Here is a 57,671-nt window from a genome sequence, read left to right as displayed (position 1 = left end):
TATAAGGGCATTGATTTATCTGGTTATTCACTCGACGATTTTGCACCACCATTGCCTAGTGATACCAACGGTGGTAAGAGCCGCCTCAAGTTGCTGACGGATCTCGTAAATCGCGGCAACCTAACGCTGCGCCAGTTGTATCTCTCTGTCGCTACCGCGCGGGGTCATCGCACCATTATCGGTACGCCGGAATCGATCGCTGACCAGCTAGAAGAATGGTTTAACAATGGTGCGGCAGACGGCTTTAATATCATGCCGCCAATCCTGCCGACAGGTTTGGAGGACTTCGTTAACTTAGTCGTCCCCGTCTTGCAAAAACGCGGACTGTTCCGTACCGAATACGAAGGCAGTACCTTGCGTGAAAACCTGGGATTGCGTCGGCCGGGCAATGGTCTTGCTGCTAAACAACTGGACAAGAGCCTGGTGGTAGCGTAAATGAATTTTTCATTAAATTGCACCTTCTGTAGATCGCCGCCCTACAGAATTTGAAAATTGAAAATTGTAGAGAGACGCGATAAATCGCCGTCTCTACAGAAGAAAATGTATTCGTCAATGGCACCATGCTCGGAAAAACCTGTAATTTTTTGAAGGAAAAAACATGACTGAATATAGCCGATTGAAGACTTCACGCTCTGCTGCAATCAGAGCAACTCTTGATTATCCGGTAATCGACACCGACGTTCATACCAATGATTTCACCCCAGCTTTTGAAGATTACATCGCTAAGTACGGCGGCGTGAAACTTGTAGACGAATTACGCAAGACCGAAGCCTCCCGTCTCAACTCCAAGAGCAACGGTAAAGACTGGTATCAACAAACCCCTGAAGAACGTCAATACAACCGCACAATCCGATCGCCTTGGTGGGCTAGAGTCACTAAAAATACACTGGATCTTGCTACTTACACCCTCCCCGGATTGCTCTATGAGCGTCAGGCGGAGCAAGGATCAGACTATTCGGTGCTGTTTCCCAACAATGTTTTAGCACCGGCTGGAGCCAGTGCAGAGAATCGCCAGGCACTGCAACGGGCGGTCAATCACTATCATGCTGATATCTACCGGAAATATAGCGATCGCCTGACACCGGTGGCTGGCATTCCCTTGACCAATCCCCAAGAAGGCATTGAGGAGCTAGAGTTTGCCGTAAAAACACTGGGATTAAAAGTAATTAATATAACTGGTGGTGTGAAGCGTCCGATTAAAGCGATCGCTGATAAATATCCAGCCGATCAATTCCCCGAAATCGCCAAATATGCGTCTTATATCGACTTTTACGGACTAGATAGTGAATACGACTACGATCCCTTCTGGGCTAAAGTCGTAGAACTGGGCGTACCCGTCACCACTCATTACGGCAGTCAGGGTTGGACTGGACGCTCCTCCATCAGTAACTACATGAACAACCATATTGGGCACTTCGCCGATGGTTCGGAAGCTTTTGCTAAGGCGTTGTTCTTCGGTGGTGTTACCAAGCGTTTTCCGCAGTTGCGTGTAGCGATGCTGGAAGGTGGTGCAGATTGGGGTGCCCGCGTCTACATTCATTTGGTAGATCGCTTCTCCAAGCGCAGTCTGAAGGGACTGGAAAACTACAATCCAGCATCGACGAATGCCGATGAGCTATTTGAAATATTTGAGCGCTACGGTGCAGAAATTACTCAAGGGCATTCCCTCGATAAGGACGAATTGACCAAGACTGTACTCGGAGCTTCATTCAGCCGTCATAGCCGTGCGCCAATTGGTAGCGAATTAAACGATTTTGCAGCCGCAGGCATTGAAACAATTGAAGATATCCGCGATCGCTGGGTGAACAGTTTCTTCTTTGGTTCCGAGTCCGACGATCGCACGATCGCTGCGGCATTCAATGACAAAGCCAATCCCTTGGGAGTCAAGATCAACGCCATCTATTCCTCCGATGTTGGTCACTGGGATGTGCCAGACCTGACTTCCCCACTGGCTGAAAGCTGGGATCTTGTGCAAGAAGGCGTTATTTCCGAAGCCGACTTTAGATCCTATGTATTCGCTAATCCCTACAAGTTTTACACCCAAGCCAACCCCGAATTCTTCAAGGGTACAGCGATCGAATCCAAGGTAGGTAATGCCGAATCTAAACAAGTGGACAAGAGCCTAGTAGTGGCGTAAAAGGCGAGATGAGGGAGTGGGGGAGATGAGGGAGATGAGGGAGATGAGGGAGATGAGGGAGATGAGGGAGATGAGGGAGATGAGGGAGATTATTCTTCTTTAGGACTTACGCAAAATATCTCTGAAACTCTGATTTCCACGGAAGTTCAGATCGGTCCAAGCCGCCGCTCCGACTTCTCTCCGTGTACTCTGCGCCTCTGCGGTTCGTTATTGCCTAACTCGTGCGTAAGTCCTATTCTTCATCCCCTCATCCTCATAGTGTTTCACCCTGGAGATCGACATGACGATAACAACTGATCCTGATTTTGGGGCGCGCGAGGCGCTACGCCTAATCGGTCCCGATCCAGAGAACTGGGTACCCGATCGCCAAGGCGTCGATCACAACGTGACGATTGTGGGTGGTAGCGGCAGTGGCAGCACCTTTGCATTTGCGCTGCGGCGGGCTGGCATCGGCGGCGTGACGGTGATCGACGCGGCCAACGACGAAGCCCATGCTGGCGTGTGGCTGAATCGAGCGCGGATGAATAAGCTACGCACGCCGAAGAACTTGCCCGGCCATGAATTGGGTATCCCGGCGCTGTCCTTCCAGTCCTGGTACGAGGCCCGGCACGGTGCCGAGTCCTACGCAGCCATCGATCGCATTCCCCGCTTGTTATGGGCTGAGTACCTCAGCTGGTATCGGCAGTTCCTGGGCATCCCGGTTCGGTATGGGACGCGGCTGGTGCGAATCGAGCCGTCCGAAGGTTTCTTTCGCCTACACCTTGAGGTGAACGGTGTTACACAAGTGGAGACGACGCGCAAGATCATCTTCGCCAACGGTGTGGCTGGTAGTGGTGGCCCTTATGTGCCACCAGTGCTAGATAGTCTGCCACGCAAGCTGTATGCTCATACCGCCGATGCCATCGACTTCGCCGCATTGCGTGGTAAGACCGTAGCGGTGCTGGGTGCTGCGGCTTCAGCTTTCGACGCCGCAGGGGTGGCGCTGGAATCGGGAGCAAAGGCGGTGCATTTGTTCGCGCGGCGGTCGGCGATCGCATCGCTGCCAGTAAATCGCGTGCGTGGGTATCCTGGCGCTTACTACAACTATCCAGAACTGCCCGATGCGGCCCGTTGGTTCCAGGCTTGGCGCTTTGGTCAAGTTGGTTCTACACCCCCAGCCGACGCAATTGAGCGGGCGATCGCATTCCCAAATTTCCACCTACACCTGTCTGCAAACTGGAGAGCAGCACACGAGCAAGCTGGCCGGATCGTCGCGCAGGTAAACGACGATGTATTTGAGTTCGATTTTGCGATCGCTGGCACTGGCTACTTCGTTGACCCGACCAAGCGGCTTGAACTGGCTGACTTTGCACAGCATATTGCACTTTGGCGCGATCGCTATCAACCACCAGCCGACCAACGTGCCGACGATCTCGGCACACACCCCTATCTCGGTATTGCCCACGAATACCAAGAAAAAGTACCCGGTAGCGCACCTTACCTGAAGGATATCCACGTCTTTAACCCAGCCGGTTTTGTGAGCTTCGGTCTGCCCATCGGCGATGTACCCAGCATCCGGCGCGACGTGCCAGCAGTGGTAACACGTATCACCCACGACTTATTCTTCGCCGACTGGTCACTTCACGAGGCACGCATCACGAGCGACAACATCGCGCCAGACTTCGATGCTTCGCTGTACGCAGCCGCAGTGTGGAAACAGCCAGCGAAAGCGGGAGTTACCTGAGTCTAAGTAGTACACAGGGGATGAGGGAGATGAGGGAGCAGGGGGAGAGTTTCTGACAAATGACAAATGACAAATGACAAATGACAAATGACAAATGACAAATGACAAATGACCAATGCCTAAATCAAATTAGGAGTCACAACAATGCCTGTTCAACAACGCTCTTACGACACCAATAATGGTTCTTTGCCTTATCTTTTCTCGCCTGTTTCTGACAATGCCAACAAACCCGCACCCTTAGTGCTGTTTCTGCACGGAGGACGCGATCGCGGCACAGATTTGAATGTGTTGCTGAAATGGGGTCTACCTCGTTTCGTGGATTCATCCAACTCCTTACCTTATGTATTCGCCGCACCCCAGATTCCGGCTGAACAGACTTGGGCAGATCGAGCCGATGATGTGCTTGCTTTGATTGATGAACTGATTGCTTCCCAACCCGTCGATCCAGCGCGGGTGATATTAGCCGGGTTCAGTTTAGGTTCGGCGGGGATCTGGCATATCGCTGCTTTGCATCCCGATCGCTTCGCCGGTCTAGTACCTGTGTCTGGACGAGTACCCAAAACATTAGAAGAAACCGAACTAGCTGCACTCAAAGACATTCCTGTTCAGATATTCCAAGGTGGACAGGATAAAAATCTGCCGGTTGAGGATACAGAGCATTTTGTTGAGCGCTTACGCAAAGTCGGTGGGAAAGTTGATTTGACAGTATTCCCGCAAGGCGATCATTTTATTGCAGATGAGGTATACGGCGATCCGAAGTTGCAAGAGTGGTTGGTTTCACTGAGTCGTCGTGAAACTTCTGTAGTTGCGTGAGGCGAAATGTCCAAAAACTAACTTACAATATTTTGTCAGGTAGGCAATATGCCTACCTAACAAAATATATTAATATCTTCGTGAGATGACAAATAGAATCATCAACATAATGCTTCTTTCCAAGTCAAAACCGAACTTTTTCGCCAAAACTTCAGTTGACTGATGTCAGACTCTCGCAAAGAAATCAGAATTTGTTTTATTGGTGAATCCTTTGTCAATGGCACAGGCGATCCAGAATTTCTGGGTTGGACAGGTAGAGTCTGCCGCAATGCTGAATCAAGAGGATACGCTATCACCCATTACAATTTGGGGGTGCGTGCAGAGACAAGTCGGTATCTCAAACAACGTTGGTACTCGGAAGTCTCCTATCGTCTCCCAAGAGAATCCGACGGTCGAGTAGTGTTTTCTTTTGGGGTAAATGATTCAGGATGGGCGGGTAAACAGCAAGGAATCAAACTGTCAGAGTCGATCGCCAATGCTCGCAATATCTTAAGCCAAGCAAAGCAACTCTATCCGATCTTGATGGTTAGTCCGCCACCTTGTGGTGATGTCGATCAAGAAAAAAGAAATCAAATTCTTGCAAATCTGTCACAGGAATTCGCGTTGGTTTGTAATGAACTAGATGTTCCGTATCTCGATGTGTTTTCCAGTTTGGTAAAGTCACCAATCTGGCTAGCAGAAGCAAAAGCCAATGACGGCGCTCATCCAAAAGCAGATGGTTATGCAGAATTTGCCGCGATCGTTCAAAACTGGGAAGGTTGGTTAAATTGGTTCACGCCTTAAAAATGCTGACATCGTTATCCTATTGGTTTGTTGTATAGCGTTTTAGTTCTGCGTTAGCGTACCCCTCCGGGGAAGCAAGCTACGCGTAGCGTCTCGTAGAGAAGCGGGGCGGAACGCACATCGCATTCTATTTAAAAGTTTCCACACTTTCTCAATTAACAACATATCTATGACGTTACCAACTACTAATCTCGGTAAAACTGGATTGACCGTTTCTCGCCTTTGTCTGGGCACCATGACCTTCGGATTGCAGACCGATGAAGAAACTTCCAGGCACATCCTTGACACTGCTGCTGATGGCGGGATCAACTTTTTGGATACAGCCGACGTTTATCCCCTCGGCGGTGGCCTTGCTACTGCTGGACGCACCGAAGAAATCGTTGGGCGCTGGCTGAAAGGCAAACGCGAACATTTTATCCTGGCTACCAAGTGCGTCGGTCGGGTCGGCCCTGCACCTTGGGATCAGGGGGCTTCGCGTAAACATATTCTGGATGCGATCGATGCTTCTCTGCGGCGACTGGGAACCGATTATGTTGATCTATATCAATTGCACTCTGATGATGCCTCAACCCCTCTGGATGAGACTCTCGAAGCTCTGGACAAGGTGGTTCGATCTGGTAAAGCACGCTACATCGGGGTTTCTAACTTCTTAGCCTACCGACTTAGCCGCGCTTTAGGTCGGGCTGATGTTCGTAATCTAACTCGCTTCGTCTCGATTCAGCCGCGCTACAACCTGTTGTTCCGCGAAATTGAGCGAGAACTATTGCCCCTGGCGAAAGAAGAAGGACTGGGTGTAATTCCCTACAATCCTTTGGCGGGTGGTCTACTCACCGGCAAACACATTCTCGCTCAAGGCCCCACCTCCGGTACTCGTTTTACGCTGGGTGCTGCCGCAGAACGTTATCAAGATCGCTACTGGCACGATCGCGAGTTTAATACTGTCGAGGAATTACGCACAGTAGCGGATCTCGCCGGATTTTCCCTCACCACCCTAGCGATCGCTTGGGTTTTATCTAATCCCATTATCACTGCCCCGATCATTGGCGCTAGCCGCCCAGAACAACTTGCTGACAGCCTAAAAGCAGTGGAACTAAAACTCGACGACAGTTTGAAACAAAAGTTAGACGACCTAACCGCCGAATACCGAAGAGGAGATTCTCTGCGTTAGTTTCTAATTACGAATTACGAATTACGAATTGGTATTAGACGTTTGCAAACCCGAAGATTTAAGCATATAAACGCCCAGAATTTTTGGAAATGATCACCATAATTCCTTCAAATCAGAAATATATCATGGATAAAATAGCTAGGATTAAACGCCGTCGTTTTCTCCATTTTGCTACTTCAGGGCTATGTGGCTTTTCTATGGCATATCTGTTAGGAAGTTGTAGCGAACAAAGCCAACATTCTTCTTTGCTAAACAGTAATAATGCCAGTGAAAGTTCCCTGGGGATAAAAACTAAAGTTCTACACATGGGGTATCAGAGTGCGGGGGATCTCTTCCGAAATCGAAAAGTTTTAGAGAAACGCTTGGAGCCGATGGGGATTAAGGTGGAATGGTCGCAATTTGTCCAAGGTCCGCAACTTATGGAAGGGATGCGTGCGGGAAAAGTTGACGTGGGATCAGTGGGAGAAACACCACCAATTTTTGCTCAAGTGGCTGGGTCAGACCTGGTTTATCTAGTCGGTACGCAAAGAAACCAAAAGACAGGGACGAGTAGTGTTATTGCCGTTCCGCCGGAATCTCCCCTTCAGAAGTTTGAGGATATCAAGGGGCAAGAAGTTTACTTTCAAAAAGGCTCGGCATCGCACTACTTTATTATCAGAGCGTTGCAGTCAATCGGCTTGACCCTCAAAGATATTAAAATCAAAAGTCTGCCAACTGTCGAGGCATCAGCTGCTTTTCTGGAAGGTAAAATTCCCGTTTGGATGACAGGAGATCCATATTATGCGATCGCTCAAAAGCTGGGTCGAATTCGAGTCCTCAAAGATTCTGTTGGGCTAGATTCTCCTGGTGGCTATTATATTGCTGACAGGAAGTTTGCCGAAGAAAATCTTGGCTTGCTAAAAATTATCATTGAGGAGCTTAATAAGCTCGACAAGTGGGCAGAGGCACATCGAGGCGAAGTGGCCAAATTGATGATAACTCAACAAAAGCTCGATGCGGATGTGGTAGAAAGGGTGATGTCTCGGCGCACTTTCGTAGGACGTAGAGGACTCAGCCCTGCACTGATCAAGGAACAACAGCGTGTGGCAGATTTGTTCTTTCAAGAGGGTGTAATACCGAAGAAAATCAACATTCAGGATGCGTTACTCCCGCCTAACGTCTATACTGCCATCACGCCACCAGAAATTATGGTTTAGTAGTCTTGGCAGACTACTAAGTTGATGTGCAGCTAAATTGTATAACACGAAAACCCAAAAATATTGTAGTGCGGGCAAGATGCCCGCACTACAATATACAAATTAAATACGCAACAGCTTATCCAGGGTTAAATAACGAACCGCAGAGGCACAGAGAACACAGAGAGAAGGAGAGAAAGATTCTAAAACTTGGTTTACTCAATCATTGTTACTGTGGTGGATTACTAGTGGAGTACTGCCAGAAGTCCCTAATACCACCGGACGGCTTATCCAGTCGTCCATTTTTATCTTGTACAACAGCTAAAATGATGCGAAGAGAGCGACTTTGATGACAAAAAAGGCCAGACAATCCAAATCCTTTCAACGTGCTCCTGATGCACCAGACCTGCCATCAACTCCATTCAGGTTCATTTGCTATTTTGTGAACCAGTTTCGCTGGTGGTATGTGTTAGCGGTGATCCTAGAGATAATACACGCAACCTGTGGCATTATGTTGCCCTATGCTATTGGCCAGATCATCCGGGGCGTAACGGGATCGGCGGGACACAGCCAGCCCATTTTTGATGCCATGAAGCAACCCCTGATGCTGTTCATCGGCTTGAGTGTGGGTGAAGTGGTATTTGGGCGAGCGGCTGGACTCTTGCAAACCATCCTCCATCCGATTCACCGACAGCACATCGTCCGATCGCTATATGCCTACTTGCAGCACCATTCGCATCGCTACCTAAGCAGCAGTTTTGCCGGGGCATTGGCACATCGGATTAGCGAAACTTCTCTGGGTGTTACCCAGACGATGCAAATGATGATTACTGAATTTATGCCAGTAATCGTGGTGTATAGCGTCGCCACGACGATACTGTATCACGCCTATCCTCCGCTTGCTGCACTCGTGGGAATCTGGGCAGTTCTCTTCATTAGTATTTCCTTCTGGCTGGCAACTCGCTGCCGATTTTATTCCCGGAAAGCCGCAGCCGCCAGAAGTGAGACAACTGGCATGATTGTAGATGCGGTAACAAATCTCACTAGTAGCCGACTGTTTGCTCGCTTCGGTTTTGAACGACGCTATTTAAATGAGCAATTAAGGCGGGAAATCAAAGAGGTGAGAGAGTCCAACTGGTACTCGGAGCGAATTCGCTGGTTTCAGTTTATCTCAGCAGCGATTCTAAAAATCAGCACCTTGTATTACTCGCTCTCTCTTTGGAGTCAAGGAAAGATCGCTACTGCTGACTTCGTTGTAGCCACTAGCCTATCGCTGTTGATCATCAGTGAAGCGCGTAATTTGAGCCGCCGCTTTCTGGAATTTTTTGAACATGTCGGTAATGTCGCCAATGGTGTGTTTACCATCATTCAACCCCACGAGTTGGTTGATCGCGATCGCGCGATCGCACACTCAATCACCCAAGGTAAAATTGAGTTTCGGCGGGTGAATTTCAACTACTCGAACGAGAAGAAAGTTTTCAGCAACCTTTCTGTCACCATCTTACCGGGACAGCGTGTTGGACTGGTGGGTTTGTCCGGCTCTGGAAAATCTACCTTTGTCAATCTGATTCTGCGTTTGTTTGACCCCCAATCTGGACAGATTATCATTGATGGGGTCGATATTCAAGACATGACTCAGGATGCTCTACACGCCCAGATCAGCTTGATTCCCCAAGATCCGTCTCTGTTTCATCGGACATTACTAGAAAATATTCGTTACGGACGCTTGGATGCAACCGATGAGGAAGTGATTGAGGCAGCGCGAAAGGCTCATGCTCACGATTTCATCGCCCAAATTAAGGATGGTTACGATTCTCTGGTGGGCGAACGTGGTGTAAAGTTGTCTGGAGGGCAGAGGCAGCGTATTGCGATCGCTCGCGTAATCCTCAAAGATGCCCCGATCCTAATCTTGGATGAAGCCACCTCTAGCCTTGATTCCATCACCGAAAAAGCGATCCAGGATAGCCTCGACATAGCAATGAATGAGAAAACGGTGATCGTGGTGGCTCATCGGCTATCTACCATCGTCCATCTAGACCGGATTTTGGTGTTCGACAAAGGTCGCATTATCGAAGATGGTTCCCACGCCAAACTGCTGACACTTGGCGGCGCTTATCACAGGTTATGGAAAATGCAGGCAGGTGGATTTTTACCGGAAAATCTGGACGAGGAACGCATACGCGAGGCTCGCACTGGCACAGATAACATCGAAGAGGGAATGATTGCTTGACCAAATTAAAATAATTCGTAATTCGTAATAGAGCCTCCGGCACGCTACGCGGTTTTCATGCCCAAAGGGCTGTACGTAATTCGTAATTAAGTTTTGTGACGAGGATTTCACCCCGATAGATAACGTGCTGCCATTAGCAATCACCTCCTTAATTTCTTGTAGGTGAATGCCGCGCAGGATAGATTGGTCAACAGCGTGTTTGGAGAATTCAAATTGATCATCAGCTATTTTGCGACGAATTTCTGCAAGCATTGTTGACATACAACACACAACTATTTTATTTATGCTTGCATTAACATTGTAAGCCGATGCATTGGCATTGCAGGGTATTGCATTGGCATTGCAGGGTATTGCATTGGCATTGCAGGGTATCGCATTGGTATTGTAAGCCGATGCTTTGGTATTGTAAGCTGATGCATTGGCATTGCAGGGTATCGCATTGGCATTGCAGGGTATTGCCAAATTTAATTTGTTACAAATTAATCAAATGCTGTATTAAGTTGTAAGATTGAGCCAATTATGCTTAAGCGTAGCCCGTCGGAAACATTAGTCTCTTTATTCATGTTTTAACTAGCTCTTTAAGCATAGTGCCGATCGCGTTTCAATTTTGCGATAATCTAAACTAGATTCTTCTCACTGCTGCTGATTTGGTTCAAGAGTAGTGAACGCAAAACCACTGGAGGAGCGATGAAAGCTATTGAAGTCATGGGAAATGTGGATCAACAAGGTCAACTTTCTCTAGATGTACCATTGACTGTAGACCAGCAGACCCGCGTCAGAGTTATTGTACTGCTCCCAGAAAACGCTGACGAAGAAAATAACCAACAGGAGGATAAGGAAATAGCTGAATCTGCGATCGAAAGTTTTCGTCACGGTTGGGATGATGCCATAACAGTAAACACTTTACCTGTGTCTCAACTGTGGGAAGGAATGGATGTAGAATGACCAAATAATTACTAATTTATAATGACGCTCCTACGGACGTTCGCTAATTAGTGTTTATAACTCAACGATAAAACTATCCCGCAGATGAAAGTCAGCCTCCGCGCCTCGATGAGTTAACGCCCAGTAACTCACCTCACTATTTCTGTGTTTAATAACTGTAGTAATACCAACTTCAATCGCTTGTTCTGCCGAAACAATTTTATTCAAATCGACATCTAACACAAGTGCTAAACCGTCAGCTTGATTTTGAACATTAAACGGAAGTATTGTAAAAGCTGTTTCCTCTTGCATTCCTTGACGGTATCCATCAAAGCGATAGACATTCCAATGTCCGGCGGGGGAAAGGTTGAATTCCCAATACCGTTGAGAATCTTTGATGCTAAGAAAGAACTCAAAGCATGTGTTTTTCCACAATTCGGGCTTTCGCAATTGTGTATTTGATGGTGAGTCTATGGCAATCTCTTTTAAGTCGCCTCCAAAGGTGTAGCGGATGGCAAGCTGATTAGAATTTCGGTTGATATTGCCTGCAATTTTCAAATTAGGCAGGGATTTTGTCGAAGGAAAAGGTTGCAAAGAAAATGTCTGGTCGTTCATTTTAAATGATGTCCGGGCAATTAAGTATAATACCCGGAACCCCACCCCGCCAAAGCGATGCTTTGTCTCCCCTCCCCGCTCTTCGGGAGGGGTTGGGGGTGGGGTTCCTTTATTATGGGTAATTTGGCGGACATGATATCATGTCTTTGATAATCTTACGAATCTGCGTCTCTTGAGATTCGATACTTTCGGTTAGCTTAAACTGGACGATCGCTCTTGCCAAATTATGTTCTGGGTGCTTAACTTTGAAGTAGACATTCTCTGCTAAATAATCAGCAAAAAATCTCAGTCCTAGTTCAAAGGTGATCAGACGAATTGCATCGTAAATATAAGCATAATCATTGTCGGTCAGAAATACCTTTGCTACTGAGAGATAACCTTTTAGAATTCCCTGACACAGATCAGTATCGAAATAAATACTTTCCCAATTCTCGGTTTCTTCTCCAGCCGGATTGCAACCCGATCGCAGGCAATCACCAATATCGTAATGTACTAGGCCGGGTTTAACGGTGTCGAGGTCAATAACGCTGACGGCTTCCTGGGTAACAGTGTCAAACATGACATTGTTGATTTTGGGATCGCCATGCATCAAACGCAGGGGGAGAATGCCTTCAGATTTGGCATTCTCTAGGATATGTGCAAAGATTTGGCGATCGCTAACAAACTGTAAGCAATAATTAACTTCCACAGATTGACGCGCACTAGTTTTCGCCAACACTTCCTGATAATATTGGAGATAAAGCGGTGTAATGTGGAAGCCTTGAAGAGTGTCCGCGAGTTTTTCTGGTGGTAAGTCGCTGATCAGATTGTGGAACATCCCCAAGGCGTAACCGATTTCTTTCGCGTATGAGCGATCGCGCATACTATCGAAACACTGGGAACCTCCAATAAAGCTAATCGCCCGCCAAAAGCAGCCGTCTGCATCCCTCCAGTGGTCTTGAGCATCTTTGGTTAATAGTACGCGTGGCACTTCCCAGCGACGATTAAGTGGGGCGCATTGTAAGCGTTTCTGAACATGCTCAGTGAAGATACGCATATTATGCATAATCAGTTCGGGCTGACGAAACACCTGCGTGTTGATGCGTTGCAGGACAAAATGTTGTTCTTCAGAGTCATCGAGAGTTGCTAAGAATGTGTCATTGATATTACCACTACCAAAGGCTTTAACCTCTGTAACCTTTCCCGATTGGGCGAATTGATCAGCGATCGCAACTAGATTTTCTGCCCCCTGTGTATTAAATTCTTCTGTCATGTTTGTGTTAGACCTGCATTACTCCTGACCTATATTGCACGAAGGCAATAGGGGATATGGTAGCGCAAGTCTTAAGATCATAATGACCTTTCTATAAAGCTTTCAGATGACGATTTCGCACACGTTCGGCACTACCAGTAGGAATCGCAGCAATTAATTTTTGTGTGTATTCCTCTTTGGGTTCCAGGTAAATGCTTTCGGCTGTGCCTTCTTCAACAATTTGACCGCGATTCATCACTAAAATGCGATCGCTCATAAATTTCACTACACTTAAATCGTGAGAAATAAAAATATAAGTAAGCTGAAAGTCTGACTGTAATTCTTTGAGAAGATTTAATACCTGCGCCTGTACTGAAACATCCAGCGCTGAAACTGATTCATCACAGATAATAAATTTAGGATTTAATGCCAAAGAACGAGCTATGCAAATCCGTTGGCGTTGACCGCCAGAAAACTGATGGGGATAGCCGTTAATCGCATCTGCACTCAACCCCACCCGTTCTAAGAGTTCGGTTACTCGCTGTCGTCGTTGTTGCTTGGTCTTACCAACGCCGTGAATTATCAATGGTTCCATCACCGCGTCCCCAACCTTCATCCGGGGATCAAGGGAACTAAAAGGATTTTGGAAGACTATTTGCATTTCCCGCCGCAGTTTTTGCAACGCTTCTCCTTTGAGGCTAGTAATATCTTGTTTCTCAAAGATAATCTGACCACTCATCGGTTCAATTAATCGCAGCAAGGTTCTGCCAAGGGTGGTTTTACCACAACCAGATTCTCCCACCAAACCGAGTGTTTCCCCTGGTTTAACATCAAAAGAAACGCCATTAACTGCCATATTGTAGCGTTTTGTCCCACCAAACGCCCCGCGCACTGGAAAACCAACTTTCAGATTGCGGATTTGCAGCAAGGGTTCCTTCTGATTGAAGTTTGCCAATCTTGCAGCAATCTCTTCGGCGGTGATTTCTGTAGGTTGTGCGGGTTCTTTCGCTTGAATTACTACTTGTCCCGTTGGTGTCTCTTCTGTACTCATGTAGTCAGAAACAGTGAGTAATTTTTGAGGACGGCGGTCAAGTGAGGGGCGACAAGCTATCAAACCTTTAGTATATGGATGCTGGGGACTGCTGAAAATTTGCTCACAAGCACCAGACTCGACAACTTTGCCTTTATACATCACCGCTACTTCGTCAGCAATTTCCGAAATTAGCCCCAAGTCGTGGGTGATGAAAATCATTGCCATATCACGGCTTTGCTGCAATTCTCGAATTAACTCCAAAATAGTCGCTTGCACCGTCACATCCAAGGCTGTGGTTGGTTCATCAGCAATTAAGATTAATGGGTTGCAAGAAATTGCCATTGCAATCATCACCCGTTGCAACTGACCCCCAGAAAGTTGATGAGGGTAGCGTTCTAGCATCGCTTCTTTGTGTTCTTTAACCAACTGTGGTAACTTTGATGGATCTAGTTTCGATGAAGTTTCGGTATACTGCTGTTGTATCTCCTGATCGCTAGGTAGAAGTTTTACTTCTTGCAGACCTGCGATCGCAATTTGTTTTGCTTGGGATGCTGACACATTTTGATGTCGCATAATCGCTTCTGTTAGCTGAAACCCGATGTTATAAACCGGATTAAGCGAACTCATCGGCTCTTGAAAAATCATGGCAATGTCGCCACCCCGGTGTAACTGCATTTGCTCAGTAGGCAATTTTACCAAATCGATGGCGTTAGCATTCTCCTGCGGACGAAACCAGATTTCACCGCCAGCAACTATACCGGGAGTTTGCAACAAACCCATCACAGCTAGGGCTGTCACTGATTTACCACTCCCCGATTCTCCGACTATTCCTAGAGTTTCACCTCGATGTAGCGCAAATGAAATACCATCCAAAGCTCTGACGCTATTGCCATCACTGGGAAATTCAACTTGGAGATTGCGAACCTCTAGGACAGTTTCTCTCATAGGAGTTGGGTATGAATATTAACTTAAAATTATTTGGATTTTAACAATAGTTTTGATGTCTGTGTGGGTAAATTTGGTTTTTACACTCCTTAGCAGTTTTTCTTGACATCGCATACTTCCACAATATACACGCATTTGCGATGTATTACTGCCTGTCATCTCTGCAAACTGCGATCGGTTGTTCTCGTTTTTCTGATTTGACATCTCCAGCGATCGTTGCCAGGATAGGTCTGGATTGTGTTGATATGGTAAAGAGTAGTTCAGAGATTGTGTGGAACTGGTCTAGCGCCAATGCTCGTAGTCCATAAAATGACGATTAGTTTAACGCACTTTAAAAATTCTATTCCTATGACTGGTTTTGAACTCTCCCCTGGAACAATTGTTAACCAAATAAAAAATTTACTCAAAGAGAGATATAAAGAGGGTTTTCCCATCATTAAGGAAATTATTCAAAACGCCAATGACGGAGAGGCCACTCGACTTGATTTTGGCTTAGTCAAAGGATTAGGAAACCAAGTCAGTCACCCATTATTAAAATGTCCGGCACTTTTTTTCCTCAATAATGGCACATTTACTCGTGAGGATGAGAAAGCTATAGCTTATATTGGAGTAGATGCTAATGCAGGAAATAAAGGGAAAATTGGTAAATTTGGACTTGGACAGAAAAGCGTTTTCCACTTTTGTGAAGCATTTTTCTTTATTGCACGTTCAGAAAATATACCAGAAGGTTGTGGACGATTTTTGAATCCTTATGCCCCTTCAGATGGAATTGAGCGCAGACGACCTAATTGGGTTGCTTTATCAATAGAAGATCGAGACATTTTGGAAGAATATTTGAGGGGACAGGGTTTATGTCAGCTAAACGAAGAACGCTATTTTGTCTTATGGATACCCTTACGGCACAGAGATTATTCTAAAGATCATAATATTATAGCAAACTATTATGATTTGGATTCAATTCAACAGCAATTTCCGCCTGATATGGCAGATAAAATAGCCTTATTATTACCAGCTTTAAAACATCTTCGTGAAGTACATTACTGGCAATTTAATACGGAAAAAAATCGCGTTGAGAAGCAATTTCATGTGAGAGTAGATTCCGCAGATTTACAACGTTGTTTGTATCCGAAATCAAATGGAGATAATTATCAGCCAATAGAACGTGATTTAAAAGGTAAAGTCTGTATTAAAGTCAAACAAGAAGAAGCATTAAGAATGCTTAAATTTGCTGGCAAAGAAGCCATTTTAAATGCGGATTATTTTTATAGTTTACTTCCTCAAGTACCGGTGAATGATTTTTGGGAAGAATTACACCAATCAGATTACTGGCCTAAACGTTCTAAAATAGATGAAACCGGTCATGAATCGAATGAACCAGATAAATCTATACCCCATTGTGCTGTTATTGTTTCAGAAAAAGATTCTAGTCAAGCTAATCAAGGATCTTTAAAAATCCAATGGGCTGTATTCTTACCCCTTGCAGAAAGTTCAGAAAAGGAAATTGAGGAATTTGAATTAATTCCTTGTCAAGGTAATAAGGATTACAATATCTTCTTACATGGCTACTTCTTTCTGGATTCAGGACGCAATTACATAGAATCATTGGCGGATATTCGACAAGAAAAAATATTAGCCAAAACACCCAACAAAGAAGCAGAAATGGTGCAACAGTGGAATAAAATTTTAGCTACGCAAGGAACTATTAAACTGATTCTTCATTCTCTTCAAGAATTTAGATTGACTCACCAATCATCTGTTCAGGATATATATAATTTATGTACAGCATTTATCAAATCAAAGATATTTCAAAGCAAAATCTATAGAGAAAGTATTTGTTATCAATATGAATGGGTATATTGTCTTCATAATAAAAAATGGATTTTATTAGACAGGATAAGGAGAGTTAAAGTTTTACCCCTTCCTTCAAATCCTAACTGGGATTGGTTTCCTAATCTCAGTAGAATTGCACAATCATCAAGCCATCTATTAACTTTATCACACGCCCCTAATCTTCGTTTTGATAATACAACGTTTGATCAATGGACTGATAGAGAGATTATAGATGCCTTGACTAATCTATCAGAAACTATTTTACATAATCATCGTGGCATTAATTATCTGGTTTCATTTCTCAAAGAATGTTGTCAAAATCGGAGAACTCAGAAAATTGAAAGTGATGAAGTTCAAAAGCATTTAATCCAATTCATCAAAAAAGGGTTATCTCAATTAAATTTGAGTGAACTTAATTCAGAAATAAAGAACGCTTTACAAAAATTAATTAATCTAATTCGAGATTCAGAAGTTATTTATATAGATGTTATTGAAAATATTTTTCAAGAGCTTTTGCAAAGTGATATCAGTGTTTTATTGTTGCCCAAATCATTATTTATCGTCCCTCCTAATGGTGGTTTGGGACAATTGAATCTTGAAGACACAAAAACTATTTTATTAAATCTAAATTCTTTGATCAATCGCTGGGAACAACAAGGAACAAGTAACACAAGTTTAGAGCCAATACTCAAACAATTTCTTAATTTATCCAAGAATTATGTGATTAATATTTTGTCAGTAAATCCAGATTGGCGATGTCTTATCGGAAGTAAATATCCACAACAAACAGCTATCTTCTATTCTTATCACGACTTTCAAGAGTTCAAACGTAAATCTATTTTATTTACAAATTCTGAGGACAGCTTAATAAATTTATTAATACAAGCTATTGAAAACATTCAACCTATTGTAGTTGATAAAGAAATAGCAAAATTACTTGAAAAGGATCAAAATATTTCCCCTATCCCTTGTAATCTCGATACCTGTAAGAATAGCTTAAGTAAAACTCCAGTCTTAGCTCTACTACCTGAGCGTCGGAAGCAACTATTAACTGAATTATTAAAAGAGGTACATTAAAATGTTTCTACCAATTCGTTATTTATTACATGGACAGTCTGACAAATACCATAGTCAAGAAAAACTATATATTATTTCTCAATCTGATTCCTTATGGTCAAAATTAGCTCAAAAGGTTTTGTCAATTACAAATGAGTCATGGCGATTAATTAATTCTGCTTTATCTCGGTCAATTTCTGAAGAGAAATTCGTTCAACTTGGTATCAGTCGTTTAACTTCCGATGCTGTAATAGACTTATTAAATCAATTACGAAATGAATCGAGTAACTTTGTTTCACTTTTTGACAAAATAGAGTTAAATGATGATGAGCGAAAAGACATATTAAATGAGATAGGTAAAAGTCCTCAAAATCAAGATTTATGGAAATCGTTGCCATTACATAAAAGCATTGCAGATATTTTAGTAAGTATTCAAGAAAATACTTATTTGCAAAATCCTGATCTTCGCGATCAATTCTTTTTAAATGAAGGATTACTAGGAAAGGTGACTTTAATTAAACAGAACTCTAATATTTTACATTTACAAGAAGAAGGATGGATTCTGCAATGGAATGCTTCTGCTGCGATGAATGTATTATTACAAGAATCTAATCCTCACGATTATACGGAATTAATTTTGAAGGTTTGGCAGCAGTCTTCCTCTGATGTCAAGCATGAATATCGTGATAGATTAAAGGAAGCAGCATGGTTAAAGTTATCATCTGGTCAGGCGATCGCCCCTAAATACATTCTGAAATATCCTGAGTATTTGAAACACTACGAACAGGATTTAATTAAATTAAACGAAGGTTATCATTTAAAATCTAATTTGGTTCAACTTGGATTAAATTATCAATCAATCTCTAGTTTATTTAGCGAATGTATCGAAGAAAATATTTTGCTGGATGTATTAGAAAAGCAACCATCTTTATATCAAGTAATCATCATAATAATATCTAACAATTCCTCTATTTTATCTCGCCAAATTATTTCTAATCTTCAAGCAACTCAGTGGCTGATCACTACTGATAATACACCCGTTAAACCATCTCAGGTTCTCTACACACCTGAATCTAAATTAGAGTCAGAGATACAAAATATTCTCTATGAGATATCAAATACTGATTTGATAACAGTATCACAATTACATCATGAAATTCGGGATAATCAGAATGCTTTAAGATGGTTAAATAGTCAACTATTCATTAAGGGGAATGACGTTTTAAGAGTTGTTGGTAATATAATATCGCAATTTCCTCAATATTATTTAGGGCAATTTACAGAAGATGAATTTCCTTTGGACAATGCTTTAGTGATATTTCGTGGGATTGGTAACAATATTTTACCTGTATGGAAATTAGTTGACCAAGTGGTAAAAATACTAGGAAAGGAAAACTGTAAAAGATATATATTACCTCATATTTTACAACCTATTGAAGAGTCAAGGATAATTAATTTATTGGGTTGGATATCTGAGTCTTTTCAATTCACCGATACAACAGCTATTGAAATTTATAATCAATATCTGGCACTAGCTGTTAATAGTATAAATTTTGGTACTGCGATTCTACCTAATATATTGTTGCTTAATCGTTTAGGTCAATGGAAATCTCCTAAAGAATTATGCGTCAACATTCCTAATATTGCTGAATGTCATATCTTAGATGCAACGCAAGAAGACATCATAAAAATTTATTTAGATCAACTTTCACAAGCAACTCAGCAACAAATTATTCAACAACAACATGAAGGACAAGAACAAGAAAATACCGTAAATTTAGAGCAATATTTTCAGGATTGGCATTATCATGTTTACTCAGAAGCCATCGGTGCATTTATTTGTTTAATAGCTAAAGACAATGAAAATCTCAGAGAATTAGCACAAACTTTCCTAAGAAATAGAGACTTGGATCTAGTGTATGATAGGTTATTGGGGATAGTCTCATCTCGGTTTTTTTCAGTAGTTGAATCCACAGGAGATACAGAGCAAGTACCATCTTTAATTAGTGGAGATTCTTTCACTGCTGGTAAGAAGCAAGGAAGAACAGAAAGTATTTTTGTCAATAGATTAGATCAGCATACTACCAAACTAATATTATCATCTCTTAATCCTTCAGAATATAATAGAGAAGAATTATCTAATTTATTAAAAGAATCTGCTAGAAATTTGATTAACAATGTTTATCAAGTAAGAGATGTCAGTGAACCTTTAGATAGAGTTTGGACAAGTTTAACGGAATCTGAACAGCTAGACGTACCAGTAACCCGTAATGTCATTCTAGATAGCGCACCATCTATTATAAAATTTTTAGGAGTTCATAATCAAGATGAACAAATCAATAAAATTCTTTTGGAATTAAATAAAGCTGTATCTATACGTGAGGAATATCGAACTTACTATAGAGACTTCAGTAGTATTGATCAAAATATTTATAATCTAAAACAACAGCTAGGTAGTATTTTAGAAAATAACAGTCCAAACAATACTGCATCTTCTGTTTTATTACAAGCAGTTCGAGACAAAATAAAACAGTTCGGTTATCAATTGACAAATATTCCTTTTGAAATATTCCAAAATGCTGACGATGCTTTAGTTGAATTAGAAATGATGGCTCAAGGACAGCCAGTATCAACTGAACGTAAAAAATTTATTCTTGAAATTGACAGGAATAAACATACTATTACTATGATGTATTGGGGCAGACCAATAAACTGTTTTGTCCATCCTGACTATCCCCTACGTGACTATCGAGATAAGGGATTTGGACAAGATTTAGAAAAAATGCTATCGTTCAACTATTCCGATAAACCAAATGACAGTAATAATTTAGAAACTTCTCAAGTTACAGGTAAATTTGGTTTAGGATTCAAAAGTGTTCATTTGATTTGTAAAGAGCCTTATGTCTTTAGTAATCGCATAGCTTTTAAGATTGTTGGGGGGTTAGTTCCTAGCCAGTTAATAGCTAATAGTAATCAGCCGAGCAGGATCAGTAGTGATCGGCTTGAGCAAAAATTACAGCGATATAATCAAAATATATTTGATGGAACAGCGATATTTTTACCCATTGATTCAAGTTTAGGTTTCGCTATAGATGATATAATTAAAGATTTTGAAAAATTGTTAGGGCTATTGCTTATTTTTGCAAAAAGAATTAAAAAATGTCATCTTGTAAAACAGTATGAAACAGTTATATGTTGGAAACCTCGATATTTATCAGCAGAAGAAAGCATTGAAATCGGGGAAGTAAGAATTGGAGAATTTACAACTAATGCTTTATGCCTAAAATTAGGTAATTATGGAAATTTTGTAATTACTTTAGATGAAAAAGAAAATAAATTGCGGGCTTCATTACCTAATGGTGTTCCTAATATCTGGGTAACAGCACCAACCCAAGAAAGATTAGGCTTAAGTTTTATAATTAATGCTTCATTTGATGTGAATACAGGTCGAGCAAAAATCATTCCTACTGATAAAAACAATAAACTCGCAAAAGAGTTAGGTATTGAATTAGGAAATCAGTTATGTCAATTATTTAATATTTCTAAAAATAATTGGGAAGAATTTAAACAACTTGTGCAACTTCATCGAACAACTCATTATGAGTTTTGGAAACTAATTTGGGATGAATTAGCAATAAAAACATTAAATCAGCAATCTAATACAATTCGTGAAATACTTTCTGGGAATAAAGGAATGGGGCATTTTTTAACTCGGTGTCCTGCATTACCTAATGGTTTATGGGGAGATTATCAACAGCTAGTTTTAGCTCAAGATGTTCGCTATATTGTTGAGAATATCTTAAAGAAAGAGGATGTTTTTACTCATGTTTTTCAATGGCAAAACGTTCGAGATAATTGTGAAAAACACACGATTATTCATGGTAATGAATGGGATAAATTTCAGCAGCTTATCTCCTATTCTCCTGTTCAAGAACAGTTTCATACAACAACATTAAACCTACTTAAAGTTTTACAGTGGCAATTAATAAATTCTCAAGCTGATATCCAAATAGCACAACAAATAGGCGAGTTAATTAATAAAACGAGCCTAGAGGATATTAAACAGAATAGTTTATTAGAATATAAAGGATTAATTGATTGCTTAAGTAAGGTTAGCTTTTTAAGTAAAGCTGATACTTACCATCATAATTACAATCTACTGGATATCAATAGTGGAGATATTGAGGAACAATTATTGTCTGCTTTTGCACCAGATGATTGTGTTTTAAATACACAATACATATCTAGAGGATTAGAATTTTTCTATGCTTGTCGCCAAGAAAAACCAAGTATAGGAGAGGAAAAATTGCTCGAATGGATTGATATGATTGAATCAAAAGATGAAGACCGAAAGTTAGCGGTTAAAAAATATCTGGCTCTTCTGATGATAAAACATGGTAGTTTACCCTCAGAACTAGTGGAAAAATTGAAAAAAATTGATTGGGTAGAAAAGATTATTAATCATATTAATCAGGATGAAGTCATAGACGAACAACAGCCGGAAACTGATGGTGTTAAAGATACGACAAACCAAGATGGAACAGGAGATCGAGAATGGGGAGAGCCAGGAAAAAAACTTGCTGAGTTATTTTATAATCATATCTATAAGAATCAAACAAATTATAAACTTGAAAACCACTATGCTCATGACTACTTATTATGTATAAATGAGGAACGGTTTAAGATAGAAGTTAAAACCATTAGTAGTAGAGGAGTAAGGTTCACTTATCCTGAATGGAATCTGTTAGTTATTGAAAAGAAATTTTATGAGTTATTTATCGTGGAACATTCAAGAGGTACAGTTTTTAGAGTCATTCGGATTCAAAATGTTTGGGATACTTTAAAGCAAGCATTAGAAAATTTAGAATTACAACCATTAACAGAAGAAACTAAAGATATAGAATCTTTAATTGGTTTACAGAAAGATGACTCAAAAAATATTATTATTTTAAATTGGAAAAGACTTGTGGATGATTATAAGGAAAGGAATGGCAACGAGAATATTATGATCTATAGCTGTCATGCAGAGCTTATTAAAGGGACACGAAACGTCAATGTATTGAAAAATTTCAGTTTAAAAAAATAGATATTTTTATGCCGTATCTTTCTTAAGCCCAGAAACGATCGCAGACTTAACCCATAGCCAAGTTCTAAACTGCGTTAGGAGAGTAGCAACAATCACCATTAATGGTTCCGAGCGTGACAATAAATCATCTAGCGATCGCAAAAGTTGATTGCTTTTTCAGTTAAAGGATCTAAAGATTAAAATAGAGTTAGTAAAGGTAGGATTTACTTGATTAGGAGGTTCTATGATGACTTTACAAGAAATTATTAATTCTATTGAAAGTTTACCCACAGAAGATCGAGAGTATTTATTTGAGTTTCTTCGCCAGCAACGAATTGAGAATCGGCGGGTTGAAATTTTGGCTAATGCTCAAGAAGTGATGCAGGCTTTTAAAGATGGGACAGCAAAAAGGGGAAGTGTTGATGATTTGATCGCTGATTTACTAGGAGATGATGATGGAAGTTGTCTGGAGTAGTGGATTTAAGCGCTCTTTGGATTTAGAGATTAAAATAGAGTTATTAAACGTAGGATTTACTTGATTAGGAGGTTCTATGATGACTTTACAAGAAATTATTAATTCTATTGAAAGTTTACCCATAGAAGAACGGGACTATTTGTTTGAGTTTCTTCGTAAAAAAAAGGAGGAATCTAGAGGGGATAATTTTTGGCAGGGATTACAAAAATTTAGAAGCGTAATCCAAAGCGAGGGGATTATCTTTACTGATGATGATTTCGCTAACTTACGCGATCGCAGTGTGGGAAGAGAAATTGATCTATGAGCTTGAAATACTTACTTGATACCAATATTCTCTCAGAGCCAGCACGTCCTATTCCTAATGCTAATGTTTTGCACAAACTAGATATTCATAAATCAGAAGTTGCCGTTTCTAGTGTTGTTGTTCATGAACTTTTACATGGCTGTTTGCGATTGCCAGAATCTAAGCGGCGAGAGTCACTTTGGAATTATATTCATGAATCGATATTAAATTTACCAGTCCTTGATTACGATTTAAATGCGGCACAATGGCACGCCCAAGAAAGAGCTAGATTATCCAAGATTGGCAAAACTCCTGCTTTTGTAGATGGTCAAATTGCAAGTATTGCTTACTGTAATAATTTAATCTTGGTAACTAATAATGTTTCTGATTTTGAGTTTTTTAATAATTTAAGGGTTGAAAATTGGTTTGTTAATAGGACTGAATTTGTCTAAGGCGACATAAACTCGATCGCTAAACTAAGCGATGTCTCACGACAAGACGCAAAGCGTCAACGCAGACAAAAAAATAGCACATCCTCAAGGATGGCTATTTGTAGAAATTATTAATTTGGCTTTTTGCTAAGTATGTGAGCAAATTGAATATATGCTCAACTACCAACTTTAGAACGGAATATCATCTGGATCTGGTTCTTCCGCTTTCACTGCTGGATAAGTGGTTCGCTCATAATTTGTGGGTTGGGGTACGGGTTCGTAACTTGTCGCTTGGGGAGTAACGCCAACAGGATTTGTCGCCGGGGTAGGTGCTGGACGTGGTGACTCGTAACTGGGAACCTCTTTCTGTGGCGGACGAGATGTTGAAGATGGCTGTGGTGGAGACGTTTCACTAAATGAGGGAGTTACGGTTGCTGAGGGCAATGGATCAGTATTAAAACTACCTCCAACAGGTTGAATTTGTTGCACGGTTAATTCAGCGCGTTTTTCTTTAAAACCTTCCATCGGAACAGTATTCATACTTAAACGTCCTACCAAGATGACGCGATCGCCTTGGTGGTAGTTTTGCTGAATTTCTGTGGCTAAATTCCCCCAGCCGACGACTTTCAGGGTCGCTGGTGGATCTTCTGGTTTCTGGGAATTGGGAAACTGCACCAGCATTTCCGTGACTCCCAGATTATCCGCCGTATAGCGGAGTTGCGGCTCGTTAATAATTTCCGCCATCAAAACGCAGCTGTTCATTATAATTTCTCCTGACTGCAAAAAGTGCTGATTCAAAAACAGGGGGTTTTTCTATGTAGTGCCAACTAATATCTAGATAGGTTTAATTGTTTGCATCTTTTAATAATGTTTGAATAAATTTCTTACTTTTAGTTATTCTTAGCATAAAAGCCAAGCGATCGCTTTGAACAGCATTAAATATGCTACTCGCCACCTTCGCTTGACTAAATAAGCATTGAATTCTGCCTTGAGTAGTATAATTGTACCATAAATTTTGGAAATAGAAAAAATTCTTGGCAAAAATTAAGTCTTGATGTGAACTGGAAAACACCCAAGGCGATCAACCTTCCTGGAAGGTCGCGCAGATGGGTAAATTGGACAAACACTATATGAGCCGTCGAATTGACGTTATATTAGCTACTACGTATTGCATGATCAAAAGATGTTTAACGACAGCAATAACTCCGAAGCTAACCAAGCTAGTGTTCTCTACAGACATGGCGACATTCTAATCAGACGTATTGCTAACTTACCTGTCGGTACTCAAATTTTTATTTTTTCGGCAAAACCTACGCAGTATTGGATGGTACTAAATAATACTCTTAATTTCACTTCATGCGATCGCATCTATTCATCTGATTTTGCTGATAATTTGGACAAAAAGCGCCTAATTTTGTTAGCAACTCCTTGATTAACATTATTTAGGCATTAATTTAAGTAGATTTATGCAAATAAAAAAAGGAGAATATTGCTACTCTCCTAACGTAATATGAGGGTAAAATTTCAGCTTAGTGATTAAAATGAGCTTGACGTTGACGCAATTCACGAGCGCGTTGTTCACGAGCTTGACGCTCACGCAATTCACGAGCGCGTTGTTCACGGGCTTGACGCTCACGCAATTCACGAGCGCGTTGTTCACGGACTTGACGTTCGCGTTGAACTTTACTGTTATTAACAGCTACAGTATTACGATTAAAATGATCATGCTCAGATTTAAATTCAGCAGCATTAGCATTTTGAGAAAGAGCAGTAATTGAAGCAGCTGCTAATAAGCTTCCAAGAAGAATAGATTTTAAGCGGTTCATATATCCTTTAATCTCCGTTGCATTGCTTGATTTCTATATTCTCAATATAATCGGAATAATCACGCACACACCTGTGTCAAAAGTCACGTTTGAATGGTTACTTTTGTCACTAATACTATGATTTATATTTGATTTTTGAAATCGGATAACGGTCGAAACCTTCCCTGATATAGGTTATACCCCAGTATGCCTAGTTACACCGTTTTACTTTAATAATGATAATGATACAAATACGTTGGTAGGGGCACAGCAATGCTCATTCGTGTCAACTTAAGCCGAAACTCCTTTAAAATCTCGTTTATAGCCTCTGGCTAGAAATGCAGTTCCTGGTGGCTCTGCCGCAAGTTACGGAGGCGGAGCCTCAATGAGGGGCATTCCCAGTCTCCGACTGGGAACGAGACAATGAGATAATCTGCTAAAAGCTGGTTTTAGGCTGGCTTTCACCTTAAGTTGACACGGATGAGCAATGCTGTGCCCCTACGAGAAATCTATATGTATCAGGGTTTGTGTGAACTGGTATCACACAATCAGAGGATTTTAGATTGAAAAGAGCAATCAAGTCACTTGCTCTGTGTCATTTAATTTCAGATTTTGCGGAAAGTCTGAGCGGAGGCTTCTGAGGCGCTAATAGGTAATGTAAACCAGAAGGTTGCGCCTGCATCCAATGCACTATTCACACCAATTTCGCCACCGTGAGCATTGATGATTTGCTTACATAGATACAAGCCCAATCCTAAACCTACGGAATTGCCGATACTAGTACCCCGAAAGTAAAGGTCAAAAAGCCGATCGCTTTGTTGTTGACTAATTCCCACGCCGTTGTCATTAACAGTACAATAAATTATGTCATCCTTACGGATAGCGTTGATTGTCAAAACTAATTCCGGGGGATTGTGTTTCAGAGCGTTGACGATTAAGTTAGAAAAAACTCGCCATAGTTGCGTAGAATCAGCATTCACTAATGGCAAATCTGCGGATATCAAATTTGTCAGCTTGGCTTGATTTTGTGCTAGTAATGGCTCTAAATCTGCGATCGCAGCTTCGACAACTGCCAGTAATTGTACGGGTTGGCGTTGCAAAATAACACCTTGCACCTCGCTGACATAAGCTTCCATCAAGGAATTAATTAAATTAAGTTGGCGATCGCTACTTTGAATCATCCGCTCTAAAATTGAGCGTGAAATCGAAATATTATCCTCTGGACGTGAAAGCAAATTTTTCAGCACCATTAAACTACCCAGCACTGGGTTGCGTAAGTCGTGAGAAACTGCATGAAAAAATACTCGTAGTTCTTCTTCAGTTTGTTTGCGCTGGGTAATGTCTTCAATTAAACCTTCGTAGTAAAGCAGTTTAAGATGTTCATCATGCACTGCATAGGCTTTTTCCGAAATCCAGACAATACTCCCGTCTCGGCGATAAATTTGGGACTCAAACTCGGAAACGCTGCCATACTTTTCCATCAGACGCACAAATTCTGCCCGCCGGTTCGGATCAACGTACAATTGTTCAATATCAGTGAAATTTGCTGTCACCTCCTCCGCTAAGGAGTAGCCATAAATGCGTGCTAAAGCCGGATTTGCCGTAATGTAACGTCCATCGGGACTGCTTTGAAAAATACCTTCAACGGCGTTTTCAAAAATGCTGCGATATTTAGCTTCTGCAACCTTGAGTTTTTGGTACGCAGATTCTAGTTCTTGACGAGCGTAAAACTCAGAGCGTTGCAAGCGATCGTACAGATAAACTCCGATGTCACATATAGCACAAAACCAAAAAATGTATAAGATAAAGGTTACATTATATATTTCTGGGTGTTCGGGGATTGGTGTTTTTAGTCCAAGGGCTGTATTTACACCAAAATAGTAAATCAGCACACCCACTTCACATAGCAAGTGAAGAATCCAGCAGACGGGCATCAACACAGCTTGGCTCAAAAACAGCAACGACCAGCCGATGGTGTCGGGTAATGCGAAACCTCTGATGGTTGCAAACAACTGCGATGCTAGACTAATTGACCAAGAAGACCCCAAAAATAATAAATCTGGACGATGACGACCTAACTTAGTTTTATGTAAGGCAAAGCAAATAATTATACTCGCAAGCATTGCAACATTGATCGCAAGGCTTTTAGCTCTAAGTACTTCTGGCAGGCTTTCCAACTCCTTTAAGGGGAAAAACAAGCCGTAAATGTCTCGCAAGGTAAAAGACAAAAGACAAATTAGCACCAGCCATAACCATAAGCGCAATCTTTGCCACAAAAAATGGTTACGCCAAGCTTTGTAAAGAGTAGTGGTTTCATCTGTTGTTGGTGCAGAAAAGGTTTTTCTCCACCACCTTTGCACTGTTGTAAATTGAGTAGATATTAGCATCCGAGCAACTTTGCCCATACCGTCGAGAGTGTTTCCCTTACTGGTTCATTTACTCTCGCATTTTTTGGTGATTCATGGGCGATTTGTTGCGGATGAAGTTGCTAGAGGTAATGTAAACCAGAAAGTTAACCCGCGCTTGCGGTTACTAATAACACCAATTTTACCGCCATGTGCCTTGATAACTTTCCGACAAAGATACATTTTTAAGCCAATGCTTGTAGAACAAGAATCTTGGGGATCGCGGACATGGAGATCAAAGAGGCGATCGCACTCTACTTTACTCATACCTACACCGTCATCTTGAATCTGAGTGCGAATCATTCCAGCTTCAACGCTGGCACTCAGAATCAAATTTAATCCTGGTGGATTATTTTGCAAGCTATGTGTTATTAAATGTGCCAAAACTTTCTGCAAGCAAATTCCATCTGCCATTACTAACGGTAAATCTGCGGGAACCAAGTTCTTCAGAGTCGCTTGATTTTGTGTCAGCATGGGTTCCAACTCGGCGAATATTCCTCCCAGTAGGGTGCTAATTTGCACAGGTTCGGGTTTGATTTCAATACCCTGTTTTTCACAGGAATTAATTTCTAGCAACGAGTTAATCATCGTCAGTTGGCGATCGTTGCCTTGAATCATCCGCTCGATGATTGACCGAGATACTTCAATTGGGGCTTGGGAAGAGGCAGAGGGGCTCTTAGCAGGGAACAGAGGGGAAAGAGGTAATTTTTTATTCTCCCCCTTGCCCCCTGCCCCCTGCTCCCCTGCTCCCCGACTCCCCACTCCCCACTCCCCACTCCCCACTCCCTGATTTAACAAATTCTTTAACACCATCAAGTTACCCATCACCGAAGTTCGTAAATCGTGGGCAACCGTATGCAAAACAACATCTTTGACGCGATGCAATTTTTCAACTTCTTGCATTTTCTGCTGCAACTGTGCTGTCCGTTCTTGTACTTGGTGTTCTAAATTAGTGTTAAGTTCTGCTAGTTTTTGGCATATCTGGCTTTGCTGAATGGCGATCGCTACCTGTTCTGACATCTGCTGTAACAAATCAATTTCTATTGGCTGCCAATGACGCGACCCTGAGCATTGATTGGCAATTAACGCCCCAAATAATTCGTCACCTAGCATAATTGGTACAGCCAAAGTAGCCTTCGTTTGGAATTTTCGACAGTGTGCTTTTACTTTGGGAGATACTGATATTTTTGTTATATCTTCAATGACACGAACAAGATTATCTTTTAGTAAGTTTCTTAATTCTTGGAGATAAGCTTCATCATTAGTAGACCAACCTGTGACTGATGGATACTTGGGATCTACTGATTCGGCAAGAGTTCTGACTCCTAAATTGGCATTATTTAAACCAATGAAAACTCGATCTGCTTGCAGAAATTGCCTAACTTCTGTCACGGTGGTTTGGAGAATTTGCTCTAAGTTAAGCGAAGACCGAATTCGCACTAGGGTTTCTGCCAACAAGCGATCGCGTTGTGCAGAAAGGCGTAATTGCGCTTCTACCTGCTTGCGTTCTGTAATGTCGTGATGCACTGCTAGGATGCTCTTGTTACCATTCAAATCAATGATTTCGGCTGAAACCAGCGTTGTAATTATCTCGCCAGACTTTTGCCGAAATTCAGATTCCAAGTTGCGAACAACTCCTGTGCCTTGCAACTCCTGTAACAAATTCAGGCGATCGCGATCGTGTACCCAAAGATTTAACTCAAAAGCAGTTTTACCAATCACCTCATCTCGCTCATAACCTGAAAGTTTCACAAAACTGTCGTTAACTTCGATAAATCGTCCTTCTTGCAGTGTACTAATAGTAATTGAATCGGGGCTGCAACTAAAAGCTTTAGAAAACTTTTGGGCAAGATTTATTAAGGAAACTTCTGATTGTTTGCGTTCTGTGATATCTCGGACAATTGCGAGGATCTCATCTTGACCACTCACTACCAACCGCGCTTCATAATCTCTGACTCCCAAAGGCGTTGGTAGTTGATATTCGCAAGTTTGCAAAGTTCCAGAATCTAAAGTTTTAGCGATCGCTACTTGGCTAATCGCCGCAACATCACTGGGTAATAACTCTTGCAAATTTTTTCCCACTATTTCTTCTCTCGAAAGAGTGATATTTGCTCCCTCACTTTTTAAATCGAGATACTCACCATCGCGGCTGATCCGAAACATCAAATCGGGGATAGCATCCAAAATTGCTTTATACCGCGCCTCACTCTCTTGCAATTTTTCTTCGGCTTGTTTTCGGTCTGTAATATCCATAACCAAGCCATTCCAAAGAAGATCGCCTTCTGCTTGTAATTCGGGTTGCGAAGTACCTTGAATCCACTTAAGTTTACCACTAGGCGTAATGATCCGACCTTCCCAATGCCAAGGTGTAACAGTGGTTCTACAAACAGTAATAGATTCTGTAAAAGCTTTTATATCCTGTGGATGAATTAGTTTATATAGCACCTGGAAGTCTGCCTGTAAAGCTTCTGGTTCTAATTCATACAAATATTGACAACCAGAACTAACATAAGGGACAAACACAGAACCATCCTGCCGTTGCAGAATTTGGAAAATCATTCCTGGTAAATTCACACCAATTTTTGAGATCAGGTTAATAGCCTCTTGCTGGCAATTTGGTGCATACAGCCATTTTACAACGGTTTCATCCACTCTTTGACCCTTTGATAGACAAGCTATTGATGTACAATAAAAAGCCAGAATAACCAATTTAACAGTTTTGATTCTGTAGGGATAATCGCTAACAGAATTAAAATAGTACCTTCTTTCAGAGTAGTTCCTGATGAGGCGATCGCATTCACCCAATCGGGTGAACCAGTTGTCAAAGATATCAAAGAGCGAATCAGTTAAGGACTAAAGTCCAGACTACAAACTTATTTACCTAGATAGTTTACTTAACAGACTACTAGAATATATGTATTACTTCCACCCAAACTGATAACATGAATACTACCACCGTCAGTTTACCTCCTACCCTCGAATTAAACATCGATCTGACTAACGAGCAATTTTTTCAGCTTTGTCAAAATAATCGAGACTTAAAGTTTGAGCGGACGGCTTCAGGGGAGTTAATTATTATGCCACCTACGGGGAGTAGTACTAGTGACCGGAATGCTGATTTAACTTATCAATTAAGAGATTGGAGTCGTCAAAATCAGCTAGGGAAATCCTTTGACTCTTCTGGTGGTTTCAAACTTCCCAATGGTGCAGAGCGTTCTCCAGATGCGTCCTGGGTGAAAATCGAACGGTGGAATGCTTTGAGCGAAGCAGAAAAAGAAAGATTTGCTCCTTTGTGTCCCGATTTTGTGGTTGAGTTAATGTCTTTTAGTGATTCCTTAGAAAAAACGCGAGCCAAAATGAGGGAATACATGGAGAATGGCGCAAGATTGGGCTGGTTAATTAATAGAAGACAGCAGCAAGTAGAAATTTATCGTCCCAATCGAGAAGTTGAGATTTTCCAAAGTCCTAAAACTCTATCGGGAGAAGATGTTTTGCCAGGATTTGTTTTAGATTTGCCGGAAATTTGGTGAGTAATTGCCTACCCTGAGAAATAAGATCCCCGACTTCTTAAAGAAGTCGGGGATCTGCGAGTTTGTAAATTAAAAAACTGAGATAATCAACTTTGATCGCAACAATCAGATAGAAAGTAGTTTATCTATACACTTAATCTAGTGTTATGGCAGTTTTCGGTTGAGTGAGGTACAAGAACCCCACCCCCAACCCCCTCCCCGCAAGCGAGGAGGGGGCTAAGATATACCTCATGTGATTAGGAAACGCTATATATCAAGCTTAGTACGTAGCGATCGCCCTGTGATTTACCAAAAAGGGCAGAGGAGGTATCAATGCAATTACAACAGACATCAGTTTTAGAAGAAACCCTTTGGGAAGCAGTTCTCAATCGAGATCCCACAATTGACGGCAAGCTTTTCTATGGTGTTCGTTCTACAGGCGTTTATTGCCGACCGATTTGCCCTAGTCGCAGACCAAATCGCAATCAGGTTTGTTTCTTTGAGTCAGCACAAGAGGCTGAAATTGCAGGTTTTCGACCTTGTAAGCGCTGTCAGCCACAATTTGAAACAGTTCCAAATCCGGCCAAAGTGAAAGTCTTAGCAGTATGTCGATACATTGAAGCACAAGGCGATCGCATCCCAACTCTCTCAGAATTATGCTCTCAGGTGGAAATGAGTCCCAGTTATCTGCAAAGAATATTTAAGCAAATAATTGGCGTATCGCCCTTTCAATATGCAGATGCGCTGCGTAGCCAACGATTGAAGCAGCGTCTCCAGTCAGGGGAAGAAATTGCCCATGCAGTTTACGACACAGGGTATGGTTCAAGTAGCCAACTGTATGAGAAAGCACCTAAGCAACTGGGAATGACACCAAAGAATTACCAACAAGCTGGAAAGACAATCAGCATTGTTTATGCGATCGCTCCATGTCCACTAGGATATTTGCTTGTGGCAACAACAGAAAAGGGTATCTGCGCCGTTAAACTAGGTGATGAAGCAGACAAGCTTGAACACATTTTGATCAAGGAATTTCACCAAGCGCACATCATGCGTGATGACCACACACACAAGGAATGGATACAAGCAATCCTCGACTTTATTGCGGGAGATGAAACACATCTCGATTTACCACTTGATATACGCGGGACAGCATTTCAAAAACAAGTCTGGCAAGCATTAAAGAAAATTCCCTATGGCGAAACCCGCACCTATACCGATATCGCTCGTAATATTGCCAAGCCGCAGGCAGTCCGCGCAGTGGGAAATGCTTGTGGAGCTAATCCGATCGCGCTGATTGTACCATGTCATCGTGTGCTACGGAGTGATGGCAGTCTTGGTGGTTATCACTGGGGAATTGAGCGCAAACAAAAACTGCTTGTACAAGAATTAGAACGCACTGTGCGGGATTGATTAAAAGAATTCTTCCCCACTCCCCACTCCCCACTCCCCACTCCCTTTTTCCAAAGATGACTCAAACACCTGAACTAGAATCGTTGACTGAAGAAAATCTGACCCGTGGTTTGCTGGTGCTTGCCAATCTTGACAGCGATTTGGCTCGGATTTTAGAAATACTGGGAACTCCACCTATATGGTCAAGAGAACCGGGTTTTGCAACGCTTCTGTGCATAATTCTGGAACAACAAGTTTCCTTAGCAGCTGCAAAGGCTGTATTTAGCCGACTATGTGGGGTTCTTGTAACTCTCACGCCAGAAAATTTTTTGACATTGGATGATGTTCAATTGAGAGGAATTGGATTCAGTCGGCAAAAGATTCTATACTGTCGTGGGTTGGCTCAGGCGATCGCAACTCATCAGCTTGATCTAACCAAGCTGGAAAGAATGGACGAAATTACTATCAGAACTGAGTTAAAGCGTCTCAAAGGTATAGGAGACTGGACAGTTGATATTTATTTGCTAATGGCGCTGCAACGTCCTGATGTCTTTCCCAAAGGTGATTTAGCGATCGCGATCGCTTTCCAAAAACTCAAAAACTTGGCGACGCGTCCAACACCAGTCCAACTGGAAGCAATGACACAGCACTGGCGACCGTGGAGAGCGATCGCTGCAAGACTTTTATGGCACTACTACTTGAGTAATCCCAATTCTCCTTAAACTTGCACTTAATGATTGCTCCTTCTCGCTTGGCGCACTTGGCGCACTTGGCGGTTCGTTTAATAAATATAAATTAAATTGTAGAAAATCAATTAAATCTAACAGAAGAAAAACCTTAAAAATCCTACCGATAATAACACTAATAACCGCATTATTAGCTTTATCTACAATTCATTTGATTTTGAAAGTGATGAACAATTATCTTCCCAGGTCGTCGGTTTGCAGCCATTGGTATCCGGTACTATCACTCCGAATAGTTCCATCTGGCATAACAGTGTTGTGCAAGATAGCATCACTACATCCTTGAGCGTCAACAGCACCAGTTAAATTGGCATTTGTCAAGTTAGCATTTCTGAAACTGCTGTAACGCAAAATGGCATTAGTAAGGTTAGCACCGGTGAGGTTAGTACCACTAAAACGACATTGGTACAACCTAGCCCCACTCAAATCAGCCCCAACCAAGGAAGCATTATCGAAGGTAGCTTCACCGCCATGAATCCTACTCAAGTTGGTACTGTTGAGGTTAGCCCCGATCAATTCAATGCCTTCCACGGTCGCCCCACTGAGATTAGCCTCACTGAGATTAGCACCACTCAAATTGACCCCTAGCAAGATCGCTCCTTTCAAGTTAGCTCTGCTCAAGTCGGCTTCGCTCAGATCAACAGAAGTCAGATCCAAATCAACTCCACTGAAATTAACAAGTCCAGCAAAATTTCTTTCCCCATCATCATACCGCCTCAGCAATTCGTCTTGATCCATACCTTAACTCCTGAATCAATATCGCCAACTTATACTTCGACCTACTGAGCTTCGGTGCAAAAGATGGCAAAGTCATCATCGATAACGTCATGCTACTGGACAAAGACCTGATTAGCCCAATTGCGATCACTGTCACTGCCACTACCGACCAAGCACAAAGACTGGTAGATAAACGTCCTGGCTAATGACAGCGATGCTAACGGCACTATCAACCCTAGCACCGTGCAAATTGGTACTGCACCCCGCCAATAGTAAATCGGTTACAGTTTCCCAGTGAATACCCGCTCGGCTGGGCCTGTCATGTAAACCCGTTGGTCTACTTCTGACCATTCAATTTGCAAACAGCCACCTGGTAATTCGATAGTGGCGGCGCGATCGCATTTTCCAGTCAATACTCCAGCTACCAAAGAAGCACAAGCACCAGTCCCACAAGCTAATGTAATCCCAGCACCCCGTTCCCACACCCGCATTTTCAAATAGTCACGGCGTACCACTTGCATAAATTCGGTATTTATGCGTTGAGGAAAAGCTGGGTGATGCTCAAATTTTGGGCCGATGGTTTCTAGCTCGATTGCTGCTACATCTTCTACAAAAGTGATGCAGTGGGGATTTCCCATACTTACACAAGTGACTTCCCAAGTTTGCCCCGCCACCTCCAACGGCTGAGAAATTACTTTTTCTTCAGCAGGTGCAAGGGTGGTAGGAATTTCGCCAGCGAGTAACCTGGGTAAACCCATGTCTACTTTAACTTGACCATTAGCCAAGAGTTGGGGAGTCATTACACCACCCAAAGTATGAATGCGATATGAGTCTTTATTCCGGGATTCACCTTCTAAGTCTGCTAAAAAGCCAGCTAAACAGCGAATGCCATTGCCACACATTTCTGGTTCTGAACCATCAGAATTAAAAATCCGCATGGTGTAGTCAGTGCCGTTTTCTGCTAGTAGGGCAAAAATTACACCATCAGCACCGATACCAAAATGGCGATCGCACAACTTGATGGCTTGCTCTGGAGTCACTACAGGCACAGATGATGAGCGATTGTCAATCAGAATAAAGTCGTTGCCTAGACCATGATACTTAGTAAATTCGATTGCCATTTCCTCAAGGATGAATTATCAAGGATTAGTTACTCTTTATTTTGCCTTGTAGGTTCATCTTTACTCAAAATGCTTACCGAATTTGACACCACTTTACCTAGTATTAGACAAGTCCAAAACCTGATTAAACACACAATGCCAGTAGAGTTCAAGCTGCTGACTGGTGATCTAATCACAGGAAAGATTTTATGGCAAGATCCACACTGTATCTGTATTGCTGATGAAAACAGTCACCAAACCACTGTTTGGAAACATGCGATCGCTTATATTAAACCAAAGAGTTAGTCATTTGTGAATAACTGGTAATTGTGAACTACTCCGCCGTAAGACGGACGGAGCTTCCCAATTCATCGGGAATAGCCTCCAGAACTCCGTAGTTCTATTGGTCTAACATTCCCTCCAAGGGCAGGAGTCCTGGTTCCCAAGACCCAAATCTTCTTCTTGCAACATATACCTGTTAGCTTGGTTTTCGCTTATGGCATTGATGGTCAGGATACTATTTAGCTTACCAGAAAATTTTGATGACTCGTCATACATCTGGGATTGATTTTTTACTTTGCAAAAAATCATCATGTCCGGGCAATTAAGCATAATACCCGGAACCCCAAAGAGCCAAAGCTGCGCTTTAGCTCCCCTCCTCGCTTGCGGGGAGGGGTTGGGGGTGGGGTTCTTTTATTATGGGTAATTTGGCGGACATGATATAACTTCTAACTCCTAACTTTTTTACAATTTCAAATTCCAAGCAGCAAAAGCTAAAGCACCCCAACCAGCAATCAAGGCTGTGCCGCCTAGTGGTGCGTAGGCGTAGCCCGTCGTAGACATCGCTCCAAAATATTTAATCCCAGTTAAGCTCAGGACATACAAGCTGCCTGAGAAAATAGCAATCCCAATGATAAACAGCCATCCACTGGCTACGAGAGTGGGTTGAGGAAATTCGGTGCGACTAATTAGTAATGCTACGAGAAAAAGTGCAAGAGCATGATACATTTGGTGACGAGCGCCAGTTTCAAAAATTTCTAGCGTAGGCGTAGCCCGCCGTAGGCATCGCTCACTAATTTTTTCCCGCAAGGCATGGGTAGCAAAAGCCCCAGCAGCAACTGACAAACCGCCTAAAATGGCAGCTACGCTCAAAAAAATCTGCGTCATTAGACCTAGCTGTAAGTTGAAGATCGTCATTGGTCATTGGTCATTAGTGAATAACAAAGGACAAATGACAAATGACAGTTAGACATCAAAATGATATGATACAGCCCCTTCTTCGTTCACCTTAAAGTTTGCATTGAATTCTTTAGCTTTTTCATCTAAATATTGTCTGGCATTGGCTGCGGGTAGTTGTGACTGCATTGCAAAGCCTAAAACAGTTACGCGCCCCTGATTTTCTTGTAGCATCTCATAAAAAATCGATTGCAGGCGATCGCTAACTTGTTGATTAAGCGCTTTTTTCTCTTGTCGGCTTTGACGATACAATCCCAATGCTAACCATGTACCCAGTGTTAGGGTAGGAATGCCAAAAATTAGACCACCAACAGCACTATTATCATCTTCATAAGTAGCATTTGGTGCGGTAAAATCATACGCATCTTTCACTGGTATGTATATTTTACGTGCAGCAAATTTTTCCAATGTCGCTGTTGCTGATAGCGTTAAAAACATGAATCCGAGTGTCAGTAGCCAACCGGCAGCTAATTTTTCAGCAGTTTTCATAGTTCCACTTTAGATTTACACTTTGCTAGCGATTTTAACCTGACTTTCGCAAAGGATCTAGTATATCAATCTACTCCTGATCATAGCTTTGTAAACGCTTCAGCCTTAAAATTATCAAATCGCAGCAAAGGTATAGTATTCATCTTGCTGCGATTTTAACCTTACTTACGTGTAGCTTCCAGTAGGCGGGAAAAATAAAAACGAGTCCGAGTCATAGACTGTCGCTGCAATGAAAAGCCATTACTTTCTAAAATTTTCACCACATCAGCTTCACGATGCAAATATGCACGAGTGGCTTTACTTGGCCCAGGAAAGAAACTACCAATTTTCTTGAGTATACTTAGGGCGCAGGTCTTCGGCGCAAAACTGAGAATTATCCGCGACTGTGCCAAAGAACAGAGGTGAGAAATCATCTCATCGGCTTTTTCTTGGGGGTAGTGAATGAGAACATCCAAGCAAATAACGGTATGGTAACTACCACTCAACGATTCCAAATCCTGCACGGCAAAAGTGGGATTTTCAGCATTTGGCAAGGTTTGCTTGGCTCTATCCCTGCCTTCTTCCACCATTTTTTCAGAAATATCGGTGGCATAGACTTTGGCACCATCTACCGCTAGGGGGATGCTGAGACTACCGACACCACACCCAGCATCGCAAATTGATAGCTCTGGTAAATTGTTATCAGCCTTCAGCCAGCCGAGAACTGTATCTACGGTTTGCTGGTGTCCATTGCGGATGTCTAGTTGGACTTTGTTGACTTCGCCATCGCCGTAGATTCGCTTCCAACGGTCAAATCCTGTGGAATTGAAATACTCGCGAACAATCGTTTTGTCGTCGGCTACGTTCATAAACTTTGATTTTTAGGGGTTCCCAATCCTTAAAATTATCATTGATAGGAACCCATAAGAGCGGTCTTCTAGATTTTTACAGTTTATTTGCACTTTTCGTTTCGATCTCATGTTCTCCACGAGCCTTACAAAGGTAAGTATTGAACACGATCGCTTAATTATTTAACATAGGCTGTTTTAGGAATAATTTCTAAATCTATTACATCAACGAAAAATCGCTCGCTCTAAAACCTCAATTCTCCATCCAACGGCACAGAATCCATTCTAAATTCTGGCTCCTGAATTCTGAATTCTTCTTCGGTAATACTCATAATATTTGAGGCTTGAGCAACTGCTAGTGTTACCGCTCCTGGTTGCCCTTGTAGTCGGAAAATTTGTTTAGGAACTAAGAACCTCACCTGCAATTCCTCTATGCTTGTAAAGGGGAAAACAGTCAACGATGAGAGTTGAGCGGCTGCAAGAATAGCAGCTGCTTCTGCTACGCTAGGTGTACCTACTTTGTGGTCAGTAATTGTGGCAGGGTTGGGGACACAGACAGAGCGAAGGATTGCCGCAGAAAAGGTTTTTAGGGGCAAATTGCGGAGGTTGCAAAGTTCTACTAAACCAACTTCTGAGGCTTTAGTGTCAATGGTAGCAAGACCTGCGATCGCACTTTCAAAAAGTTGATTTTCTCGAAATATTTGCTCAATTGCCCGATCAATCAACTGCCATGAGGTTCCCCGTTTACAACCGATTCCTACCCATAAAACCTGTTGCACTTGGTCTTTACTCCAACAGCCAACCAAATAAATCTCCTACTGTCAACCTCAACTCACTTGCAAAATCTGGTACAGGAAGTAAAGCTTTTAGTTCATCGAACATGACTGGCTGTTGATTGCGGATGTACACAAATACGGTTTGTTCTTCTGGATCAATCAGCCAACCCATTTGTGTTTCATAATTCAGGCAATGTAAAATATTTTTTGTAACTTTCGTTTGTCTTTGATCAGGCGATAGAATCTCGATAGTCCAATCGGGAGATACTTTGAATACATTGGCAACTTGACCATTTTCGTCACGGGGAATTCTTTCCCAAGTAAACACAGAAACATCTGGCACTATTGACCTTTCACCAAAAGTACACCGCAGTTCTGGATATGCTCGTGCAATTCGCTTGGGCTTCATTATTGAGTTGATGGTGCTAACCATTTCACCTTGAATTGTACTGTGCTTTCCCTGTGGCATAGGTTTTTGAATAATTTCACCATTGATGTACTCACTAGCGGGCTTCGTTTCTGGTAGCATTAGAAACTCCGCCAAAGTTATGTTTTTAGATGATGTCCGTACCATTTGCGATCGCCTCCAATAAAACGCCCTCTGACAACTCCACCAATTACGAATTACGAATTACGAATTACGAATTAGTATTACATTCTCTCCAATACCTGAATTCCCAACAAAGATAATCCCAGTTTCAGAGTTCTAGCAGTCAAATCACATAACACTAAACGGGATGTCCTCTGTGGCTCCTCGGCTTGTAATATAGGACAACGATCATAGAATTGGTTAAACTTCTGACTCAGTTCAAACAAATACTCACATAAACGATTGGGTAGCAAGTCTTGCTCTACACTACTAATAACTTCATCTAGTTGAAGTAAGTATTTTGCTAGCGTTAATTCTGTTTCATGCTGCAACAAAACGGCATTATTTCCTAACTCCTTAAAGTTAATATCACCCTTGCGGCTAATCCCCTGAATCCGCGCATAAACATACAACATATAGGGCGCAGTATTACCTTTGAGATCCAGCATTTTGTCGTAGCTGAAGATGTAATTACTCGTGCGATTTTGGCTTAAGTCTGCATACTTAACTGCACTGATTCCAACTACCTTAGCAACTTCATTAATAAAGTCTTCAGTTTCTTGGCGATCTTCTTTTTGTAATCTAGCTTTTAAGTCAGCATGGGCACGAGAAACAGCTTCATCTAATAAATCCCGCAACCGCACAGTATCCCCAGAACGAGTTTTGAATTTTTTACCGTCTTCTCCTAACACCAACCCAAAGGGAACATGCACTAATTCCACATCATCAGGAATCCACCCGGCTTTGCGTGCTACCTGGAAGAATTGAGCAAAGTGGTTTCCTTGTCCAGCATCTGTTACATAAATTATCCGCTTTGCTTGATCCTGCTGAATCCGGTAGCGGAGGGATGCTAAATCTGTAGTGGCGTAGTTATAACCGCCATCTGATTTTTGCACAATTAAGGGCAAAGGTTCACCTTCTCTATTTGTAAACCCTTCCAAGAAAACGCATTTTGCCCCCTGGTTTTCTACCAGTAACCCAGATTTTTCTAAATCTTCCACAACGCCAGATAGTAAAGAGTTATAGAAAGATTCTCCGCGTTCAGTTAACTTGATATCCAGCAACTCATAAATTATTTGAAACTCCCGCCGTGATTGTTCACACAGTAGTTTCCAAGCATGGAGTGTATCTTCTGCGCCTGCTTGTAATCTGACGACTTCTTGGCGTGCTGTCTCTTGAAAAACTGCATCTGTATCAAACCGCAGTTTGGCTTTGCGATAAAAAGAGACTAAATCACCAATATCTAAAGCATTCGCGGTGGTAAGCGCTTCTGGGTAGACTTCCCGGAGATAGGCGATTAACATTCCAAACTGCGTACCCCAATCACCGACATGATTTAACCGCAGTACATCGTGTCCTTGAAATTCTAAAATCCGGGCGATGGAATCACCAATAATCGTAGAACGCAAGTGTCCGACGTGCATTTCTTTGGCAATATTCGGACTAGAAAAATCTACAATTTCCCGCTTCGGCGTTTTCGCGGCTGGAACTCCCAGTCTGGAATCAGCTTGAATCGCGTTTAGTTGCGCTTCTAAGTATGCCGTTTTTAGTTTCAGATTGAGAAAGCCTGGCCCAGCGATTTCGGGTGGTTCGCAGATTTCGGATACATCTAATTTATCAACGATCGCAGCTGCGATCGCTCTTGGTGGCAATCCTTTCTTTTTACTCAGGGATAAAGCCACATTCGCCTGATAATCACCAAATTTAGGATTGCTAGCAGGAACCAAAATTGGATCTAATCCAGCGAAGTCAGCGCCAAAAGCCGCAACTATTGCCTGTTCAAGCTGAAGTTTTAGTTTTTCTTGTGTAGAGTTCATAATATAAATTTTATCTGCGATCGGGGTAATGTAGCTCTGGAAAAGCTTGATTATTCACTTTAGCATTTCATTTTGAGCCGCTCGATTCATCAGGCGATCGCTCACTACAGCCAACGAGAACCCCTTCAGTGAATATACATTTAGTCGTGGCGGGAATTCCATCCAGTCAGCCCCAACTGACAGAAGAGGAATTGAAAGCCGAATTGAAACAGTTGATTAGTCAGGGAATATTGCGATCGCAAGCCAGCCGTGAATTAGCAAAAGTGACTTACCTTCCCCGTCGCCAACTTTATCAACTCGCTCTTTCTTTAGTTCTAGACTCTGATTGTAATATTTAAACGCATCATAAAGGTAATATATGCAAAATAGCACAATCTTGAAGAAGAATGCAGAATCCAGAATCCAGAATTCAGCAATCTTTCAGTCGGGGATTGGGACCCGCGACTGAATTGTTGCACCACAAAACTAGAATTTTTGGTGGGGGTGCAAAAACACCGATTATTCATCCGCTTTTTCGTTCAGAATTCAGAATGAATTCTAAATTCTGACTCCTGAATTCTGTTCGATAAATAAAGTGGTCGTGGTTTACTAGGGAGATATCACATGAAAAGCTTAGTTCGTTTTTCCTTTTGGAAGCAAATTATTCTTGCTCTCGTATTTTACACTGTTTGTAGTAGTATAGGTATCCTCCTTTCACCGGATGGAATTGCCAAATTAGCGGTACAAGAGGGGAGAGAGTTTCAGTACTGGGATGCGATTCATTATGTCAATCTGGGTTTGCATCCTCATTGTCAAGCCTTCTACCCACTCTGGTCACAAGTAATTCGTTTGTTTGCCCCAGAGAGTTCCGTCGTTGGGCTTCGGTATGCTTTTATACTCTCTAATATCCTCTTTGTCTTGTCACTACCTATTGTCTTATTTGTCTTGCGAAAAGTCATTAAGTCAGAAAGTTTGAGCTTTATCACTCTTATACTTTATGTTATTAATCCTAATTCTATTTTCCATAGTATTGGCTACACTGAGAGCTTGTTCTCGCTCTGGGCAATCATTAGTGTGGTAGCTCTTTTATTTTCAAATTCTGTGTTTTGGAATAGTATCTTAGCGCTGTCCGTGATTCTGATGTCTGTGTCTCGACCGAGTTTAGTGCAACTTCTCTTTGCTGCATTTGCGGCGATCGCTTGTGTCTTTTTAGGAAGTCACTTAGGGTCTGAAACCCATTCTCAAACTAGGGAGTGGAAAAAATATACTATCCCCACTGCACTGATTGCTATATGCGCTATGGCAGGTTATTCGATCTACGGCATCTATTGTCTATTATCAACAGGCAACTTTTTGGCTCCCTTTCAAGCCCAAGTGGAGTGGGGAAGAACTCTTCAGTTTCGACCATTGTTCCTGCTGTTTCCCAGGTCGCTGTTAAATGACTTACACGGTTTATACTTTCCATTTATTCTGTTCTTCCTGGTGGTTGTTCTCATTTACTTTCATGCCAAACACAAACAGATTTTGCTGTATGTACCCAAATATCCTTTACTATCGATAACCCTTTTTTATCCTCCGATAGCGATTTTGATTTATTCTATCCGTTCTTGGCAATTAGGAAAAGCGGGTAAACTTACTCCTCAATATGTAACTCCAACCATTGCCCAACTACAAACAAATTATGTGTTCTTTTTTTGCTTATCCATTTGTATAGCCAATGCAGCAATTGGATTTCTAGCCGCTTCCCACTATCTCTATAGTCTGGCACGATTTGTATTTGCAACGCCCTTCTTTTTTATTGCTTTTGGTGTGGTGATAGACCATCTTGATAGTCCAAAGACACGAGAATTTCTTTACGGGTGTCTCCTGGTTTCTGGCTTAGGGCTAGTCGAACAGTGGTATCGTTGGGGACACAACCATTGGGTAGGATAATTGGATATAGGAATCCGGTTTGATTCCTAAGCTGTTACGCAGCTACAAATGATATCTAAAGATTTTTGATATTAGTTCTCTAGATAGATCAGAAATTTTATCGGCAAACTTTAAGATAAAAAAGTCAAAAGCAAACAAAGCAGATTTTCACGGAAGGAAAAATTCAATGGGTAACATTATTGCTTGGCTGGTTTTGGGTTTAATTGCAGGTGCGTTAGCTAAGGTATTTTATCCAGGAACCCAAGGTGGCGGTATTGTCTCCACCATTGTTTTGGGAATCCTTGGAGCCGTTGTCGGGGGTTATTTGGGTCAAACTTTGCTAGGAAGTAGTTCGGCAGCCGCCGCATCTGTAGGAGCTTTTTCCCTTGGAAGCATTTTATTTGCTGTTCTTGGTGCTATGTTACTGATTTTCCTTTGGGGTCTACTGACTCGTCGGGCTGTGTAATAACCTAACACTTTTGGGAATCACTTCTAGCTGCAATAAACCGATAAAATGACATTAGAAAAAGAGCGAAGAACTATAGGAGTTTTCGCTAGATGTTCGGATGCACAATTAGCACTTGAGGAACTAAAAGCTTGTAATTTTCCAATGCACAAAGTTTCCCTAATTGCACGGGATGCAGAAGAACAAAATGATATTGCTAGTGTTGATGTTAAAGATAGCACTGGCAATACATCCTCAGAAGATACTGCTGGAGACATTACTGGCTTATTAGTAGGTTTAGTCCTCTGGGTAATTCCTGGTATAGGCCGAGTCATCCTAGCCGGAGCAGAAGCAATAGCGATCGCTACCACTTTAGCAGGTGGTGCGATCAATGTAACCGCAGGTGATTTGCATAGTGTGTTGCTAGCTTTCGGAATTCCTAAAGAGCAAGCACAAGGTTACAGCGATCTAGTTTGTAAAGGTTACTATTTGGTGATTGTAACCGGGATAGACATAGAAGAAATTCGTCTTGCTAAGAGGATTTTTAATCGCTGTAATATTCAACAGTGGGTTATTTGTGAGCCATACTCGACGCCAAATAGTCGTTATAAAAATGCAGTTGGTGTTTTTTCTACGCGCCAAGACACACAAAGAGCGCTTAGTGAACTCAAAACTGCTGGCTTTGCGATGAGTCAAGTATCAGTGATTGCTCAGGATACAACTACTCTAAGTGGTATTATTGAGGTAGATATTAGCGGTTCCAAAGATAACTACACTAATTTAGGTATTCCTGACGAGCTAGCCAGATATTATCAGCATCAAGTGACCCTTGGCAATTACCTATTAGTCCTAAATAGTACTGATATCTACATCGCCGGTGCAAGAGCTATTTTAGAGAGTCACAAGATTCAACATTTTCGGATCTATAGCCAATCTGAACTTGATGCGGCTAGAAGCGATCGCTAGATTATTACGAACTCCTAGTTAATCTTAAGAGGGTTGATCTATATAGTGATGTACAATGGCATTGATGTCATATCCAACCGCAAAAGCCACTATATTTAGTAATATTAAATTAGCATTGAATTCTTGATTGTAGAATTTTGGTCTTGCTAGGTCAATTACCGCGCCCATAAAAACCACCATTTTTTAATAAAGCCTGATGTTAAATTTATAATCTAATAACAAATTTTTAAATACTTATTATTTAAAATAGCGTTATATTTTTAAATATACTATAGGACTAGTATAAGATTAGTGAAATGCACGTAGTAGACCCTCATGGCTTTAATAGTGCATTAGACGTAGACGTAGGTTGGGTGGAGCGGAGCGGAACCCAACATATATCTATCAGGATGTTGGGTTCCGCAAAGCCTCCACCCAACAAAGCAATTTTTTTGCTATTAAAATTTGTTAAATTATCAAAATGTTAGAGAAAAAATTTATCGAATCGCTTTACATCCCCTGCCTCAACGTACATCAAGCAGGGGATGTAAAGCGTTTAAAAACGCAGCACAATACAGACTCGTATTGAGCGTAATATACTAGGATATATACAATAATATCTGGTGTGCAAAAAACTAGACATATCCTACGTAAAGGAAATATTATAGATTTGTTTTGGATAGTTAAAACATAATCACAATAGTCTGAAAAACAGAAAAAATTTGAATAGTTGCCTGGAATAATGTTGAACCGTTTGAAGATTGGAACCAAAATTGGAGTAAGTTTTGCCTTGAGTTTGGCAACTCTGACGACCATTGGTCTAATCTCCTACCAAAGCACCAACGATCTAATCGAAACTTCGCGCCAAGAAAGCCATACCTACCAGGTGTTAAGTCAGCTTGAAGACCTCAACTTGCAACTGACTAATGCTGAAACTGGACAACGTGGTTACATTATTACTGGAGAAGAGCGTTATTTAGAACCTTATAACGCTGCCATTCAAGTACTGAATCAAAAAGTCAAGGAACTTCAAAGGTTAACAGCAGATAATCTCAATCAACAGAGTCGGCTTGATATTTTACAGCCATTAATCGATCAAAAGCTGGCTGAACTTAAAGAAACTATTGACTTGCGCCAGAACCAAAGCTTTGAAGCTTCTCAGAAGGTGGTTCTGACAGACCGGGGCAAGCAGCTAATGGGTGAAATCCGCAAAGTTATCCAGGCGATGAAAACTGAAGAGAATACACTGCTGGAAAAGCGCTCTGGTAAGGCACGAGCAGCAGCCCAGCAAACGATCGCCAATATTGTCTATAGTATTCCCTTATTTTCTTTGATCTTAGCTTTGATCGGGTTTGCCCTGACCCGAAATATCTCAGTACCGCTCAAGCAAGTTTCTGATTTGGCAGAAAAAATGGCGGATGGGGATTTATCGGTGAGTTTATCAGATAGCGATCGCCTGGATGAAATTGGTGTGTTGACGCGCACCTTCAACCAGATGATCGTTAATTTGCGAAACACAACTCAAAAAAATGAGGAGCAAAACTGGCTAAAATCTAACTTAGCTGAATTTACCCAGATGCTCCAAGGACAGCGAAATCTGGAAAGTGTATCTCGCCTGATCTTGTCGAATTTAGCACCACTGGTTGGAGCATCCCAAGGCGTTTTTTATCTGATGGACTCAATAGACGACCAGCCTGTACTGAAGTTGTTGAGTAGTTATGCTTATAAAGAGCGGAAAAATCTGGCAAATCAGTTTCGCTTGGGTGAGGGATTGGTGGGACAATCCGCCCTAGAAAAACAAAGAATCCTGCTCACAGAAGTTCCTAATGACTATATCCGCATCAGTTCCGGCTTAGGAGAAGCACCACCGCTAAATATTATTGTGCTGCCCATACTATTTGAAACGCAGGTAAATGCCGTAATTGAACTTGCCTCTTTTGGGCCTTTTAACGAGTTGCACCTGACATTTCTAGAGCAATTGAGTGAAAATCTGGGTGTATTTTTAAATAACATCGCCTCACAAGTGCAAACCCAGCAACTACTTGAAGAGTCTGTTACTTTAACAGAGGAATTGCAAAGCCAGCAAGAAGAACTACAGCAGAGCAATCAACGCTTGGAAGAACAGGCGCAGGAGTTGGAGGAATCACAATTTCTTGTTAAGCAGTCTAACGAAGAATTACAACAACTAAATGAGGAGCTAGAAGAAAAGGCAGAATTGTTAGAAGTTCAAAATCGGGAAGTTGCCCGTAAGAACGAAGAAGTTGAGGGCGCGAGGCAGTCTTTGGAAGAAAAAGCTGAACAACTGGCGTTGTCTTCCAAATATAAGTCAGAATTTCTGGCGAATATGTCCCACGAGTTACGGACACCGCTAAATAGTCTGTTAATTTTAGCAAGGCTGCTAGCAGATAACTCTCTTAGCAACTTGACCGACAAACAGGTTGAGTATAGCCGGACTATTTACTCGGCTGGAACTGATTTGCTGGAGTTGATCAATGACATTCTAGATTTGGCAAAAATTGAGTCGGGTACTATGTCACTCGATATTGAGCAAATTCTTTTTGCAGATTTGCAGACATCTCTAGAGCAGACTTTCCGGGAAGTTGCCCAGAATAAAAAACTCAATTTTACTATTCAACTGGATCAGAAGTTACCCTCGACAATTTCTAACGACTCCAAACGCCTGCAACAAGTGCTGAAAAATCTCCTGGCTAACGCCTTTAAGTTTACCGAAGAAGGAGGCGTAAACTTACAAATTAGCATGGCAACTGAGGCAGCCGAAGTTGATAATCCCATGATTGCTTTTGCAGTTAGCGACACGGGTATAGGCATTCCAGCCGAGAAGCAGAAGATTATTTTCGAGGCATTTCAGCAGGCAGATGGCACCACCAGCCGCAAGTATGGGGGGACTGGTTTGGGCTTGTCCATCAGCCGCGAACTGGCTCAACTGTTGGGAGGGAAAATTGAAGTAGTCAGCCAACCAGGAAAGGGAAGCACCTTCACCCTTTACTTACCCAGGCGACAGGAAAAGAATGGTGAAAATACTCTCACCACACTACCCTCTGAGCCAATCACCTCTATCCGCACGGCATCGACCATCAAAGAAGTGTCAAGGGTCGAAAACAGAGCTAGAACTGTGGATACATCTGCATCCGCGAAAATACTTAGCAGCTTCCCCAACGACATTCCAGATGATCGGGAAATAATTCAACCGGGCGATCGCATTTTGCTAATTATTGAGGATGACGATAAATTCGCCCGCATCTTACTAGATATGGCACGTCAGCAGGGTTTTAAAACCATCGTTGCTTTACAGAGCAAACAAGGTCTAGCACTAGCGCAACAGTTTAAACCCAATGCGATTATGCTAGATATCCACATGCCAGAGATGGATGGTTGGACGGTGCTGGATCGTCTGAAGCATAAGCCAGATACCAGACATATACCAGTACACATACTTTCTGTTGATGAAAGACAACAACGGGGATTAAACTTAGGAGCGATTACCTATCTCCAAAAACCCGTTTCTCCAGAAGCGCTAACTCAGGTATTGACTGAGATTAAAGGCTTTATTGAGCGTCAGGTAAAAACTCTTTTAATCGTCGAAGATGATCCCGTACAAGCCCAAAGTATTATCGAACTGATCGGTAATAGTGATGTCCAGAGTACAGCAGTGGGTACGGGGGCAGAAGCCCTCTCGATTTTGCGATCGCATCACTTTGATTGTATGGTATTGGATCTTGGTCTGCCCGATATGAGCGGTTTTACACTAATTGAGCAGATCAAGCTTGAACCCAGACTTTTGAAACTGCCGATCATCGTCTACACCGGCAAAGAACTCAGCCGACAAGAAGAAACCCAACTGCGGGGACTAGCAGAAACAATTATTATTAAAAATGTGCGATCGCCAGAGCGGTTGTTAGACGAAACAGCCCTGTTTTTGCATCGGGTGCAAGCAAATTTGCCCCCACCAAAGCGTCAAATCCTAGAGCAACTACATCAAACTGATCCGGTGCTGGCTAATCGGAAAATTTTGATTGTAGATGATGATCTGCGAAATATTTTTGCCCTCACCAGCTTTTTAGAAAGCTATCAAATGCAAGTGCTGTTTGCCGAAAATGGCAGAGATGGCATAGAGAGGCTGCAAGCTAATCCTGACATTAATATAGTTTTGATGGATATCATGATGCCAGAAATGGATGGTTACGAAACCACCCGCGCCATCCGCCAGCAACAACAGTTTCGCTCACTACCAATCATTGCTTTAACTGCCAAAGCTATGCCAGGCGATCGCGAAAAGTGCATTGAAGCTGGAGCCTCTGACTACATCACCAAACCTGTAGATACTGAGCAACTGCTTTCACTACTCCGGGTTTGGCTATATCGTTAAGGAAGTAGAGAGTAGGGAGTAGAGAGTAGGGAGTAGGGAGTAGGGAGTAGGGAGTAGGGAGTAGGGAGTAGGGAGTAGGGAGTAGGGAGTAGGGAGTAGGGAGTAGGGAGTAGGGAGTCTCTCGTTCCCATGCAGAGCCAATGCCGGTTACAAAACTTAATTACGATTTACGAGTTATATCATGTCCGGGTAATTAGTTGTGATCCCGATAGTCATTGCACCCCAAAGAGCCAAGGCTGGGCTTTGTCTCCCCTCCCCGCAGGCGGGGAGGGGATTAAGGGGTGGGGTTCTTCGGGTTTAATAAGTAATCAAGCGGACATGATATTACAAATTATTTTAACTTTTGGATAAATTCTTGATGTCCAGTGGCAGCTAAACCTGCTTGTAACACAGATAACACCGTTGCCATTTCTCCTGACAGTAAGGCAGGTACCGCCAACCACAACCCCGGAAACACCTGACTGCGAATAATTCCCTGCTCATCGGTTGGTAGCAAAACATACTCGTCTGCTTGCAGCCTAAACCAATCCAACTGATTATCTAATGTTCGCCAGACAATATACTCCTGTACTCCATTCCGTCGATAGGTGCGTTTTTTATCATGTAAATCGATGGCTGCACTGCTTGCTGCCACTTCTATTACCAGTTCGGGTGCGCCTTGGATATAATCATCCTCACTAATCAATGCCTGTCTGCCCGGAATGAATAGTACTGCGTCAGGCTGTGGTTCATTATCTGCATCTAAACGCACTGTGGGTTCAATTCCGAGAACAAGGCCAGGGGTTGCTGTTTTATAGTTCCACAACCACCCGATCAGGTTTCCATGTGGTTCCCCATGACTTTTAATTCTCAGTGGGGATGCCATGATATATACAACTCCTTCAACCAGTTCAGCTTTTCTTAAATGCGGCATTGCCCGATAGCGACGCTCAAATTCGTAGCGAGATAAGCGATCGCCATTTTCCAGAGGTAAAACTGAAATCACTTTTTTAGGAGTTGTAACCATCCCTTTGTCCTCTTTAGCCAAATTGTCCAAACTGAATTAAAGTATTGTGAACTACTCACACTTACTCCGTCAGGAGAAGTGTGGGTAATTTACGCCAGTAACAGGAATGACAGTCTAGCGAAACATACTACTCACTGAAGTATCTTCATGAATCCGCCAGATAGTTTCTCCTAACAGATTAGCTACTGACAGCACCACTAGTTGGGGAAAGCGGTTGTTTTCTGGTATGGGAATCGTATTTGTCACAATGACTTCCTCAAACAAGCCACTGGATAACCGCTCCATCGCCGGTGGAGAAAACACCGCATGAGTTGCACAGGCGTATACCTGACGCGCTCCTTCTTCACGCAGTAATCGCGCCCCTTCTGCGATCGTGCCCCCAGTGTCGATCATGTCATCCACCAACACTGCCGTTTTGCCTTTAACATCACCGATGATATTTAACACTTCCGCAACATTATGTGCCTGACGACGTTTGTCAATAATCGCCAGTGGAGCATCATTCAGTTTTTTTGCAAATGCCCTAGCTCGTGCTACACCACCAACATCGGGGGAAACAACCACCAGGTCGGGCAGTTGTTTGCTTGCTAGATAATCCAGCAATACTGGCGAACCGTAAACATGATCAAAGGGTATATCGAAATAGCCTTGAATCTGAGCCGAGTGTAAATCCATTGCGAGAACGCGGTTGGCACCGGCTTCAGTGATCAAGTTAGCAACCAGCTTGGCAGTTATTGACTCTCGTCCTGCCGTTTTGCGATCGGCGCGCGCATAGCCGTAGTAGGGAATTACTGCCGTTACCTGTCGCGCCGAAGCTCGACGACAGGCGTCAACCATAATCAATAATTCCATCAAATGATCGTTCACAGGTTGACAACATGGCTGGATTAAATAGACATCACAACCCCGAATCGATTCTTGGATTTGAACGTAAAGTTCTCCATCCGCAAATCTTTTGCGAATCATTGGCCCCAAATCCATGCCCACATAAGCAGCGACTTCTTGAGACAGTTGTATATTGGCAGAGCCAGAAAACAGCCGCAGGCGATGATTATTGGTTAGTCCTGTTACAGATGGTTGCACTTTGAAAGTTGCAGAACTGAGCACAGCAGATCCTCTATGTGCATTCATAGCAATATTATCATTAGAGATTTAATAGATTTAACCGAGAAATCGCTTAAAAAAACATCTGTGAGTTTTGTTGAAGCTTCCATACAAAATTAAAACATTTTTCCATAAAATTATAATTTGCTAATTGTCTAATTTTCTAAGGTTTACAAGCTATTGATAGCTTAACGGACATCAAGACCGTCCACTAGGTCTATAGTTAAAATTTTTTGAGCTGAGGTAAATAACCCAATCTCTTAAAAATTGGTGTGCTAGATAGCTTCTGCTAACTACCTCATTTATAACTTAAGTGATATTGAAGTTTGTTCTTATAACAGTATAACACTTTTGTCTAAGTATTAAAAATGTAGCTTATTATTCTACTAATTACGCATTGACAAAAAACGACATATCTATGATTCTCTAGCAATGGAGAGAATTTACTCACATAGAAGTTTTTAGATCAAGATTGAATAAAGTTTAAATAAATATTGTATAAAAATGTATATTTTAATATCAAAATATTACCCAACAACTGTAATATTAGCTTGGTAAAAAGTTGTAAGTAATTTTACTAAGATAAATAAATTTTAAAAAACCAGGGAAAGTTGTTCAATCTAATTCTCCTGACACAGGGAGGCGACAGGCATAGTTATGGACTCTCGGCGTACTTCAGTAGTAGAAAAATCTTTAACTGCTATAGCAACTATAGGACTAGTAATTTGATTTTTGAAATGCGCGTAGTGGACCCTCATGGCTTTAATAGTGCATTAGACGTAGACGTAGGTTGGGTGGAGCGGAGCGCAACCCAACTGATTATCAGGATGTTGGGTTACGCAAAGCTCCACCCAACCTACAATTTTTTTGCTTCAGTAGTAGAAAAATCTTTAACTGCTATAGCAACTAGTTCCAAGAAGTCGGCGTACTGTTTAGCTGCGATGCGACCGCGACAATGGACAAAAAACCTAGTGGTGTTTGCAGCACCATTGTTTGCATTTAGCATCAATCTGCAATCTCTGCTAGGTAGCCTATTGGCATTTATATTATTTTGCTCTGCATCAAGTGGCTTCTACTTAATCAATGACATCGCAGATGTTGAGTCTGACCGTCAGCACCCTGTCAAGTGTAAGCGGCCAATTGCCGCCGGATTAGTCAGCATCCGTGTTGCTACTGGGATGACATTGGTGCTATTAGATTAGGTGGCGCTCTGATTTTTGCATGGTTGCGATCGCCCCAGTTGGGTGGAGCCATAACTGCATACGCCTTATTGCAGATCGCCTATAATCTGCGACTCAAACGGATGGTAATTTTGGATATTGGGGCGATCGCTACTGGATTTGTCCTCCGAGCCGATGCCGGTGCTGCTGCTACCGGCATCGTTTTATCAGCTGGGTTTTTATCTTTACCGCCAGTTTTATATTACCTGACTTTACCTGGAGGCGGAGCCTCCCAGAATCGGTTCCCAGCCTGGAGGCTGTTAACCAGTCAGGGCAGGGGCTATATCTTTTCTTAGTGCCATTCGCTCAGGAACCATCGAACGCTGAATAAGCGTCTTGATTCTGACTCCTGACTCCTGACTCCTGAATCCTGACTCCTGACTCCTGACTCCTGAATTCTGACTCCTGAATTCTCCTTCAAGCAGTAGGAAATAACCTTGCCCTGATGGGGATATACCCATTAGGTATAGTAGAATATTGCCGCAGGTAACTGTATGTCGCCTCTTAGACTTAATCTTTGTGGGTGACTTCCTCCTCAGTTGCTACTACACTCAATCATTCGATCATGCAACCACCCATTACAGTTGGCACTGTCTTGCAAAACCGTTACCGCATAATTCAAATTCTCGGACAAGGAGGATTTGGTAGAACCTATCTGGCAGAAGACCAGAGGCGCTTTAACGAACTTTGCGCGATCAAGGAATTGATTCCAACAGCAAGGTCGCCTTTGGCTTGGGAGAAGGCACAAGAGCTTTTTCACCGAGAAGCTGCTATTTTGTATCAAATACAACATCTACAAATACCTAAATTCCGGGAAAGATTTGAGCAAGACCAACGCTTATTTTTGGTGGAGGACTACGTTGCAGGTCAAACGTACCGAACTCTGCTGGCTGAACGTCAAGCTGTGGGTGAAACCTTCACAGAAGCTGAAGTATTGCGGCTGATACTGTTATTGCTGCCTGTTTTAGAGCATATTCACAGTCGAGGGATTATTCACCGGGATATCTCGCCAGAAAATATTATTTTGCGAGATAGTGACGCTAAACCTGTATTAATTGACTTTGGGGTGGTAAAAGAACTGGCAACGCGTTTACGATCGCCAGAAAGTACAATGCCAGAAACTACTGTGGGAAAATTAGGCTACTCTCCGAGTGAACAAATGCAAACAGGGGGAGCTTATCCTAGTAGTGATTTGTATGGATTAGCGGTGAGTGCAATTGTTTTGCTGACTGGTAAAGAACCAAGGGATCTATTTGACGAAAATCAACTAACTTGGAATTGGCAACGATGGGTAAGAGTTAATCCGCGATTTGCCTTGGTTTTAAATCGAATGTTGAATCATATACCGAGCGATCGCTACCAAAGTGCTACTGATGTATCCCAAGCACTGCAATCTCTGGCTCAACCCAGTGTTTCTACTCCCGATGTATCGAACTTGCAAACAATGGCTGTTGGTGGCCGTCCTCATTTAGTATCACCAGCAGCTTCGCCCAAAAAACCCGATCCTGTAATTCCACCAAATGCCAGTAGCTCAGTTTTGGATAATCCCTTAGCGATCGCCGCAATTGGCAGCGCTGTAGTAATCATCGCAGGATTTGGTTCTTGGGCGCTGGTAAGTTCCATCCGCAGTCAGCCGAAAACACCACCAACTGAGACGCTTCCACAAAATTTCCCTTCACCAGTAATTTCTGGTGGTACTACATTCACACCCACACCCACTAACGATCAACCTGTTGTATCTACTAAGCGCCTCAATCTGGCAGCATCTAATAACACAGCCACGGTTCAAGATACTCTCAAAACAAATCAAATAATCCGGTACACTTTTTTTGGTCAGGAAGGTGACAAGTTAACTGCGTTTATTGACCCAGGCAGCAGCGTTTTGCTAACAGTCTTAAGTCCCAATCAACAACCAATTAATAATAATGCCCAGCAAGTAACATCTTATGAAAGCACATTACTGGTTACTGGTAGATATACTATTGAGTTAACACTGGTTTCAGGAGTAGCCGAAAGCAATTACAATCTCAATGTTGCATTAGAAAAAGCAGTCAAACCAATTCCGACAGAAACACCTCTGGCAATTCCGACAGAAACACCTCTGGCAATTCCCACAGAGACACCTCTGGCAATTCCCACAGAGACACCTCTGGTAATTCCGACAGAGACACCTCTGGTAATTCCGACAGAAACACCCTTGGCAATTCCTCCGAGTGGTGAAACGCCAACTTTTCCGCCGGTTGATGGAACACAACCGTTTTCTGGCCAAAGAAATTAATGTTAAACACACTATTGATTACTGGAACTGATACCGAAGCTGGTAAAACTGTTTTAACAACAGCGTTAGCAGCCTATTGGCAAAAATATTATCCGCAGCGTAGTTGGGGAATCATGAAACCGATTCAATCGGGGATTGGCGATCGCGAGTGGTATCAAAAGCTATTTACACTAGAACAAACCGCAGAAGAAATTACACCTTTATACTTTCAAGCACCTTTAGCGCCTCCCATAGCAGCAGCACGGGAAAACCGCCGAGTAGATTTAGCAGTAGTTTGGCAAGCTTTATCTAAATTGCGATCGCATCGTGATTTTGTGCTTATAGAAGCCTTGGGAGGGTTAGGTTCGCCAGTAACAGAGGAATTAACGGTAGCCGATTTAGCGGGAGAATGGCGTTTACCAACGGTATTGGTGGTACCTGTTAGATTGGGTGCGATCGCTCAAGCAGTGGCGAATGTAGCATTAGCTAGACAATCGCGCGTCAATCTCAAAGGCATTGTTTTGAACTGCGTACAACCCCGAACGGATGCAGAAATAGCCGACTGGACACCACAGCAATTGATTCAATCACTCACTAACACGCCAGTTTTAGGCTGCTTACCTTATTTAGATAACCTGACTGATTTAGATAAACTTGCTCAAATAGCATCAGATTTAGATTGGGAAACGCTAATATTTTAAATTAGGCTGGGCATTGGGCATTGGGTATTAGCGTAGGCGTAGCCCAACCCAGGCATCGCTCTTGGGAGAAAAACTTTTTGGTTGACTTAGATAAGACTTGAGCAACTGATGGTAGCGATCGCCTAAGTACAGCATTTCATTAATTCGTAGCAAATTAAATTTGGCAATTACCTGCAATGCTAATGCGTAAGCTGGCATTGTTAATGCATCGGCTGGCATTATTAATGCATCGGCTGGCATTAACAATGTGTAAGCTTGCACTATTAATGCATTGAGATGCATTAACAATGCATCTCAATGCAAAGCCAATGCATCGGCTTGCATTGTTAATGTGTTCCCCTGCATTAAAAACGCTACCTTTTTACGCAAAGCTCTACTAATACCGTTTTACTTTAATAATGATACAAATACGTTGGTAGGGGCACAGCAATGTTCCCTACGAGAAATCCAGATGTATTAGGGTTTGTGTGAAATGGTATAGGAATCATATTTGATTTCTGAAAAAATCTCGGTAGTCTTGTAGTGGACTGTCTAGGAAAATGTTGGAAAAAAATTGTAGGTTGGGTGGAGGCTTTGCGTAACCCAACATCCTGATACCCAACATTTTGATAATCAGTTGGGTTGCGCTCCGCTCCACCCAACCTACGTCTACTTACGTCTAATGCACTATTTTAGCCTAGACATTCCACTACGTGCATTTCAAAAATCAAATACTAGTCCTATATAAGCCCTGTTTACAATTGGTGCAGTCACAGTTCTGACATAACTTGGTAATAGCTTTGTCAATAAGACGTGCAATGGTAAGGAAAGATGAAATTAACCTAACTCTAGTGACACACAAGGCAGGATTTACCTGCCTTATTTCATCTTTGGGACTAAAAAATGCGCTATCCCCACTCGTACATAATTCATTCTGAATTCTGACGACTGACTCCTGAATTCTGATTGTTAAATGTCATCCAAGTACTATATCTTAGTCACACAAACGTCACTGGCATAAGTTAATCTGTCGGTATTTGATTAACAGTAAATTATTTACGCCTGATATCATGATGCTTTCTTTTGCGGTGGCGAGTGCAGTCTGTGGCAACGGTAGCGAAGTAAATCTAGACTTTGCTAACTTTAGCTGGACTGACGTGATTATTTTAGGCATCGTTCAGGGAATTACAGAACTACTGCCAATTAGCAGTACTGCTCATTTGCGGATAGTGCCAACTCTACTGGGACTGAAAGATCCTGGGTCTGCTTTTTCCGCAGCAATGCAGTTAGCTAGCTTGACTGCTGTTTTAGTCTATTTTTGGCAAGACTTAAAAAAATTAACCGGAGAGACAGTTAGAGCAATTAGCAGACAAGACTATCAATCTAGTTCTTTGCAACTGATGTTAGGTTTATTGATAGGAACTTTGCCCATTGCTGTGGCTGGTGTGCTACTCAAACCAATTCTTAACGCTTGTAACTCACCGATACGAGGGTTAGTAGTTATTGGTGCGGCTTCAATTATTATGTCAGGATTGCTGGCGATCGCCGAAAAACGCGGTGGACGCGATCGCACTTTCGACAACCTCAACCTCTGGGATGGCATTTGGGTAGGAGTTGCTCAAGCTTTTGCCCTCATCCCCGGCGTTTCTCGCTCTGGTTCCACCCTCACCGCCGGGTTATTTTTGGGCATGAAACGGGAGACATCAGCCCGATTTTCTTTTTTGTTGGGCTTACCAGCCGTGATTTTGGCAGGTGCTGTAGAACTCCACACACTTACGAAAGCCGGACTGAGTGCGGCTGGTTGGTTGACTTTGTTGGTGGGCTTAATCTCCGCCAGCATTTCCGCTTTTCTAGCAATTTGGGGACTCCTACGCTACCTGGAAAAACACAGTACCTTGATTTTTATTTTCTACCGCTTGGCAATGGGTGTATTTTTGATAGTTGCTGTGATGGCTGGTTTGTTGCAAAATTGATTTTAACTGAACGTGAGTTCGATGAACCTCTCTCTCCCAGCCTCCCTCTCCGAAACGGAAAGGGAGGGGCAACGAAAAATTAAGCTTTTTACTCCCCTCTGGGCTTGCCTAACGGCAGGCTGACGCCAAGGTCGAGGGGTTGGGGGAGAGGTCAAACAAGATTTATCGAACTCACGTTAACTGATAATGGCGTATTAGTAGCATCGGAACAGAAAACTGAGAGCAGCAGTATTACATGAATAATCCAAAAGTTTTTCGGCACTAAAAACATTGTTTTATCTTGAAATGAGTGGGGAGTGGGGAAACTAAGTCGCTTAAAATAATTCGTAATTCGTAATTCGTAATTCGTAATTAAAACCAAGTTTTCTATCTCTAGTTTTCTCTTCTGTTCCCCACTCCCCACTCCCCACTCCCCACTCCCCACTCCCCACTCCCCACTCCCCAC

At 42.2% G+C, this 57,671-nt stretch carries 51 protein-coding genes and 1 pseudogene (1 of these 52 running past the window's edge); 30 read left to right on the top strand and 22 right to left on the bottom strand.

Annotated features, from left to right (window positions below):
* The 9 genes from V7K27_RS09685 to V7K27_RS09645 all read left to right on the top strand — a co-directional run.
* On the top strand, window positions 1-435 hold the end of the coding sequence (locus V7K27_RS09685; protein WP_334946537.1) for an LLM class flavin-dependent oxidoreductase. Its footprint begins 933 nt before the window's first position; the window shows 435 of its 1,368 coding nt (coding positions 934-1,368); the start codon falls outside the window, past its left edge; its stop codon occupies window positions 433-435.
* A 163-nt stretch (window positions 436-598) separates the two neighbouring features.
* Window positions 599-2,137 (top strand): amidohydrolase family protein, encoded by a 1,539-nt coding sequence (locus V7K27_RS09680; protein ID WP_334946535.1) that lies wholly within the window; start codon window positions 599-601, stop codon window positions 2,135-2,137.
* Between the two features lie 280 nt (window positions 2,138-2,417).
* The gene (locus V7K27_RS09675) at window positions 2,418-3,860 is read left to right on the top strand and encodes an NAD(P)-binding domain-containing protein (protein WP_334946533.1); all 1,443 of its coding nucleotides are present in this window, start codon (window positions 2,418-2,420) and stop codon (window positions 3,858-3,860) included.
* A gap of 144 nt (window positions 3,861-4,004) precedes the next feature.
* On the top strand, window positions 4,005-4,673 hold the full coding sequence (locus tag V7K27_RS09670) for a dienelactone hydrolase family protein (RefSeq protein WP_334946531.1): 669 nt from the start codon (window positions 4,005-4,007) through the stop codon (window positions 4,671-4,673).
* A 162-nt stretch (window positions 4,674-4,835) separates the two neighbouring features.
* A complete protein-coding gene (locus V7K27_RS09665; RefSeq protein WP_334946529.1) occupies window positions 4,836-5,456 on the top strand; it encodes a GDSL-type esterase/lipase family protein in 621 nt (206 codons plus the stop codon).
* A gap of 169 nt (window positions 5,457-5,625) precedes the next feature.
* Window positions 5,626-6,624 (top strand): aldo/keto reductase, encoded by a 999-nt coding sequence (locus tag V7K27_RS09660; protein WP_334946527.1) that lies wholly within the window; start codon window positions 5,626-5,628, stop codon window positions 6,622-6,624.
* 125 nt (window positions 6,625-6,749) lie between these two features.
* The gene (locus V7K27_RS09655) at window positions 6,750-7,820 is read left to right on the top strand and encodes an aliphatic sulfonate ABC transporter substrate-binding protein (protein ID WP_334946525.1); all 1,071 of its coding nucleotides are present in this window, start codon (window positions 6,750-6,752) and stop codon (window positions 7,818-7,820) included.
* 328 nt (window positions 7,821-8,148) lie between these two features.
* Window positions 8,149-10,029, top strand: a complete 1,881-nt coding sequence (locus V7K27_RS09650) for an ABC transporter ATP-binding protein (RefSeq protein ID WP_334946523.1) — start codon at window positions 8,149-8,151, stop codon at window positions 10,027-10,029.
* Window positions 10,030-10,716: 687 nt separating this feature from the next.
* A complete protein-coding gene (locus V7K27_RS09645) occupies window positions 10,717-10,974 on the top strand; it encodes a type II toxin-antitoxin system RelN family antitoxin (RefSeq protein WP_334946521.1) in 258 nt (85 codons plus the stop codon).
* Window positions 10,975-11,028: 54 nt separating this feature from the next.
* On the opposite strand, the gene V7K27_RS09640 is transcribed toward V7K27_RS09645, so the two are convergent.
* The 3 genes from V7K27_RS09640 to V7K27_RS09630 form a co-directional block, all read right to left on the bottom strand.
* Window positions 11,029-11,568, bottom strand: coding sequence for a DOMON-like domain-containing protein (locus tag V7K27_RS09640; RefSeq protein WP_334946520.1), 540 nt, complete (start codon window positions 11,566-11,568; stop codon window positions 11,029-11,031).
* Between the two features lie 112 nt (window positions 11,569-11,680).
* Complete coding sequence (locus V7K27_RS09635) at window positions 11,681-12,820, bottom strand: phosphotransferase enzyme family protein (protein WP_334946518.1); 1,140 nt, start codon at window positions 12,818-12,820, stop codon at window positions 11,681-11,683.
* A gap of 91 nt (window positions 12,821-12,911) precedes the next feature.
* Window positions 12,912-14,777, bottom strand: coding sequence for an ABC transporter ATP-binding protein (locus V7K27_RS09630; RefSeq protein WP_334946516.1), 1,866 nt, complete (start codon window positions 14,775-14,777; stop codon window positions 12,912-12,914).
* 140 nt (window positions 14,778-14,917) lie between these two features.
* Here V7K27_RS09630 and V7K27_RS09625 point away from each other — a divergent pair, with 140 nt between their 5' ends.
* Genes V7K27_RS09625 through V7K27_RS09615 form a run of 3 tightly spaced genes read left to right on the top strand, consistent with a single transcriptional unit; the run spans window position 14,918 to window position 22,749 of the window.
* Entirely contained in the window at window positions 14,918-15,085 is a 168-nt protein-coding gene (locus V7K27_RS09625; protein WP_334946514.1) for a hypothetical protein, read from the top strand.
* Between the two features lies 1 nt (window position 15,086).
* Window positions 15,087-17,684: a sacsin N-terminal ATP-binding-like domain-containing protein gene (locus V7K27_RS09620; protein ID WP_334946512.1), complete on the top strand. Its 2,598-nt coding sequence runs from the start codon at window positions 15,087-15,089 to the stop codon at window positions 17,682-17,684.
* Between the two features lies 1 nt (window position 17,685).
* Window positions 17,686-22,749: a hypothetical protein gene (locus V7K27_RS09615; RefSeq protein ID WP_334946510.1), complete on the top strand. Its 5,064-nt coding sequence runs from the start codon at window positions 17,686-17,688 to the stop codon at window positions 22,747-22,749.
* 6 nt (window positions 22,750-22,755) lie between these two features.
* Here V7K27_RS09615 and V7K27_RS09610 read toward each other — a convergent pair whose 3' ends face one another.
* Window positions 22,756-22,890: a hypothetical protein gene (locus V7K27_RS09610; RefSeq protein WP_334946508.1), complete on the bottom strand. Its 135-nt coding sequence runs from the start codon at window positions 22,888-22,890 to the stop codon at window positions 22,756-22,758.
* 82 nt (window positions 22,891-22,972) lie between these two features.
* Between V7K27_RS09610 and V7K27_RS09605 the strand changes: the two genes are divergently transcribed.
* From V7K27_RS09605 to V7K27_RS09595, 3 genes are all read left to right on the top strand, one after another.
* Window positions 22,973-23,203 carry a hypothetical protein gene (locus tag V7K27_RS09605; RefSeq protein WP_334837719.1) on the top strand — a complete coding sequence of 77 codons (231 nt, stop codon included), beginning with the start codon at window positions 22,973-22,975 and terminating at the stop codon, window positions 23,201-23,203.
* Between the two features lie 76 nt (window positions 23,204-23,279).
* On the top strand, window positions 23,280-23,507 hold the full coding sequence (locus V7K27_RS09600) for a hypothetical protein (RefSeq protein ID WP_334946506.1): 228 nt from the start codon (window positions 23,280-23,282) through the stop codon (window positions 23,505-23,507).
* Complete coding sequence (locus V7K27_RS09595) at window positions 23,504-23,938, top strand: type II toxin-antitoxin system VapC family toxin (RefSeq protein WP_334946504.1); 435 nt, start codon at window positions 23,504-23,506, stop codon at window positions 23,936-23,938. Before V7K27_RS09600 ends, V7K27_RS09595 begins: the two co-directional genes overlap by 4 nt.
* A gap of 168 nt (window positions 23,939-24,106) precedes the next feature.
* Here V7K27_RS09595 and V7K27_RS09590 read toward each other — a convergent pair whose 3' ends face one another.
* Window positions 24,107-24,679 (bottom strand): single-stranded DNA-binding protein, encoded by a 573-nt coding sequence (locus tag V7K27_RS09590; RefSeq protein ID WP_334946502.1) that lies wholly within the window; start codon window positions 24,677-24,679, stop codon window positions 24,107-24,109.
* 138 nt (window positions 24,680-24,817) lie between these two features.
* Window positions 24,818-24,958, bottom strand: a complete 141-nt coding sequence (locus V7K27_RS09585) for a hypothetical protein (RefSeq protein ID WP_334946501.1) — start codon at window positions 24,956-24,958, stop codon at window positions 24,818-24,820.
* Window positions 24,959-25,100: 142 nt separating this feature from the next.
* Between V7K27_RS09585 and V7K27_RS09580 the strand changes: the two genes are divergently transcribed.
* Window positions 25,101-25,349 (top strand): hypothetical protein, encoded by a 249-nt coding sequence (locus V7K27_RS09580; protein ID WP_334946499.1) that lies wholly within the window; start codon window positions 25,101-25,103, stop codon window positions 25,347-25,349.
* Window positions 25,350-25,446: 97 nt separating this feature from the next.
* Here the strand turns inward: V7K27_RS09580 and V7K27_RS09575 are convergent, their stop codons facing one another.
* From V7K27_RS09575 to V7K27_RS09560, 4 genes are all read right to left on the bottom strand, one after another.
* The gene (locus tag V7K27_RS09575) at window positions 25,447-25,743 is read right to left on the bottom strand and encodes a hypothetical protein (RefSeq protein ID WP_334946498.1); all 297 of its coding nucleotides are present in this window, start codon (window positions 25,741-25,743) and stop codon (window positions 25,447-25,449) included.
* A 584-nt stretch (window positions 25,744-26,327) separates the two neighbouring features.
* A complete protein-coding gene (locus tag V7K27_RS09570; RefSeq protein ID WP_334946496.1) occupies window positions 26,328-28,109 on the bottom strand; it encodes a PAS domain-containing sensor histidine kinase in 1,782 nt (593 codons plus the stop codon).
* Window positions 28,110-28,181: 72 nt separating this feature from the next.
* Window positions 28,182-30,779 (bottom strand): sensor histidine kinase, encoded by a 2,598-nt coding sequence (locus V7K27_RS09565; protein WP_334946494.1) that lies wholly within the window; start codon window positions 30,777-30,779, stop codon window positions 28,182-28,184.
* 23 nt (window positions 30,780-30,802) lie between these two features.
* Window positions 30,803-30,952, bottom strand: a complete 150-nt coding sequence (locus tag V7K27_RS09560) for a hypothetical protein (RefSeq protein ID WP_334946492.1) — start codon at window positions 30,950-30,952, stop codon at window positions 30,803-30,805.
* Window positions 30,953-31,069: 117 nt separating this feature from the next.
* On the opposite strand from V7K27_RS09560, the gene V7K27_RS09555 reads away from it, so the two are divergent.
* From V7K27_RS09555 to V7K27_RS09545, 3 genes are all read left to right on the top strand, one after another.
* Window positions 31,070-31,657 carry a Uma2 family endonuclease gene (locus V7K27_RS09555; RefSeq protein WP_334946490.1) on the top strand — a complete coding sequence of 196 codons (588 nt, stop codon included), beginning with the start codon at window positions 31,070-31,072 and terminating at the stop codon, window positions 31,655-31,657.
* Window positions 31,658-31,969: 312 nt separating this feature from the next.
* Complete coding sequence (gene ada, locus V7K27_RS09550; protein ID WP_334946488.1) at window positions 31,970-33,046, top strand: bifunctional DNA-binding transcriptional regulator/O6-methylguanine-DNA methyltransferase Ada; 1,077 nt, start codon at window positions 31,970-31,972, stop codon at window positions 33,044-33,046.
* Window positions 33,047-33,102: 56 nt separating this feature from the next.
* Window positions 33,103-33,747, top strand: coding sequence for a DNA-3-methyladenine glycosylase family protein (locus V7K27_RS09545; RefSeq protein ID WP_334946652.1), 645 nt, complete (start codon window positions 33,103-33,105; stop codon window positions 33,745-33,747).
* 198 nt (window positions 33,748-33,945) lie between these two features.
* On the opposite strand, the gene V7K27_RS09540 is transcribed toward V7K27_RS09545, so the two are convergent.
* Entirely contained in the window at window positions 33,946-34,506 is a 561-nt protein-coding gene (locus V7K27_RS09540) for a pentapeptide repeat-containing protein (RefSeq protein ID WP_334946486.1), read from the bottom strand.
* 260 nt (window positions 34,507-34,766) lie between these two features.
* Window positions 34,767-35,606 carry a diaminopimelate epimerase gene (dapF, locus tag V7K27_RS09535; RefSeq protein ID WP_334946484.1) on the bottom strand — a complete coding sequence of 280 codons (840 nt, stop codon included), beginning with the start codon at window positions 35,604-35,606 and terminating at the stop codon, window positions 34,767-34,769.
* Between the two features lie 69 nt (window positions 35,607-35,675).
* Between dapF and V7K27_RS09530 the strand changes: the two genes are divergently transcribed.
* Window positions 35,676-35,891 (top strand): Hfq-related RNA-binding protein, encoded by a 216-nt coding sequence (locus V7K27_RS09530; protein WP_334946482.1) that lies wholly within the window; start codon window positions 35,676-35,678, stop codon window positions 35,889-35,891.
* A gap of 438 nt (window positions 35,892-36,329) precedes the next feature.
* Here V7K27_RS09530 and V7K27_RS09525 read toward each other — a convergent pair whose 3' ends face one another.
* The 6 genes from V7K27_RS09525 to argS form a co-directional block, all read right to left on the bottom strand.
* Complete coding sequence (locus V7K27_RS09525; RefSeq protein WP_334946650.1) at window positions 36,330-36,752, bottom strand: DUF423 domain-containing protein; 423 nt, start codon at window positions 36,750-36,752, stop codon at window positions 36,330-36,332.
* Between the two features lie 78 nt (window positions 36,753-36,830).
* Window positions 36,831-37,310, bottom strand: a complete 480-nt coding sequence (locus tag V7K27_RS09520; protein WP_334946480.1) for a hypothetical protein — start codon at window positions 37,308-37,310, stop codon at window positions 36,831-36,833.
* Window positions 37,311-37,471: 161 nt separating this feature from the next.
* Complete coding sequence (bchM, locus tag V7K27_RS09515; RefSeq protein ID WP_334946478.1) at window positions 37,472-38,158, bottom strand: magnesium protoporphyrin IX methyltransferase; 687 nt, start codon at window positions 38,156-38,158, stop codon at window positions 37,472-37,474.
* Between the two features lie 224 nt (window positions 38,159-38,382).
* A complete protein-coding gene (locus V7K27_RS09510) occupies window positions 38,383-38,916 on the bottom strand; it encodes a cobalamin biosynthesis protein (RefSeq protein ID WP_334946649.1) in 534 nt (177 codons plus the stop codon).
* Between the two features lie 7 nt (window positions 38,917-38,923).
* Entirely contained in the window at window positions 38,924-39,487 is a 564-nt protein-coding gene (locus V7K27_RS09505; RefSeq protein ID WP_334946476.1) for a Uma2 family endonuclease, read from the bottom strand.
* 77 nt (window positions 39,488-39,564) lie between these two features.
* Window positions 39,565-41,319, bottom strand: coding sequence for an arginine--tRNA ligase (gene argS, locus V7K27_RS09500; RefSeq protein ID WP_334946474.1), 1,755 nt, complete (start codon window positions 41,317-41,319; stop codon window positions 39,565-39,567).
* 81 nt (window positions 41,320-41,400) lie between these two features.
* Here argS and V7K27_RS09495 point away from each other — a divergent pair.
* The 5 genes and pseudogenes from V7K27_RS09495 to V7K27_RS09475 all read left to right on the top strand — a co-directional run.
* Window positions 41,401-41,657: pseudogene (locus V7K27_RS09495) on the top strand (16S rRNA (cytidine(1402)-2'-O)-methyltransferase); the annotation flags it as partial.
* A gap of 265 nt (window positions 41,658-41,922) precedes the next feature.
* A complete protein-coding gene (locus V7K27_RS09490) occupies window positions 41,923-43,230 on the top strand; it encodes a mannosyltransferase family protein (protein ID WP_334946472.1) in 1,308 nt (435 codons plus the stop codon).
* Between the two features lie 166 nt (window positions 43,231-43,396).
* Window positions 43,397-43,675: a GlsB/YeaQ/YmgE family stress response membrane protein gene (locus V7K27_RS09485; RefSeq protein ID WP_334946470.1), complete on the top strand. Its 279-nt coding sequence runs from the start codon at window positions 43,397-43,399 to the stop codon at window positions 43,673-43,675.
* A gap of 48 nt (window positions 43,676-43,723) precedes the next feature.
* Window positions 43,724-44,620: a hypothetical protein gene (locus tag V7K27_RS09480; protein WP_334946468.1), complete on the top strand. Its 897-nt coding sequence runs from the start codon at window positions 43,724-43,726 to the stop codon at window positions 44,618-44,620.
* A 721-nt stretch (window positions 44,621-45,341) separates the two neighbouring features.
* Window positions 45,342-48,986, top strand: coding sequence for a response regulator (locus V7K27_RS09475; RefSeq protein WP_334946466.1), 3,645 nt, complete (start codon window positions 45,342-45,344; stop codon window positions 48,984-48,986).
* A gap of 331 nt (window positions 48,987-49,317) precedes the next feature.
* Here the strand turns inward: V7K27_RS09475 and V7K27_RS09470 are convergent, their stop codons facing one another.
* Window positions 49,318-49,992 (bottom strand): Uma2 family endonuclease, encoded by a 675-nt coding sequence (locus tag V7K27_RS09470; protein WP_334946464.1) that lies wholly within the window; start codon window positions 49,990-49,992, stop codon window positions 49,318-49,320.
* A gap of 114 nt (window positions 49,993-50,106) precedes the next feature.
* A complete protein-coding gene (locus V7K27_RS09465; protein WP_334946462.1) occupies window positions 50,107-51,123 on the bottom strand; it encodes a ribose-phosphate pyrophosphokinase in 1,017 nt (338 codons plus the stop codon).
* Between the two features lie 710 nt (window positions 51,124-51,833).
* Here V7K27_RS09465 and V7K27_RS09460 point away from each other — a divergent pair.
* From V7K27_RS09460 to bioD, 4 genes are all read left to right on the top strand, one after another.
* Window positions 51,834-52,298 (top strand): UbiA family prenyltransferase, encoded by a 465-nt coding sequence (locus V7K27_RS09460; protein WP_334946460.1) that lies wholly within the window; start codon window positions 51,834-51,836, stop codon window positions 52,296-52,298.
* A 38-nt stretch (window positions 52,299-52,336) separates the two neighbouring features.
* Window positions 52,337-52,612 (top strand): hypothetical protein, encoded by a 276-nt coding sequence (locus tag V7K27_RS09455; RefSeq protein WP_334946458.1) that lies wholly within the window; start codon window positions 52,337-52,339, stop codon window positions 52,610-52,612.
* Between the two features lie 269 nt (window positions 52,613-52,881).
* Window positions 52,882-54,594: a serine/threonine-protein kinase gene (locus V7K27_RS09450; RefSeq protein ID WP_334946456.1), complete on the top strand. Its 1,713-nt coding sequence runs from the start codon at window positions 52,882-52,884 to the stop codon at window positions 54,592-54,594.
* On the top strand, window positions 54,594-55,274 hold the full coding sequence (bioD, locus tag V7K27_RS09445; RefSeq protein ID WP_334946454.1) for a dethiobiotin synthase: 681 nt from the start codon (window positions 54,594-54,596) through the stop codon (window positions 55,272-55,274). The genes V7K27_RS09450 and bioD overlap by 1 nt, the downstream gene beginning before the upstream one ends.
* Window positions 55,275-55,301: 27 nt before the next feature.
* On the opposite strand, the gene V7K27_RS09440 is transcribed toward bioD, so the two are convergent.
* Window positions 55,302-55,556, bottom strand: a complete 255-nt coding sequence (locus tag V7K27_RS09440; RefSeq protein ID WP_334946452.1) for a hypothetical protein — start codon at window positions 55,554-55,556, stop codon at window positions 55,302-55,304.
* Window positions 55,557-56,323: 767 nt separating this feature from the next.
* Here V7K27_RS09440 and V7K27_RS09435 point away from each other — a divergent pair.
* The gene (locus V7K27_RS09435) at window positions 56,324-57,226 is read left to right on the top strand and encodes an undecaprenyl-diphosphate phosphatase (RefSeq protein ID WP_334946450.1); all 903 of its coding nucleotides are present in this window, start codon (window positions 56,324-56,326) and stop codon (window positions 57,224-57,226) included.
* A gap of 151 nt (window positions 57,227-57,377) precedes the next feature.
* On the opposite strand, the gene V7K27_RS09430 is transcribed toward V7K27_RS09435, so the two are convergent.
* The coding region (locus V7K27_RS09430; RefSeq protein WP_334946448.1) for a hypothetical protein at window positions 57,378-57,671 on the bottom strand (294 nt) is incomplete at its 5' end.

Source organism: Nostoc sp. (genome assembly GCF_036919575.1).
GTDB lineage: Bacteria > Cyanobacteriota > Cyanobacteriia > Cyanobacteriales > Nostocaceae > Nostoc.
Note: the sequence above shows the minus strand (reverse complement) of the source record. Positions and strands in the feature narration are given on the sequence as shown.

What these genes read in the sequence shown, in the direction of transcription:
- V7K27_RS09680 (WP_334946535.1), top strand. Translation starts at nt 599, where the DNA reads ATGACTGAATATAGCCGATTGAAGACTTCACGCTCTGCTGCAATCAGA.
- V7K27_RS09675 (WP_334946533.1), top strand. Translation starts at nt 2,418, where the DNA reads ATGACGATAACAACTGATCCTGATTTTGGGGCGCGCGAGGCGCTACGC.
- V7K27_RS09670 (WP_334946531.1), top strand. Translation starts at nt 4,005, where the DNA reads ATGCCTGTTCAACAACGCTCTTACGACACCAATAATGGTTCTTTGCCT.
- V7K27_RS09665 (WP_334946529.1), top strand. Translation starts at nt 4,836, where the DNA reads ATGTCAGACTCTCGCAAAGAAATCAGAATTTGTTTTATTGGTGAATCC.
- V7K27_RS09660 (WP_334946527.1), top strand. Translation starts at nt 5,626, where the DNA reads ATGACGTTACCAACTACTAATCTCGGTAAAACTGGATTGACCGTTTCT.
- V7K27_RS09655 (WP_334946525.1), top strand. Translation starts at nt 6,750, where the DNA reads ATGGATAAAATAGCTAGGATTAAACGCCGTCGTTTTCTCCATTTTGCT.
- V7K27_RS09650 (WP_334946523.1), top strand. Translation starts at nt 8,149, where the DNA reads ATGACAAAAAAGGCCAGACAATCCAAATCCTTTCAACGTGCTCCTGAT.
- V7K27_RS09645 (WP_334946521.1), top strand. Translation starts at nt 10,717, where the DNA reads ATGAAAGCTATTGAAGTCATGGGAAATGTGGATCAACAAGGTCAACTT.
- V7K27_RS09640 (WP_334946520.1), bottom strand. Translation starts at nt 11,568, where the DNA reads ATGAACGACCAGACATTTTCTTTGCAACCTTTTCCTTCGACAAAATCC.
- V7K27_RS09635 (WP_334946518.1), bottom strand. Translation starts at nt 12,820, where the DNA reads ATGACAGAAGAATTTAATACACAGGGGGCAGAAAATCTAGTTGCGATC.
- V7K27_RS09630 (WP_334946516.1), bottom strand. Translation starts at nt 14,777, where the DNA reads ATGAGAGAAACTGTCCTAGAGGTTCGCAATCTCCAAGTTGAATTTCCC.
- V7K27_RS09625 (WP_334946514.1), top strand. Translation starts at nt 14,918, where the DNA reads ATGTATTACTGCCTGTCATCTCTGCAAACTGCGATCGGTTGTTCTCGT.
- V7K27_RS09620 (WP_334946512.1), top strand. Translation starts at nt 15,087, where the DNA reads ATGACGATTAGTTTAACGCACTTTAAAAATTCTATTCCTATGACTGGT.
- V7K27_RS09615 (WP_334946510.1), top strand. Translation starts at nt 17,686, where the DNA reads ATGTTTCTACCAATTCGTTATTTATTACATGGACAGTCTGACAAATAC.
- V7K27_RS09605 (WP_334837719.1), top strand. Translation starts at nt 22,973, where the DNA reads ATGATGACTTTACAAGAAATTATTAATTCTATTGAAAGTTTACCCACA.
- V7K27_RS09600 (WP_334946506.1), top strand. Translation starts at nt 23,280, where the DNA reads ATGATGACTTTACAAGAAATTATTAATTCTATTGAAAGTTTACCCATA.
- V7K27_RS09595 (WP_334946504.1), top strand. Translation starts at nt 23,504, where the DNA reads ATGAGCTTGAAATACTTACTTGATACCAATATTCTCTCAGAGCCAGCA.
- V7K27_RS09590 (WP_334946502.1), bottom strand. Translation starts at nt 24,679, where the DNA reads ATGAACAGCTGCGTTTTGATGGCGGAAATTATTAACGAGCCGCAACTC.
- V7K27_RS09580 (WP_334946499.1), top strand. Translation starts at nt 25,101, where the DNA reads ATGTTTAACGACAGCAATAACTCCGAAGCTAACCAAGCTAGTGTTCTC.
- V7K27_RS09575 (WP_334946498.1), bottom strand. Translation starts at nt 25,743, where the DNA reads ATGAACCGCTTAAAATCTATTCTTCTTGGAAGCTTATTAGCAGCTGCT.
- V7K27_RS09570 (WP_334946496.1), bottom strand. Translation starts at nt 28,109, where the DNA reads ATGCTAATATCTACTCAATTTACAACAGTGCAAAGGTGGTGGAGAAAA.
- V7K27_RS09555 (WP_334946490.1), top strand. Translation starts at nt 31,070, where the DNA reads ATGAATACTACCACCGTCAGTTTACCTCCTACCCTCGAATTAAACATC.
- ada (WP_334946488.1), top strand. Translation starts at nt 31,970, where the DNA reads ATGCAATTACAACAGACATCAGTTTTAGAAGAAACCCTTTGGGAAGCA.
- V7K27_RS09545 (WP_334946652.1), top strand. Translation starts at nt 33,103, where the DNA reads ATGACTCAAACACCTGAACTAGAATCGTTGACTGAAGAAAATCTGACC.
- V7K27_RS09540 (WP_334946486.1), bottom strand. Translation starts at nt 34,506, where the DNA reads ATGGATCAAGACGAATTGCTGAGGCGGTATGATGATGGGGAAAGAAAT.
- dapF (WP_334946484.1), bottom strand. Translation starts at nt 35,606, where the DNA reads ATGGCAATCGAATTTACTAAGTATCATGGTCTAGGCAACGACTTTATT.
- V7K27_RS09530 (WP_334946482.1), top strand. Translation starts at nt 35,676, where the DNA reads ATGCTTACCGAATTTGACACCACTTTACCTAGTATTAGACAAGTCCAA.
- V7K27_RS09525 (WP_334946650.1), bottom strand. Translation starts at nt 36,752, where the DNA reads ATGACGCAGATTTTTTTGAGCGTAGCTGCCATTTTAGGCGGTTTGTCA.
- V7K27_RS09520 (WP_334946480.1), bottom strand. Translation starts at nt 37,310, where the DNA reads ATGAAAACTGCTGAAAAATTAGCTGCCGGTTGGCTACTGACACTCGGA.
- bchM (WP_334946478.1), bottom strand. Translation starts at nt 38,158, where the DNA reads ATGAACGTAGCCGACGACAAAACGATTGTTCGCGAGTATTTCAATTCC.
- V7K27_RS09505 (WP_334946476.1), bottom strand. Translation starts at nt 39,487, where the DNA reads ATGGTACGGACATCATCTAAAAACATAACTTTGGCGGAGTTTCTAATG.
- argS (WP_334946474.1), bottom strand. Translation starts at nt 41,319, where the DNA reads ATGAACTCTACACAAGAAAAACTAAAACTTCAGCTTGAACAGGCAATA.
- V7K27_RS09490 (WP_334946472.1), top strand. Translation starts at nt 41,923, where the DNA reads ATGAAAAGCTTAGTTCGTTTTTCCTTTTGGAAGCAAATTATTCTTGCT.
- V7K27_RS09485 (WP_334946470.1), top strand. Translation starts at nt 43,397, where the DNA reads ATGGGTAACATTATTGCTTGGCTGGTTTTGGGTTTAATTGCAGGTGCG.
- V7K27_RS09480 (WP_334946468.1), top strand. Translation starts at nt 43,724, where the DNA reads ATGACATTAGAAAAAGAGCGAAGAACTATAGGAGTTTTCGCTAGATGT.
- V7K27_RS09475 (WP_334946466.1), top strand. Translation starts at nt 45,342, where the DNA reads ATGTTGAACCGTTTGAAGATTGGAACCAAAATTGGAGTAAGTTTTGCC.
- V7K27_RS09470 (WP_334946464.1), bottom strand. Translation starts at nt 49,992, where the DNA reads ATGGTTACAACTCCTAAAAAAGTGATTTCAGTTTTACCTCTGGAAAAT.
- V7K27_RS09465 (WP_334946462.1), bottom strand. Translation starts at nt 51,123, where the DNA reads ATGAATGCACATAGAGGATCTGCTGTGCTCAGTTCTGCAACTTTCAAA.
- V7K27_RS09460 (WP_334946460.1), top strand. Translation starts at nt 51,834, where the DNA reads ATGCGCGTAGTGGACCCTCATGGCTTTAATAGTGCATTAGACGTAGAC.
- V7K27_RS09450 (WP_334946456.1), top strand. Translation starts at nt 52,882, where the DNA reads ATGCAACCACCCATTACAGTTGGCACTGTCTTGCAAAACCGTTACCGC.
- bioD (WP_334946454.1), top strand. Translation starts at nt 54,594, where the DNA reads ATGTTAAACACACTATTGATTACTGGAACTGATACCGAAGCTGGTAAA.
- V7K27_RS09440 (WP_334946452.1), bottom strand. Translation starts at nt 55,556, where the DNA reads ATGCATCTCAATGCATTAATAGTGCAAGCTTACACATTGTTAATGCCA.
- V7K27_RS09435 (WP_334946450.1), top strand. Translation starts at nt 56,324, where the DNA reads ATGATGCTTTCTTTTGCGGTGGCGAGTGCAGTCTGTGGCAACGGTAGC.